Below are 46,204 nucleotides of genomic sequence, written 5' to 3'. Positions count from 1 at the left end.
TGGCCGCGATGCGGCCAACCGAAGAACTTTGCCAACATTTGGCGTCAGGGGCTGGCCCCGCGGGCCGTCCTTTTCCCTTGGCGCGGTGCGGCACCTCAGGCGAGGTACTGCCCGCCATTCGCCGTCAGCGTCGCGCCGGTGATGAAGCCTGAATCATCCGAAGCCAGGAATGTCACGCACCGCGCAATTTCGTCCGGCTCTCCCAGGCGCCCGACGGGGATCTGGGCAACGATCTGCTCGCGCACCTTTTCCGGCACCGCCTTGACCATGTCCGTCGCTATGTAGCCCGGGCAGACCACGTTCACCGTGATCCCCTTGCGCGCCCCCTCCAGCGAGAGGGCTTTGGTGAAGCCGATGTCACCGGCCTTGGCGGCGGCATAGTTCACCTGCCCGAACTGCCCCTTCTGGCCGTTGATCGAACTGATGTTGATGACCCGGCCGAAGCCTCGTTCGCGCATGCCGTCCCAGACGTTGTGCGTCATGTTGAAGACGCCGGTGAGGTTCGTGTCGAGCACCTCGGACCATTGCTGTGGCGTCATCTTGTGGAAAGGCGCGTCCCGCGTGATCCCGGCGTTGTTGACGAGGATCTCCACCGGGCCAAGCGCCCCTTCCACCTCGCCAACGCCGGACTTGCAGGCCTCGTAGTTGCCGACATCGAACTTGAACGTGCGGATGCCGGTCTCGTCGGTGAATGCCTTCGCCGCTTCGTCATTGCCTCCATAGGTCGCGGCCACCTCGTGCCCCGCCTCCTTCAGCGCCCGAGAGATCGACGCGCCGATGCCGCGACTGCCTCCGGTCACGATCGCTACCCGTCCCATATCCGTCTCCTCCTCTGAAATTCAAACTTCAAAAATGTCCCCGATGTTGCGCAGGAAGTTCCGGGCGTCCTCCTCACCCAGCGCCCAAGTGTCGCGCAGCTTCTGAGGATCGGTAAAGTCGATCTTGTCGGCCGGCACCTCCTCTGACGGCTGGACGAAGATCACCCCGTCTTCCTCCGGGATATGGTTGAACGCTTTGGTCAACAGCACAAGCGAGCGTCCGGAATTTCCGGACGGCAAAGGCGCCTGATCCACCATCCCCGCATCGACCGCGGGCTTGCCATCCCAGAGCGGCGGTTCGAACGCCGGCGGGATCGTGGCCGCGGCACAGATCAGGTCCAGGACATGTCCATCGCGCGCGGCGGCCCGTGCGTCCACCATCTCGCCCTTCAGGCCGGCGGCTTGAGGCCAGGTCAGATGCGGGTTCGACCGGACGGTGCTGTCGGCCTCGTACAGCAGCGTCATCGCCGCGCCGCTCAGCTTTGGCCAGGTGCGGTCGGGCGGACGGGCGATCAGGACCTCGAACTGAGGGCCTTTCGCGATCGCTTCGATGGCCTCGGGATCGCCGAAGCAGGCCGTGATAACCTCGCGATAGATCCGCTGGTGAGGCGAGTATCCGTCCCCGTCGTCAAAGGGCTCGTGCAGCGGGACATTGCGGTCGTACTTCTCGAATTTTTCAATGAAGACGTCCCGAACGAACGTGCCGCGATGCGTGATGAAGCCGCAGGCCGAGCAGGCGCCGCCAGAGACGCCGGTGACCCGCGCCGGGTTGATCGGGATCTCGTGGCGCAGGACTTCCATGAAACCGCCCTGCCACATGCAGCGCGTGCCGCCACCCGAGAAGATGAGTTGATCGAAGACGGTGTCGGCCATGTCCGGTGGCCGCGCGAACACCTCGCGCGGCCGCTTCCGTCAGGGACGTTCGAGGCACATGGCGACGCCCATGCCGCCACCGATGCAGAGCGTGGCGAGGCCCTTATTGGCGCCCCGACGCTTCATCTCGAACAGGAGGGTGTTCAAAATACGCGCACCACTCGCGCCGATCGGATGGCCGATCGCGATCGCGCCGCCGTTGACGTTCACGATTTCGGGGTCCCAGCCCATCTCCTTGTTTACGGCGCAGGCCTGCGCGGCGAAGGCCTCGTTCGCCTCGACGAGGTCCAGGTCACCCGGTTTCCAGCCCGCCTTTTCCAGCGCCTTGCGGCTAGCCCCGATGGGTCCGGTGCCCATGATCGACGGGTCGAGGCCGACAGTCGCGTAGCTCACGATCCGGGCCAAGGGTTCGATGCCCTGCGCTTCGGCCTCGTCGGCCGACATCAGCAGGGCGACGGCCGCGCCGTCATTGATGCCACTGGCATTGCCCGCCGTGACGGAGCCGTCCTTGGCGAAGACCGGGCGCAGCTTGGCCATGCCCTCGGCCGTGGCGCCCTCGCGGATGTGCTCGTCGCGGTCCACGACGATGTCGCCCTTCCGGGTTTCGATCGTGAAGGGAACGATCTCGTCCTGGAAGCGCCCCTCGGCGCGCGCCTTCTCGGCCTTGGTCTGCGAGCGGGCCGCGAATTCGTCCTGCTCTTCACGGCTGATCTGCCACTGTTCGGCGACGTTCTCGGCCGTCTGGCCCATGTGATAGCCGTTGAAGGCATCCCAGAGGCCATCCCGGATCATCGTGTCGATGAACTTGACGTCGCCCATCTTGTGACCCTTGCGCAGGTTGGCCACGTGCGGCGCCATGGACATGTTCTCCTGCCCGCCGGCGGCCACGATCCGGGCATCGCCCAACTGGATGTGCTGCGCGGCAAGCGCCACGGCCCTGAGGCCCGATCCGCAGACCTGGTTGATGCTCCAGGCGGCCGACTCGATCGGCAGGCCCGCATTGATGTGCGCCTGGCGGGCCGGGTTCTGCCCCTGTCCCGCGGTCAGTACCTGCCCGAGAATCGTCTCGCTCACGGCCGACGGATCGACACCGGCGCGTTCGACGACGGCTTTCAGCACATGCGCGCCCAAATCGTGAGCCGGCGTGTCGGCAAAAGAGCCGTTGAAAGTGCCGACGGCAGTACGGGCCGCCGAAGCGATGACGACATTAGTCATGGTGTTCCCCCGGAAGTGGTCTGTTGGTGCGCGCATGCGTTGGTGCACAGTATACGAGCCACGCGAGGGAATGCTACCGGTCAGAATTACCCCGCGTGCGGCATGACGCAGGGCACGAAGCCCGGGCGTATGGCCGGCGCCCCGAACAGGTAGCCCTGCAGGCAATCGACGCCGATCTCGACCAGCACGCGCGCGTCCTCGGCCGTTTCGACGCATTCTGCCACCGTGACCATGTCGAAATGACGCGCGATGGACACCATGGCCGAGACCAAAGCCCGATTGTCGGGCTGGGACGCGACACCCCGGCAGAACTCGCCATCTATCTTCATGATGTCGCAGCAGAAATCCTTGAGGTAGCGCATCGAGGTGTAGCCCGATCCGAAATCGTCGATCGCAAAGCAGATCCCGCGCATCTGAAGGTCATAGATAAAGCGGCTGACCAGCTTCGGCATGGTGATCGCCGTGCTCTCGGTGATCTCGAGAATCAGGCGCTCGGCGATCAGAGGATCGGCCGCAAGGCCAGCTTCGAGCGTCTTCATCCACAGCGGATAGTCCATCGAGCGGGCAGACAGGTTGATTGCCAGGCGCAGTTCGGGCCGCTCCAGCAAGGCGTCGATCCCGCGCTTCAGGGCGAGCGCATCGAGGCGCCGCCCCGTCTCGGTCGCTTCGACCTCGGCGATGAAATCCCGCGCCGGAATGATCCGCCCCGTCGGGTCGAGAACGCGAAGCAGCCCCTCGAAAAAGACAGGCTTCCCGCCCCCGGCTGCCACCACGGGCTGGTAGGCGAGAACGACGTTGTCCGTGTCGAGCGCCTGCTCGACCATCTGCAGCACCTGCCTGTCCCGTTCCGCGACCGCATAGCTGAGCGGATCAGGTGCGTGATTCTTTTCCACGATCTCGTCGGTTACCCAAACCATGTTCCACCATCCCCAGTACCCGTTCCGTTCCTACCCCGCATGTTCTAAGATCGAGTAAAACGGTATCGACAGGCTGAGGACCGATGACGACGACACGTTGCCCCTGGTGCGGAACCGACCCGATCTACGTCGCGTACCACGACACGGAATGGGGCGTTCCCGAACACGATTCGCGCGCCTTGTGGGAAAAGCTGATCCTGGACGGGTTTCAAGCCGGCCTGTCGTGGATCACCATCCTGAGAAAGCGCGATGCCTTCCGCGAAGCCTTCGACGGGTTCAACCCCGAGCGGATCGCCGGATGGGGCGATGCCGAGGTCGAGCGCCTTCTGCGCAATGACGGTATCGTCCGACATCGTGGCAAGATTCAGGCAACGATCGGAAATGCGCGTGCACTTATTGAGCTAAATGAAGGGTTTGCCGAGCTTGTCTGGGGCCATGTTGGTGGCGCGCCGGTACAGACCGCCTTCGCGACCATGGCAGAGGTGCCCACGGCGACGCCGACCTCGACCGCGCTGTCGAAGGCACTCAAGGCGCGAGGGTTCCGCTTTTGCGGGCCGACCATCGTCTACGCCTGGATGGAGGCGTGCGGCCTGGTGAACGACCACCTGACGGGCTGCATTCGGCACGAGCCCGTCGCGCGCATGGCCTGAGGGGAACGGGCGTCCCGCGCGCGACGTTGCTCTCGATCACACGGAGAGCATAATGGCGACGCAAAAGACGCAGCAGAAGAAGGCCTCGGGGAAGTCACAGGCCGCCAAGGCCAAGGAAGAGGCCGCCACGGTCGAGCCGGTGGTGAAGGCATCCGGTCGCATCGAATCGTTCCGAGAGCTCGCCAAGAAGATCGCCGGCGGCGAGCAGATCATCCCTCCCGCGCACCTGACCGGCATCGCCCGGCGCCATCACGTCCGCTCGACCCTGCGCGAAGACCACCAGACCCGGATCGAGCAGAAGGCCGCCGGCGCCCGGGAGAAGTTCGAAAAGCTCGCCAACTCGCGCTACAGCTTCTTCCGCGGCACGGCGCTCCTGTTCTACCGCGATATGGTCGGCGCCGATTCGCACATGCCCTCGGTCCTGGCGCTTGGCGATGTGCATCCCGAGAATTTCGGCGTGATGCCCAACAAGGAGGGCGTGCCGATCTTCTCTGTCAACGATTTCGACGAGGCGATCTATGCCCCCTTCACCTGGGACATCAAACGGGGCGCGGTCGGCTTCTGGATCGCGGCCAAGGAAGAGGGCGACCTGAGCCGGAAGCAGCGCCGCAAGATCGTGCGCGCCTTTGTCGATGGCTACCTGACCGGCATGGAACAGTTCGCCGAAAGCGAGACCGAGAAGGGCGATACGTTCCGGCCGGACAACTCGCCCAAGGTCTTGCAGCGACTGTTCGAGCAAGCCTGGAAAGAGCGCGAGGACTGGCTGTGGGCGGATTACCTCAAGCCCAACGGCCGAGGTTTCCGGTCCGATGACGAGCTCGAGCCGATCTCTTCGCAAAAGGACAAGTTCCAGAAGGCGGTGGATGACCTGGCCAAGCAGAAGGACATCAAGACGCCCGGTCGCGCGGGCGAGTTGAAGGTCAAGGATGTCTGCGTGCGTCACGGGCAAGGCACTGCGTCGCTGGGACTGCCACGGTATTACGTGCTGATCGAAGGGCCGTCGAAGAATGCGACGGACGACCTTATCATCGAGTTCAAGAAGGCGCGTCACTCGGCCTTGGAAGGGCTGACGCCGCCCTCGGACTTCAGCGCAGGAAGCGAGGCCGAACGCATCGCCCACGGGCAGTCGGTGCAGCTCGCCCACGGAGACATCTTCTACGGCGCCGTCGAGATAGATGGCGAAAGCTACATGAGCCGCGAGCGCGCGCCATTCCGGGACGATATCGATCTCGACGAGCTGTCGAAGAAGACCTGGCGCGCATATGCCCATGTTTGCGGCCAGGCGCTCGCGCAGGCGCACGCCTTGTCGGACGACCTTGGACAGGTCGACTACGACGTGGAGCCCTCGATCATGGCCGCCTGCAAGCCGCGCAAGCTGTTCCTCGAGGACATCCTGCGGTTCACCGTCGAAAGCGCCGACCGGATCAAGCGCGACCACCTCGAGTTCATCGAAGACTTCGAGCTTGGCGCCTATGACCGCATCGACATGGTCTACCGCTAGCCGGCCCTAGTCCGCGAAGTCGGGGTTGCGCAGGATCGCCCGCAGCCGGCGCCGCGTGTCGAGGTATCCCATCTTGCGCGCCTGATCGAGCGTCAGGCTCATCGCCGCGGTCTGGTCGAAGGTCAGATCCTCGGGCGCCACGTCGACGCCGTAGTGGCGTGCACCCACCGCGACCCGCTCTTCCAGCGGGGGCTGTGCCGGCACGCAGGCCGACAGCGACAGGGCGACTCCCAGGATGAATACCATGCGCATCGCTCAACCCTCCCTGTCAGCGCGGAAATCAGTGCGGTAATACGCGAGTATTCCCCCGGCCGTTCCCGCCACGACAAGAGACTTCGCGCCCAGTGCCACGGTGAGGCCGCCCGAAAGCCCCAGCGCGATCACGCTGACAAGGGTGAACAGGATCACCAGCGCCGCGAAGAACAGCGCGGCATAGGCGCAGACCTTGCGCACCGGGCTTTCACGGTCCGCTCGCCAGTCCGTCACGGCAAAAAGCGGCGCGAACACCACCAGCGCCGCAATTCGCCACGCCTGCCCCTCGATCCCGCCGCGCGGCATTGGCGCGGTCAGCGCCTCGATCGCGTCGAACAGAAGCGAGACGAAGCAGACCACCACGACGCACAAGGCAAAGAACCCGAGCCCGTAAATCACCGCATCGCGCGCCGACACGAAACCGTGCGGCCGCGGGACGGGCGGAAGGAAGTCCGCCTCGTCGAACGCCCCCAGCGCACGGTCGGCATCCCGATCCCGCCAGCCGGCGCCAAGGATGGCCTGCCGGATCTCGGCACGTCCCCGCCCCGCGGTCAGTGCATCGCGGACGAATTGCACAAGATCCGCGCGCGGGCGCATCAATGGCTTTTCGACGACGTCTCGAACGCGGTCTTCTGGGCGTCGCTCGCCTCGGTCTGATGCTGTGCGCGCCAATCCTCGTAGGGCATCCCGTAGAACGACTCGCGCGCGTCCTCCTTGCCCATCTCGATCCCGCGCTCGGCGGCGGCTTCCTGGTACCAGCGGCTCAGGCAGTTCCGGCAGAACCCAGCGAGGTTCATCATGTCGATGTTCTGCACGTCGGTCCGGGTCTGCAGATGGTCACGCAGGCGGCGGAATGCCGCAGCTTCGAGTTCGGTGCGCGTGGCGTCGTCCATGAATGATCTCCCCTTGTCTGCCCGAAAGCTGTGCAGCGCCCGGGGAAAGATCAAGGCGAGACGTCCGCCTTGTTGTCAGACGACCGGCTTTGTCCCATAAGCACGTCCGACGCTAACGGGAGCCCACAATGCGACGCATGCGCAAGATCAAGATCGTGGCCACCCTCGGCCCGGCATCCTCGGACTACGCCACCATCCGCGCCCTGTTCGAGGCCGGCGCCGACGTGTTCCGCCTGAACATGAGCCACGGCAGCCACGAAGAGATCGGTGCACGCCACAAGATCATCCGTCAGGTAGAAGAGGATCTCGGCCGCCCAATCGCCATCCTGGCCGACCTTCAGGGGCCCAAGCTGCGCGTCGGCGTGTTCCGCAACGGCGCCGAAGAACTGATCCCGGGCCAGGCGTTCCGCCTCGACCTGGACGAGGCCGAAGGCGACCTCACGCGCGTGCAACTGCCCCACCCCGAGATCTTTCAGGCGCTTGAGCCGGGTGCGAGCCTTCTGGTGAATGACGGCAAGATCCGCCTCAAGGTCATCGATTACGGTGCCGACTACGCGAATTGCGAAGTGATCGTTGGCGGCACGATCTCGAACCGCAAGGGCGTGAACGTGCCCGACGTGGAACTGCCCCTCGCCGCGCTCAGCCCCAAGGACCGCGCCGACCTTGAATATGTCTGCGCGCTTGGCGTGGACTGGCTGGCACTGTCCTTCGTCCAGCGCCCCCGCGACGTCGAAGAGGCGCGCGAGCTTGCCCGAGGTCGCGCCGCGATCCTGTCGAAGATCGAGAAGCCCCTTGCGGTCAAGAATTTCGCGGCGATCCTCGAGGCTTCGGACGGGATCATGGTCGCGCGCGGCGACCTCGGCGTCGAACTGCCGGTGCAGAACGTGCCGCCGATCCAGAAGCGCCTGACCCGCAAGTGCCGCGCCGCCGCCAAGCCAGTGATCGTCGCGACGCAGATGCTGGAATCGATGATCGAAAGCCCCGTGCCCACGCGGGCCGAGGTCTCGGACGTCGCCAACGCCATCTACGAAGGCGCCGACGCGGTCATGCTCTCGGCGGAGTCGGCCGCCGGCGATTACCCTATCGAGGCTGTCTCGACCATGAACGCGGTCGCCATCGAGGTCGAGAGCGACCCGACCTATCGCGACGTGATCAACGCGAGTCGCGGTGGCGAGAAGCAGACCGTGGCCGATGCCATCGTCTCGGCCGCGCGCGAGATTGCCGAGACGACGAACATCAAGGCAATTTGCTGTTACACGCAGTCTGGCACCACCGCCCTGCTGGTGGCGCGGGAGCGGCCGCAGGTGCCGATCATTGCGCTGACCTCGATGACGGGGACGGCACGGCGGCTCTGCCTGTCGTGGGGGATGCACTGCGTCCGCACCGGCGAGGTGACGCGCTTCAAGGAGGCCGTCATCAACGCCGCCCGCGCCGCCCGCACCGAAGGCATGGCCGAGACCACCGACCAGATCGTTGTGACCGCAGGCGTGCCCTTCGGCCAGTCGGGCACCACCAACATCCTGCGCGTGGCTCCCTGCGAAGAGCGCCTGATCTACGCCACCGATCCGGGCTGAGCAGGCCCGGATGGACCGCATCACCGCATCCCTGCCCGCGCTTCCGCTTTCGGTGGCGCGCGAGGTCGCGATTGCGGGGACGGTCCTGCTGTTCCTGCTATCGCTTGCCGCGCTCGCCGCGGCCCATGCCGACCGGCGGCCGCCTTACGTCGGCGCTCTGCTTCTTATGGCGGCAGCGCTTGGCGGCTGGTGGACACAAGAGGTTTATGCCGAACCCTGGACGGTGGACAGCGTCGCCCGCGCCTTCATCCAGATCGTGGCGGACGTGATCCGCTGACCCCTTGTGTCGCGGCCGGTCAGGCTGTAATGGAGCCGCCTATTCGCGCGCGGGCCGGCCGGTGTGGCATTGCCGAGTCTGCGTAACTTGTCCTCTGAACAGGAGACGGAAATGCCCAAGATGAAGACGAAGTCGAGCGCCAAGAAGCGCTTCAAGGTCACGGCGTCCGGCAAGGTCGTCGGCGGCCAGGCCGGCAAACGGCACGGCATGATCAAGCGGTCCAACGATTTCATTCGTGACGCCCGTGGAACCCGAGTGCTCAGCAAGCCCGACCAGAAGCTTGCCAAGCAATTCATGCCCTACGACCGGTAAGGAGACGCTCCCATGGCTCGAGTCAAAGGTGGAACGACCACCCACGCCCGTCACAAGAAGGTCATCAAGGCCGCCAAAGGCTATTATGGCCGTCGCAAGAACGCCTTCCGCACCGCCACACAGGCGGTCGACAAGGCCAACCAGTACGCGACCCGCGACCGCAAGCAGCGCAAGCGCAACTTCCGCGCGCTCTGGATTCAGCGGATCAACGCCGCCGTCCGTGCGCATGACGAATCGCTGACCTATTCGCGCTTCATCAACGGCCTGTCGCTCGCCGGGATCGAGGTTGACCGCAAGGTTCTCGCCGATCTCGCCGTGCACGAGCCCGAAGGCTTCGCCGCCATCGTGGACCAGGCCAAGACCGCACTGGACAAGCAGGCCGCCTGAACCGGCCCACATGATCGAGGGACAAGGCCGCCTTCGGGCGGCCTTTTTCATGCCGCGCCCCCGGGAACGCGCTCAAGGCACCTGCGTTCGTCGGACATGGCGTATTCATTCAAGATCAGCGACGACAGCCTGACCGCCGCGGTCCGGCGAGTTGCGCTCGACCAGATCGACACGGCCCTGGCCGAAGCGGCCGAGGCCGAAATTTCCGAGGCCGAGCGCATCCACCAGCTCCGCAAGCGCTGCAAGAAGCTGCGCGGCCTCATCCGCCTGGTACGGCCCGGTTTCGCCGACTATTCGCGCGAAAACGCCATGTTCCGCAGCACCGCCCACGGCCTTGCCGACGTGCGCGATGCCCGCGCCCTGGTCGAAACCTGCGATGCCCTGAAGGCGCAGTTCGACAACCAGCTCTACGCCAACGCCTTCTCATCCATCCGCAACCATTTCGAGAAACGCGCGCAAGAGGTCGAATCCGCCCCCGACCTGGGCGAGCGGCTGGAAGAGGCCGCCGACGCGTTCCGTGACGCGCGCGAGCGCGCCTGCACCTGGACGGTCGATCCCAACGGCGCCAAGAGCATCGCGGGGGGGGTGCAAAAGACCTACGGCCGTGGCTGCACGGCCATGAAGGCCGCCCGCAAGACCCCGACCGGCGAAAACCTGCACGAATGGCGCAAGCGGGCCAAGTATCACTGGTACCACCTGCGCCTGCTGAAACACACGTCACCCGTGGCGAAGGCCGAGGTCGGACCGGCGGAAGAGCTGGCCGACCTGCTGGGCGACCACCACGACATCCACGTCATGGGCGAAGCGCTCGAAGCCGCCGGAGAGATCGCGGATGCCGACGCGCTGACCGCCTTCCGCGGGCTGATGCGGGCGCGGCAGGATATGCTCGAAGCCGAGGCTTTCCGCCTTGGCCGCGCCGTCTTTGTCGAGCCGCCAAAGGTGGCGGCCGACCGGCTGGCGACCTACTGGACCGTCTGGCGCAAGGCCGCCGGCAGCTAACCCTGCTCCAGCGCCATCGCCGCGTTGTAATAGGACGGGTCGTCCGTGACCTCTTCGCCCAGCCAGTCCGGCCGCTCGAAACTGGCTTCGGCGTCGGGCACTTCGATTTCGGCCAGGGTCAGCCCGTCGTCGAACACGTCGACCTCCCACGCCAGCGCGCCCGCGGGGACCACGTGCCGCGTCTTGACCAGAACCCGCCCGGCGGCGAGCGCCTCCATCTCGCGGGCGTCCTCGACGGGGATGTCCCACTCGTATTCTGGCCGCGCGGCGCCGGCGCGATTGCCTTTGACCGTCAGCCGGGCCGAGCTGTCATCCGTGATCCTGACCCGCACCGTCGCGCTGTCGCTGCGCGCAAGATAGAACTGGCGGAAGGCGCGCCGCTCGGTCACGCCCTCCTGCCACCCGTCACCGGTCACGAGGAACTTGCGCTCGATCTCTTCAGCCAATGCGTTCCTCCAGGAAGTCGGTGAAGGCTTCCCAGCTCTCGTGGTCCGCGCGCTCCTGGTAGTTGTCCGAGCTCGGCTCGGTGAAGCCGTGCGGTGCGCTCGAGTAGATCTCGACCGTATAGGTGTTGCCGGCGTCCTCGAGCTCTCGGGTCAGCGCAAAGAGGTCCTCCAGCGTCTGCGACTCGTCCGCTGCGCCGTGCAGGATCTGGATCGGCACCTCGTCCCCGTCATAGCCCTGCCCCTCGGGCGTCGCCAGCGTGCCGTGGAATACGGTGTATCCTGCGGCCTGGTTGCCGAACTCGGACCGCGCCATCTCAAGCGCGACGCCACCGCCGAAGCAGTAGCCCGTCACGACCATGTTCGGCGCGGCGCTCAGTTCCTCCGCCACGTCGATGCCGGCAAGGATGAGACGGCGCATCTTCTTGCGATCTTCCGTCAGCTCGGAGGTCGCGGCGCGGTTCTCTTCGACCGTGCCGACCGGCGTGTCCTCGCCATACATGTCGACGACGAAGGCGTCGTAGCCCAGCGCGGTCAGCTGTTCGGCCCGCCCAGCCTCGTAGTCGTCGATACCGTCCCAGTCCGGGAAGATCAGGACGAGGCCCGGCGCTTCGCTCTCCGCGGCGGCGAAATAGCCGGTGTGCTGGACCCCCTCGAATTCGTAGGACACCTCTTCGGCAAGGGCACCCGTGGCGGCCAGGGCCAGGGCGGCGGTCGTGACGGTCAGTCGCATGGCAGTCTCCCGGTTGGATGGTTGGGGCAAAAGGTGACGTGGGCGGGCCGCCTAGCAAGATCGCGGGCGATCATTTTCCCGACACGCGCCCGCAGCTTGCCACTGCGCCCCGCGCGCGCTAGCACCGCCCGCGACGATGGATGGAGGCCGCCATGGAAGACCTGCGCGCAAAGTACCTGACCCGCGTGAACGAGGCCGGCGACGAGGCCGCGCTCGAAGAGGTGCGTCTGGCCGCCATCGGCAAGAAGGGCGAGGTTGCGCTGGAGATGCGCAAGCTCGGCCAGATGACGCCCGAGGAACGGCAGACCGAAGGCCCGCGCCTCAACGCGCTGAAGGACGAGATCACGTCCGCCATCGCCGCGAAGAAGGTGGCGCTGGAAGACGCGGCGCTCGATGCGCGCCTGTCCGAGGAATGGCTCGACGTCACCCTGCCCTCGCGCCGCGGGCCGCGCGGCGTCGCCGATGGCACGATCCACCCGGTCAGCCAGGTCTGGGAGGAATGCACCGCGATCTTCGCCGACATGGGCTTCGCCGTCGCCGAAGGTCCGCAGGTCGAGAGTGACTGGTACAACTTCGATGCCCTGAACATCCCCGACCATCACCCCGCCCGGGGCGAGATGGACACGTTCTACATGCACCGCGCCGAGGGTGATGACCGCCCGCCCCACGTGCTGCGCACTCATACCTCGCCCGTGCAGATCCGCTCGATGCAGGCGCAGGGCGCGCCATTGCGCATCATCTGCCCCGGCCGCGTCTACCGCGCCGATTACGACCAGACGCATACCCCGATGTTCCACCAGATCGAGGGGCTGGCCATCGACAAGGACATCTCGATGGCGAACCTGAAATGGGTGCTGGAGGAGTTCTTCTCGGCCTATTTCGGCAAGTCGGTGAAAACCCGCTTCCGCGCCTCGCACTTCCCCTTCACCGAGCCTTCGGCCGAGGTCGACATCCAGTGCAGCTTCGAAGGCGGCACCGTGAAGGTCGGCGAGGGCGACGGCTGGCTCGAAGTTCTGGGCTCGGGCATGGTGCACCCCAAGGTGCTGGAAGCCGGCGGCATCGACCCCTCGCAATGGCAGGGCTTTGCGTTCGGCATGGGGATCGACCGGATCGCGATGCTGAAATACGGCATCCCCGACCTGCGCGCCTTCTTTGACAGCGACCTGCGCTGGCTGCGGCACTACGGCTTCTCGGCGCTTCAGGTGCCGACGTTGAGGGCTGGGGTGTGAGAGCTTGACCTTTGGTCAGTTTTTCTTAGGTCTGGTGACGATCTTGGTCGCAACGGTGGTTTATCGTTGGCAAAAGGGAATAGATCGTCAAACCGAGCTAATTCGAGAAAGACGGTCTATATACGCACGCTATCTCGGCGCATCTAAAGGGCATATGCTGAGTCAACCCTACAAGGAGGTTGAGTACTCGCAGTCACAGCTTGATGCATTCTTTCAGTTGAGCAGCAACGAAGCTAAAATCTATTCTCTACGTGACGAAGTATATCTCGTATGTACTGCAGAAGTACGCGTGCATCTGGTCGAGTTCGATCGACGATTTCGCGCTTGGAAGTCAAACTTTCCCGGCGCCGACGAGTCCGACAAAGCGGAGAAATCAAAGGCGGCGTACTATGAGCTTCAAGGCTCCCACAATGACTTGATCGAGTCCATGCGACTAGAGATTCAACAAGATGGCTTCGGGGAGATCGTGAAATCTCTGAAGAGGTTTATCTCGGGATTCCTGAAGCAGATGAGGCGACCGTGACATCGCTTTTCCGCCACGAGAACCGACAGAACTCTGAACGCTCCAAGCGGCTTTATGCCGTGACCGAGCTTGCCTATACCTGCGTCGATTTCGCGGCCGCGATGGCGTTTCTGGCAGGGTCAATCCTGTTCTTCTGGAAAAGCCTCGAGACCACCGCCATCTGGTTCTTCGTCGTCGGCTCGGTCCTGTTCGGGGTGAAGCCGACGATCCGATTCCTGCGCGAACTGAAGCTGGCCGCCATGGGCGACGAGGAAGACCTCGCAAAGCGCGAATAGCTCAGATCAGCCACAGGCCCAGATAAAGCGTCGCACCCCCGGCAAGGATGCCCCACAGAACGCTGCGCATGACATAGCCGACCGCCAGCGTGGCGATCGCCGCCAGCCCCCGCGCCGGGTCGAATGTGCCGCCCGTCGCCGCAGGCCACATGACAAGGGGGGCGACCAGCGCCGGGAACACTGCGACTGGGGTATAGCGCAGCAGCCGCAGGACCCATCTGGGCATCTCGCGGTCGCCCAGCAGCCCTAGGAAGGAGAAGCGCAGCAGGTATGTCGCGGCCCCGAGGACGACGATGATGAACCAGATCTCGGCCGTGGACATGGTCATCGGCGGCGCTCCATCCAGACCTCGACCAGCGCGCCGGTGGCGCAGGCGCAGGCCGCCGCGACCAGAACGCCCGTTCCCGTCGGCATCCACGTGGTGCTGAGCGCGACAACCGCCGACACGACGGCCGCCGCCACATGGGCAACCGTGCGCAGCATCGGCCCCACCAGCGCCAGGAACGTGATCGGGATTGCGAAATCCAGCGCGAAGGCCGGCGGCACGCTGGCGCCCAGCACCGCACCCACCCATGTCGACAGGACCCAGAGCGGCATGATGGGTGCCGCGACGCCAAAGTAGAAGGCGATGCGGGTGCCCACCGGCTCGTCCCGCGCCTCGTAGCGCGCAGCGGATGCGGCATAGACTTGGTCGACCTGCATATACGCCACCAGCGCCCGCTGCCACAGCGGCGCATTGCCCAGATAGGGCACGAGGCTGGCTGAATACATCGCCATCCGCAGGTTGACGGTCAGCGAAGCAGCCAGGATCAGGAAGACCGGCGCGTTGTCGACCATCAGCGACACGGCCGTGAACTGCGATGCCCCCGCGACCACCAGCAGGGTAAACCCCATGACCTCGGCCAGGTTCAGCCCGGCCTCGGTGCCCACGACGCCGAAGAGCAGCCCGAACGGCACGATCACCAGGATGAAGGGCAGGCCCTGAACGACCCCCTGACGGAAAACGGATTTCGTGGTGGAGGCCGGCATGGTCGCGCTCTACGGTATGACGCGTGCCTACCTGCCCCAGCCCGGACCGGCCTGCAAATGCAATCTCGTGATGCCACTTATCTGATCGCCCCCGACCCGGCCGCCCCGCGCCTGACGCGCGCCGTGACCGGCACCGATCAGACCGGCGCGACCCAGACCATCCCCGTGGTTGAGGAGCGCCCCCTGACGATCTACCTCAACGGGCAGGAGATCGTCACCGCCATGACGATCGGCGACTATCCCCAGTATCTCGCGCTCGGGTTCCTGAAGAATCAGGGAATGCTGCGCGAGGGCGAAACGGTGACGGGCGTGGACTACGACGAGGATCTCGAGGTCGTCGTGGTCCGCACCGACACGCCCACCAGCCACGAGGAAAAGCTGAAGAAGAAGACGCGCACCAGCGGCTGCGCGGTCGGCACCGTCTTTGGCGACATGATGGAGGGGCTGGAGAACCTGCGCCTGCCCGAGGCCGAGCTGCGCACAAGCTGGCTTTATGCGCTGGCCAAGCGGATCAACACGACGCCCTCGCTGTATCTCGAAGCCGGTGCGATCCACGGCACCGTGCTGTGCCAAGAGGACCGCCCGCTGGTCTACATGGAGGATGTCGGCCGCCACAATGCCGTGGACAAGATTGCCGGGTGGATGGTCTCGCAAGGGGCCGATGGTGCCGACAAGATCATGTACACCACGGGGCGCCTGACGTCCGAGATGGTCATCAAGTGCGCCCATATGGGCATTCCCGCGCTGGTCTCGCGCTCGGGCTTCACCGCCTGGGGAGTCGAAATCGCGCGGCAGGTGAACCTGACCCTGATTGGCCGGATGCGTGGCGAACGCTTCGTCTGCCTCGCCGGAGAGGACCGCCTGATCCGCGACGCCGAACCGGGTGCCGCGGGCGAGGATCGCAAGCGGCGGTCTGCCTCATGATCGCGCCCTACGGCGTCATCCTGGCGGGCGGACGCGCGACCCGCATGGGCGGGGGCGACAAGGGGCGGATGATGCTGGGCGACCGCTCTATCCTCGATCGGGTGATCGACCGCCTCTCGCCCCAGGTGCCCCGCCTTGCGCTGTCGGCAAACGGCGACCCGGCGCGATTTTCCGACCTACAACTGACCGTCCTGCCCGACAGTATCGAGGGGCACCCCGGCCCGCTGGCTGGCGTGCTCGCGGGGATGGACTGGGCCGCGCGTCTGGGGGCCACCCACATCGTCACCGCCGCCGCCGACACGCCGTTCCTGCCGGGCGATCTTGTCCCGCAACTGGTGCTCGCAGCCGAAGCGCAGGGCAAGCCGATTGCGCTGGCCTCGACTCCCGACCCCGAGCGAGGCGTCGTCCGCCACCCGACCTGCGGCCTCTGGCCCGTCGACCTGCGCGAGGACCTGCGCGATGCCCTGAAGGACGGTGTCCGCAAGGTCGTCCTCTGGACCGAGCGGCATGGCACTGCGCTGGCTGCCTTCCCCACCGACCGGGGCGACCCGTTCTTCAACGTCAACACGCCCGAGGATCTCGACGCGGCGCGAGGAATGGCATGAGGCTTTACGGCGTGACCGGCTGGAAGAACGCCGGCAAGACCGGTCTGATGGAGCGTCTGGTGGCCGAATTCACGCGCCGCGGGCTGACCGTCTCGACCCTGAAACACGCGCATCACAGCTTCGACGTGGATCATCCGGGCAAGGATTCGCGCCGCCACCGCGAGGCTGGCGCGCACCAGGTGCTGCTATCCTCGCGCACCCGCTGGGCCCTGATGACCGAGCTGGGCGAGGTAGAGGAACCCCCGCTCGCCGACCTCCTGGCCCGGATGGCCCCGGTCGACCTGATCCTGGTCGAGGGTTGGAAGCGCGACCGTCACCCCAAGGTCGAGGCCTGGCGCACCGAAACGGGCCGCCCCCTGATCGCCCCCGACGATCCCACGATCCGCGCCGTCGCCGCCAAGGGCACACCGGAGATCGACGACCGCCCGATCCTCGACCTCGACGATACCGCCGCCATCGCCGACTTCATCGCCGCCGAGGTCGGGCTGTGAGGCCCTACGACACCATCCTCGTCGTGGACTGGTCCGCAGCCGAGGGCGTCCGCCGCGCCGAAAAGGACGCGATCTGGATCGGCATCGCGCGGAACGGAGCGGCCGAGGCCCCTGTCCACATGCCCACGCGCCACAAGGCCGAGGCGTGGCTGGCCGACACCCTGCGCACCGAGGTCGCCGCCGGCCGCCGCGTCATGGCTGCCTTCGACTTCCCTTTCGGCTACCCGAAAGGCTTCGCCCGCGCCGTCACCGGCCGGGACGACACGCTCGCCCTCTGGGACTGGCTCGCTGCCCGGATCAAGGATGACGCCAAGGGCCGCAACAACCGGTTCGCCGTTGCGTCGGAACTGAACCGCCTGTTCCCCGGCACCGGCCCGTTCTGGGGCAAGCCGAACGAGGCCGACTGGCCCGACCTCCCCTATCGCGGCACCGCCCGCGACGGGCACGGCATGGCCGAAAAGCGCGCCTGCGACCTCGCCGCGAAAGCCTCCTCCAGCGTCTGGCAGCTGTTCTTCAACCCCACCGTGGGCAGTCAGGCGCTGATGGGCCTGCCGATGCTCTCGCGCCTGCGCCGCATCAAAGGCGTCGCCGCGTGGCCCTTCGAGCCGTGGCAGGACGCACCCGCCGTTCTGACCGAGATCTGGCCGGGCCTGATCGAACCGGCGGTGAAGGCCGCCGGGGACGGCATCCGCGACACCCACCAGGTGCGCCTCCTGTCGCTCGCCCTGTCGCGCCTGCCAGCCGCTGAACTGGGCGCGATGATGGACGTAGAGGCCCCCGAGGAGGGCTGGATCCTCGGCACAGGCCACAGCGCGCGTCTGGTCGAACTGGCGGACCAGCCCCTTGCCCCGCCGCCCCTGTCGAACGACTGCTTCGCCCTGCCGCCCGGGGTCGAATGGACGCCGGTGGACGAGGCGCTCTCCCTCCTGCAGGGCAGGCTGCGTCCGGTCACGGCGCCCGAGACCGTCGCCGCTGCAACAGCCGACGGCCGCATCCTTGCCGCCCCCGCAATCGCTGTCCGCGCCAACCCGCCGGGGCCGAACTCGGCCGTCGATGGCTACGGTTTTGCCCATGCCGCGACCGGCGAAGGCCCGCAGACCCTGCCCCTCACCCCCGGCCGCGCCGCCGCCGGAGCGCCCTTCGCAGGCACCGTGCCGCACGGCCAAGCCGTCCGCATCCTCACCGGCGCGCTGCTGCCCGACGGCGTGGACACCGTCGTGCTCGAAGAAGACACCCGCACCGACGGCGCCTCCGTCGCCTTCAACGGCCCCGTCAAGCCCCGCGCCAACACCCGCCGCGCAGGCGAGGATGTGGACGCGGGCGACATCCTGCTGCCCGAGGGAGCGTGGCTCCGGCCACCCGACCTTGCGCTGCTTGCCGCCGCCGGTGTGCGCGAGGTCAGCGTGCGCCGGCCGCTCCGCGTCGGGGTCCTGTCCACCGGGGACGAGCTGGCCGTGCCCGGCAGCACCATGGAACCGGCCCGAACCTACGACGCAAATCGCCCGATGCTCTTGGCCCTCGCCGCGCGCTGGGGTCACGCGGCGGTGGATCTCGGTCACGTGGCGGACGACCGCGACGCCCTGCGCGACAGGCTCGACGGGGCACAGGCCGACGTCATCCTGACCTCGGGCGGTGCCTCGGCCGGCGACGAGGATCACGTCTCGGCCCTGCTGCAGGACGAGGGTGCGCTGACCTCGTGGCGGATCGCGCTGAAGCCGGGGCGGCCGCTGGCGCTAGGGATGCGGGGCGGCGTGCCGATCTTCGGCCTGCCGGGCAACCCGGTGGCCAGCTTCGTCTGCGCCCTGATTTTCGCGCGCCCCGCGCTGTCGCTGATGGCCGGCGGTGGCTGGGTCGAGCCGCTCGTCATGACCGTCCCCGCCGCATTCGAGAAGCGCAAGAAGCCCGGCCGGCGCGAATACCTGCGCGCCCGTCTGGGGCCGGAGGGGGTCGAGACCTTCGCGTCGGAAGGTTCGGGGCGCGTCTCGGGTCTTTCCTGGGCGGACGGGCTGGTCGAGCTTCCCGACGGGCCGGCGACCATCATGCGCGGCGATCCGGTGCGCTTCCTGCCCTATGCAGGCTTCGGACTGGTCTAGGCGCGGATCAGGCCGACAGGCTCTCGATCCATTGGGCCGCGTTCTGGAACAGCCCTTCGACCGCCGCGCGGAGCTCGTTCACCGCCCCGACATAGGCCGCCAGCTCGGCCTGCAACGCCGGCACGCTCGCGGCAATCTGAGGCGCCGCGAGGTAGAGCGCCATGATCAAGATCGCCAGCGACAGCATCAGCAGGAAACCGGTGCGAAACGCTCCGCCTCCGGACCGCGTGGTGTCATCGGCTTCGGTTTCGCCTGAGTCGCTGGCCGTGAGGGTCGAGTTCAGCTCTTCGATATCCGGAAAGGCACTACGATCCGGGCGCCTGGGATGCACCGTCCGGACGGCATCCTCGGCAGGAGCGGGCTGGACCTCGGGCTCAGGCTCCGGCTTCGTTTCGGGCTCTGGCGGGCGGCTCTTCGGGGGCTGGTCCTCGAGCCCCAGGTCGGGCTGCGTCTCGATGCCGGTAACGCGCCGCGCCCGGCGGCGGGCCGCTTCGCGCTGCGCTTCCTCGCGCAGGATTTGCCGGGCGTCCTCGTCCAGCTCGCGGCGTTGCCCGCGCGGGCCCGGGGTGTCGGCTTCGTCCACCTCCGCCGAAGCCGGCTCTGCCTCCACCGGCAGGGGTTCGGGCTCGGTCTCCGGGGGGGCCGCGGGCGGAGCGGGTTCGGGCGTCGCGGTCTCTGGCACCGGGTCCGATGCGTCGGCGATCTCCTCGACCGTGCCGTCGGCGTATTGCATCCAGGTGTGCCCGCAGGCCGAGCACTGCACGTCGCGGCCCTCCTGGGGGATCAGCGTCGCATCGACCTCGTATTGGGCCGCACAATTCGGACAGATGATCCGCATGTTCAGATGGCCGCCCCTTCAAGGTCTTGTTATTGGTAATCTTCCCTTTGGTAGCAATAGAGCGCAGCCAAGCAACCCTTTTGCCACCCTGCGCGATTGAATCGCCCCGCCCGGTGCGGCAAAACGGTCGCTAGCTGATGAGGCGCCCGTGATCGAGCTGGACGACATAACATATGGCTACGACGGCACCGCGCTTCTGAGCGGGATCACCCTGTCCCTTTCGCCCGGCAGCTTCCATTTCCTGACCGGCCCATCCGGCGCAGGCAAGACCACGCTGCTGCGCCTGTGCTACCTGGACCTGACGCCCTCGCGCGGGTCGATCAGCGTGTTCGGCGTGCCGGCAGACAGGCTGGGGCGCAACGACGTCGCCAAGCTGCGCCGGCGCGTGGGCATGGTCCACCAGGACTGCGGGTTCCTCGAACACCTGTCCGTGCGCGACAACGTCGCGATGCCGCTGGCAACGGCGGGCCAGGACCCTGCCCTTCACGCCGAAGAGATCGACGAGCTTCTGGCCTGGGTCGGCCTGTCCCGGCGCGCCCACGCCCTGCCGGCCGAGCTGTCGGGCGGCGAAAAGCAGCGCGCCGCGCTGGCCCGTGCGCTGATCCTGTCCCCGGACGTGATCCTGGCCGACGAGCCCACCGGCAATGTAGATTGGGAGATGTCGCTGCGCCTCCTGACCCTGCTGGTCGAGCTAAACCGCATGGGCAAGGCGGTGCTGATCGCGACGCACGACATGAACCTGATCCGCGCGGCGAAAAGCCAGGTGCAGGCGCGCGTCATGCGGCTGCGGCGCGGGCAGCTCGACATGGCGGGTGCAGACCTTTGAGGATGCTTCGCGACATTGCGCAGACGCTGGCCGGGGACGCGCAGGCCGACTGGGTCGTGCCGCCCTCGGGCTTTACGGCGCGGCTGACGACCTTCGCCGCCGCCGCCATGGCGTTCCTCGCCGTCTTTGCCCTCGCCCTGTCACTGGCGACCCACCGGCTGGCCGACCGCTGGTCGAACGCGCTCGCGCAAAGCTCGACCATCCGCATCTCGGCCCCGCTGGCCCAGCGCGAGGCACAGACGCGCGCGGTGGTCGAACTGTTGCAGACGACACCTGGCATTGCCTCGGCCCGCGCGCTCGATCCGGCCGAGCAGCGCGCCCTGCTGGAGCCGTGGTTCGGCCCCGACCTGCCGGTCGAGACGCTGCCGATCCCGCAGCTGGTCGAGGTGATCGAGACCCCCGAGGGCTACGACGCCCAAGGCCTGCGCCTGCGTCTTGCGGCCGAGGCGCCGGGCGCGATCCTCGACGACCACACCCGCTGGCGCCGCCCGCTGGTGCGCGCGGCCGAACGGCTGCACATGCTGGGCCTCGGCGCGCTCGTCCTGATACTGATGGCGATGGCGGCGATGATCACGCTGGCGGCGATGTCGGCGCTGGCCGCGAACCGCGACGTCATGCGGGTCCTGCGCCTGATCGGCGCGCGCGACACCTTCATCGCGCGCGCCTTCGTCCGCCGCTTCACCCTCCGCGCCGCAAGTGGCGCGCTGGCCGGCACCGCCGCCGGGATGCTCGCGATCTGGGCACTCCCGTCCGTCGAGCAGGCCGGCGGTTTCCTCACCGGGCTGGGCTTCACCGGGGCGGGCTGGCTTGCGCCGCTTCTGGTGCCGCCGGTCGCCGGTCTCACGGCCTTCTGGGCCACCCGCCTTGCCGCGCTGCGTGCGCTAAGGAGCATATCCTGATGCAGTATCTTCGCTCGCTGGTTTTCACCGTCCAGATGTATGCCGTCATGGCGCTCATGGGCCTCTACTGGGCGCCCGTCGCCATGCGCAAGGCCGACGGCGCGCATCGCGGCGTGCGCGCCTATTGCAACTATGTCCGCTGGTCCGCCGCCTGGATGATCGGTCTGACCTCGGACGTGCGGGGCAAGGTGCCCGAGGGCGCAGTGATGATCACGGCCAAGCACCAGTCGTTCTTCGACATCATCATGCTCTGTTCGGTGCTGCCCGCCCCGAAGTTCATCATGAAGAAGGAACTGACCCGCGCGCCCGTCCTCGGCTGGTTCGCCAAGCGGATGGGCTGCGTGCCCGTGGACCGCGGCAAGAAGGGACAGGCCATCGCCAAGATGATGGCCGATGTCGACAAGGGCCGTGCGCGGCCAGGGCAGCTGATCATCTATCCGCAGGGAACCCGCGTCGCACCGGGGGTGGCGGTGCCCTACAAGACCGGCACGGCCGTCCTGTACCAGCAGCTGCAAGAGCCGGTGATTCCGGTGGCGGTGAATGTCGGCGTCTTCTGGCCCCGGATGGGGGTCCTGAAGAAACCCGGCCATGCGGTGATCGAGTTCCTCGACCCGATCCCGCCGGGACTGCCGCGGCAGGAATTCATGGACCGGCTGCGCAATGCGGTCGAGGAGCGTTCGGACGCGCTGATGGCAGAAGCAGGATGGAAGGTGCTCACATGAGCCGGATCGACAGCATCGGGGCCTTGCGCGCCCTCTACGGCACGCCCGTTCCGGCGTCGCTGAGCAAGGTCGCGCCCCGGCTGACGCAGGCCTATGCCGACTGGATCGCGCAGTCGCGCTTCTGCCTGATCGCCACGTCGGGACCGGCCGGCCCCGATGTCAGTCCGCGCGGGGACGAGGGGCCGGTGGTCCGGATCGTCTCGGCCACCCGGCTCGAGATGCCGGACTGGCACGGCAACAACCGGGTCGACACGCTCGAGAACATCGTCGCGGATGGCGGCGTGTCGCTGCTGTTCATGGTGCCCGGGTCGGACAACGTCGTCCGCGTGAACGGGCGCGCCCACGTCACCGTCGATGCCGACCTCTGCAACAGCTTCGCGCGCCTCGGGAAGGCGCCGCGCAGCGTCGTGGTGATCGAGATCGCCGAGGTCTATTTCCAGTGCGCCCGCGCCGTGATGCGCGCACGGCTCTGGGGGCAGGACGAGTCCGCCGACCTGCCCACAGCCGGAGAGATGATGCGTTCCGCCGGGGCCGAGGATTTCGACGCGGCACGCTACGATGCCGAATGGCACCGCCGCGCGCGCGACACCATGTGATAGCCGCCAGCCCGCCTTGCGAAAAGGCGGGCTGGCAATTGCCTAGCCGCGTAGCGTGCCGCCGGTCGCGCTTTCGACCTTCTGGACGACCTTCTGCGCGACGGCCTCGATCTCCTTGTCGGTCAGCGTCTGGCCCTTGGGCTGGATGCGGACCGTGATGGCGAGCGACTTCTTCCCCTCGCCCAGGCTGCCGCCGACGAACTGGTCAAACACCCGCACCTCGTCGATCAGCGCCTTGTCCGCCCCCTGCGCCGCCGCGACGACCTGCTGCGCCTCGATCCGGTCGTCCAGCACGAAGGCAAAGTCGCGCTCGACCGCCTGCAGGTCGCTCAGCTCCAGCGCCGGGCGGGCGGCGCCCTGGTTGCGTGGGGCGGGAACCTGATCGGGCCAGATCGTGAAGGCCACGGCAGGCCCCTTGACGCCCATCTCGCGCAGGATCTTCGGGTGAACCTCGCCGAACACGCCCAGCGTCTTCTTTGGGCCAAGGCAGATGCGCCCGTGACGGCCGGGATGCCACCACTCGGCCCCCTCGCGGAAGACCTGCGTCTTGGCGGGCGCGCCGAGCGCGGCCAGAACCGCCTCGATATCCGCCTTCACGTCAAACACGTCCACCGGGCGCGATGCGCCGTGCACATCCTTCGGCCCGGTGCGCCCGGTCAGAAGGCCCGCAACCTGCACGCACGACTCCTCTGGCTCGCCGCCCTGAAAGGTGGTGCCGACCTCGAACAGCGCCACGTCGCCCTGCCCGCGCTTCTGGTTCCGCGCGGCCGCCTGCAGAAGGCCCGGCAGCAGGTCGGGGCGCAGGTGGCTCATCTCGGACGAAATGGGGTTCTCCAGCATCGTCGCGTCCGACCCGCCCTCGAACAGCGCAGCTGAATCCGCGTCGATGAACGAGTAGGTCACCGCCTCGTTGTAACCCAGCGCGGCACAGGTGCGCCGCGCGATCTGCTCGCGCCGCTGGCCCTCGGTCAGGATCGGTTTCGGCACGCCCGGCTGGGGCCGCGCCATCGGCTGCGGCACCAGCCGCGTGAGTGAGGCGATGCGCGCGACCTCTTCCACAAGATCCGCCTCGCCCTTCACGTCGGGACGCCAGCTCGGCACGTGGGCAAGGTCGCCCTCCAGCCGGAAGCCAAGCGCCTCCAGCGTCTCGCGCTGCTGGGCCGCGGGAATGTCCATCCCCACCAGCGACGAACACCGCGCCGTGTCGAGCGAATAGGCGCGCGCATGATCCGGCGCCGCCCCGGCCTCGACCACCTCGGATGCCTTACCGCCGCACAGGTCCAGGATCATCCGCGTCGCTGCCTCAAGGCCCGGCCGCGTCCATGCAGGGTCCACGCCGCGCTCAAACCGATACCGCGCGTCCGAGTTGATCTTCAGCGCGCGGCCTGTCCGCGCAATCGTCACCGGGTCCCACCAAGCAGACTCGACAAACACGTCCACCGTGTCCTCCTCCACGCCGGTGGGCGCGCCGCCCATGATGCCCGCGATGCTCTCGACGCCCTGGGAATCGCTGATGACGACTTGACCCGCGCCGAACGTGTAGCTGCGCTCGTCCAGCGCCTCGAGCGTTTCGCCGCCCGTCGCCAGGTGCACCCGAAGCTCGCCCGTCACCCGCGCCGCATCGAAGACGTGCAGCGGCCGATTCATGTCGAAGGTGAAGAAGTTGGTGATGTCGACAAGGGACGAGATCGGGCGCAACCCTATCGCCTTCAGCCGCGCCTGCAGCCACGCCGGCGACGGCCCGTTCTTCACGCCACGGATCAGCCGCCCGGTGAAATGGGGCGCATGGGGCAGCGCATCCTCGTCTATGGTCACGCCGACGGGGCACGGGAACGTGCCTTCGACCACCGGCGCGTCCATCGGCTTCAGCGTCCCCAGCCCCCGCGCGGCCAAATCGCGGGCAATGCCGCGCACGCCCAGCGCATCGGGGCGGTTGGGGGTGATCGCGATCTCGATCACAGGGTCCACGGCCTCAGGGCGGTTGGCGGCGAGCCAGTCGGCAAAGCTCTGGCCCGGCTCGCCCGAGGGCAGCTCGATGATGCCATCATGCTCTTCCGACAGCTCCAGCTCGCGCTCGGAGGCCATCATGCCGAAGCTCTCGATGCCCCGGATCTTGCCGACGGCAATCGTGGTGTCGAGGCCGGGGATGTAGGTGCCGGGCTTGGCGACGACCACGGTGATCCCCGCCCGCGCGTTCGGCGCGCCGCAGATGATCTGGGTCGGGCCCTCGCCCGCCTCGACCGAGCACACCCGCAAACGGTCGGCATCGGGATGCTGCTCGGCGGTGGCGACGTTGCCGATCACGAACGGGCGCAGCGCGGCAGAGGGGTCGAACACCTCTTCGACCTCGAGGCCCAGATCGGTCAGCGCCTCGGCGATCTCGTCGACCGTGGCGGTGGTCTCGAGGTGATCCTTCAGCCAGGACAGCGTGAATTTCATGTCGCTCCGCGCCTCTTGTCGTGTCGCCCGCGGGACTAGCGCAGGCGGCGCGGAATGGGAAGCGCCCGGACCGTGCCGGGCGCCCCCCGGGTCAGTCCAACACGGGCGCCTTCCAGCCGGTCGCGGTCATGACCCGCAGACGGCCCGTATCGGCGGCCACGGCGATCCAACCGGCGCGCGGGGTGATGAAGACCCAGCCGCCGTTCTGGAACGCGGCGATGGTGCCGCCCCGCCCGGCCCAGGCGCCCTGCGGCGCCGAGGCCAGCGCATAGGCCGCGCCCTCGACCGGGGCAGCGGGCGGCGTCACGGCGTCGAACGCGACGACGGCAAGCTGCGCCACGAGGTCGAGCCGCGCGATCGCCTCGTTATGGGTGACGTGCTTCTGCGCCTGCGAGGGCTGGATGAAGGGCAGCGACAGGTTGGCGGAGGTGTCGGACATGGGATCCTCGGGATAGGTCTGAACGGCGCGACCATCCGCGCGCCGCCCTTGCCGAACCCTTCACACTCCGTGCGCTCCTGCCCGGGGTTGCGCAACTCCCGGGCGGGGCGCGCGCTCAGGCGCCGGGCGGCAGCGGCACGCCACCTCGTCCGAAGATCACGTTGTGATTGGTGTCCACGGTCGACACGTCGATTCGCGCTTCGGTCACACCCGGAAGCGCCCCGAAATCCCGCATCAGGCTGTTGGGAAACCAGCTTCGCCCGACATCCAGCCCCGCCTGCCGCAGGATGCCGCTGGTCGCCAGCGCGCAAGTGGCCTGCCCCGCCGCGCCGTGCGCCTTCATCGCGGCGATCAGGGTGTCCGCGGTCTCGCGGCTGACCGCCTTGTCCTGCCGCACGATGTAGAAGTCAGGGCGCACGTGGTAGTCGATGTAGATCCGCTCGATCAGGGGGGTGATCCCGTGCAGCAGGTCGCCGACCTCGGGCACCTGGGGGTGCCGGAAGGACCCCGCCGGGTCCCACAGGACCCGTTCGCTGCCGTTCACCAGCAGCGCGGTGTGGGCGCCGTTGTCCTTGCCCACGCCGCGCACGGTGAACAGCGTGATCTGCGCCGGACCGCCGTCGGAATAGCTGCGCCGCGCGACCTCGGCCGGGTCGGCCGGTGGGGGATTGCCCACGGCGCACCCCGCCAGCACGACGCACAGCGCCGCAAGCGCAACGGCGATGCGGCGCATCCCGATCAGCCGTTGATGAGCCAGAGCAGGATCAGCCCGACGACAATCGCGACCGATGCCCAGGTTATTATCGAGATGAAGCCGTTGAAGGTCTTCTCATGCCCCGTGATGTCCATCGAACCTTGGGAGTGCTTGGCCATGTTCCGCTCCGAAGAATACAGTTTCGCGACGTGATAGCCCATGCGCAGGGCAGTGTCACCGTCTCGAAGGCGTCCAGATCAACGCAATGCGAAACGCCACACACCGTCCGCGTCGGTCTCGCGCAGCGCCTCGCCGCGATGGACGAGGTGCTGGCAATGCGCGACCGCCTCGACCAGTGCCAGGCCGAACTCCGCCTCGCGGATCTCGCGCTTGAAGACGGGGCGAAAGCACTCCACCGCGCTGCGCGGCTCGGCCAGGTGGGACCGTAGCCGGTCGAGCGCGCCCTCGTGATTCTCGACGAGCTGCCGCAGCCGCGTGGGCAGGCCCTGGAACGGCAGCTTGTGCCCCGGCAGGACGATGCGGTCCGGGGTGGCGAGGCCGCGAAAGCGCTCGCACGACGCCAGCCAGTCGCCCACCGGATCGGCCTCGGGCTCGGTCGCGTAGGTGCCGAGATTGGGCGAGATCGACGGCAGAAGCTGGTCTCCGCCAAGGATCAGCGGGCCGTCCTCTTCCCACAGAGTCGCGTGTTCGGGGGCATGGCCGTCACCGCAATGGATGTGCCACCACCGCCCGCCGAGGCAGATCATGTCCTCGTTCGTCAGCCGCCGGTAACCAAGCGGAAGCGGCGCGACCACGTCGGCAAAGTTGAACGGCCGCTCGGCCGCGCGCGTCTCGATCATCTCGGGCGGCATTCCAGCGGCGCGCCAGTAGGCCAGCGTCTCGGGCGTGGGGCGCTCGTGCACGTCAAGCGTCAGCATCCGCGCCATCAGCCATCCGGTGCGCGGCATCAAAAGCTCGGCGCCGTGCTCGGCCTGGAACCAGCCGGCAAGGCCCACATGGTCGGGGTGGTGGTGGGTCACGACGACACGTGTCACCCGCCGCCCGTCCAGCGCACGGTTCCAGAGGTCGCGCGTCTTGCGGCTGTCGAAGCCGGTGTCGACCACGGTGACCGCGCCGTCGCCCTCGTCCAGCAGCCAGCAGTTCACGTGGTCCAGCGCCATCGGCAGCGGCAGGCGCAGCCACTCGATGCCGTCGGCGACAGGGGTCGGGACGCCGAATTCCGGCGGCGTCTCATGGATATAGCGAATGGTGCCGCCGTCGCTTGTCATGTCGCTCTTCCTCAGGTCCGGGGCAGCGTTAACCGCTTGCCCCGGCCGAGACAACAGCCCCTCAGGCCGCCGTCAGGTCGTCGAGGCCGAGGGCGTAAAGCCCCGCTGCCCCCGCCCTCGCCTGGGTCAGAAGCGCACGATGCTCGGGCAGCAGCCGGTCGATATAGAACGCCGCCAGCGCCCCGCGCGCCGCGTCGCCCCGCTGCGCGGCCCGCAGATGCGCGGCCCCGCCCAGCACACGGGCGAAGGCCCGCAGGTAGGGCACGGCGCCGGCAAAGCGGTCCTGCATCTCCTGCTCGACCAGCCATTCGGTCGTCTCGCGCAGCGCCTCGGTCGCTTCCCATACCTTCTGGGCAAGCGCCTCGTGCGTGGCGCGGGCCTCTTCAGCCTCGGACTGGATCGCGTCGAGCACCGAGAACGCTGCCTCGCCCCCGTCCATCATCTTGCGCGCGACAAGGTCCATCGCCTGGATGCCGTTCGTCCCCTCGTAGATCGGCGTGATCCGGGCGTCGCGGCTGAACTGGGCGGCGCCGGTTTCCTCGACGAACCCCATGCCGCCGTGGATCTGCACCCCCTCGTGCGAGACCTGCACACCCACCTCGGTGCCGAAGACCTTGGTGATCGGCGTCAGAAGCGCCGCGCGAGCCTTCCAGGTCGCCTCGCCCGTCGCCGCGGCCATGTCGATCGATACCGCGTTCATCAGCGCGATGGACCGCGCCGCGAACAGGTCCGCCTTCATCTGCGTCAGCATCCGCCGCACATCGGCATGCTCGACGATGGCCCCCGATCCAGTCGCCTTCCCCTGCACCCGATCCATCGCATAGGCCAGCGCGTGCTGATACGCCCGCTCGCCTACGCCGATGCCCTGCGCACCGACGCCAAGACGCGCGTTGTTCATCATGGTGAACATCGCCGCCATGCCCTTGTTCGGCCCGTCGACCAGCCATCCCTTGGCGCCGTCGAACTCCATCACGCAGGTCGGCGAGGCGTGGATGCCCATCTTCTCTTCCAGGCTCACGACCCGCAGGTCGTTCTGCTCGCCCGGCTCACCCTGAGCATCGGGCAGGTACTTGGGCACCAGGAACAGGCTGATCCCCTTGGTCCCCGCAGGTGCATCCGGCAGGCGCGCCAGCACCAGGTGCACGACGTTCGGCAGGAAATCCGCGTCGCCCCAGGTGATGTAGATCTTCTGCCCCGTGATCCGGTAGCTGCCGTCGTCATTCGGCTCGGCCTTCGTCCGCAGCGCGCCCACGTCCGACCCGGCCTGCGGTTCGGTCAGGTTCATGGTGCCCGACCATTCGCCGCTCGTCAGCTTGGGCAGGTACAGCGCCTTCAGCTCGTCGCTCGCATGATGCTCCAGCGCCTCGATCTGGCCCTGGCTCAAGAGGGGGCACAGCTGCAGCGACAGGCAGGCCGAGGACAGCATCTCGTTCACCGCCGTCGTCACCGCCATCGGAAGGCCCATGCCGCCATGATCGGGATTCGCCGCCATGCCGACCCATCCGCCCTCGGCGATCGCCTTGTAGCCGTCGCCGAACCCGGGCGAGGTCCGCACCACGCCGTTCTCCAGCTTCGCCGGGTTGCGGTCGCCGGGCCAGTTCAGCGGCGCGATCACCTCTTCGCTCAGGCGCGCGGCCTCGGTCAGGATCTGCTCGACCAGTTCCGGCGTGGCCTCGGCGAAGCGCTCGGTCTCGGACACGCGCGAAAGCCCGACGACATTCTCGAAGATGAAACGATAGTCGTTCAACGGGGCGCGATAGGGCATGGCGGCGGCTCCTCCAACTGGCTTGCGGGACAGAATGAAGGGCCGCCTCCCTTCCGACAAGCGGAACGCGGCGTTATCGGCATCTGGCCAAGGCGGCCCGGCTGCCCTAATCCGACGCCATGACGTTGCGCCTTTCCGCCGACACGACCGGCATCGACCGCGCCGCCCAACTCTTGCGGCAGGGCGGCCTCGTCGCCTTCCCGACCGAGACCGTCTATGGCCTCGGCGCAGACGCCACAGACGCCCGCGCGGTGGCCGGCATCTACGCCGCGAAGGGCCGGCCCAGCTTCAACCCCCTGATTGCGCATGTCCCCTCGCTTCAAGCGGCCGAAGACCTCGTCCACCTCGACGACCTCGCGCGCCAGCTCGCCCGCGCCTTCTGGCCCGGCCCGATGACGCTGGTCCTGCCCCTGCACGACGGCGCCCCCATCGCCGATCTCGTCACCGCGGGCCTTCCCACGCTGGCCGTCCGCGTGCCCGATGCGCCGCTGGCCCTGCAACTACTCGAACGCATCGGCCATCCCGTCGCCGCGCCCTCGGCCAACCCCTCGGGCCGGGTCAGCCCCACAACGGCCAACCATGTCGAGGCGGGCTTGGGCGACCGGATCGACGCGATCCTCGACGGCGGCCCCTGCCCCGTCGGCCTCGAATCAACGATCCTGATGCCCGTGGACGGCACCGTCCGTCTCCTCCGCCCCGGCGGGCTGCCGGTCGAGCGGATCGAGGCCCTGCTTGGCACCCCAATCAGCCTTGAGGCGACCGGTGACACCCCGACCGCGCCCGGCCAACTCGCCTCGCACTACGCGCCACAGGGCCGGGTGCGGCTGAATGTCACGCAGCCCGACCCGGACGAAACGCTCCTCGGCTTCGGCCCGGTCAAAGCCGAACTGAACCTCTCGCCCACCGGCGACCTGACCGAGGCCGCCGCGCAGCTTTTCGGCCACCTCCAGACCCTCGACCGCATGGGCGCGCCCCGCATCGCGGTCAGCCCCGTCCCGGAACAGGGCCTCGGGCGCGCGATCAACGACCGCCTGCGCCGCGCCGCCGCCCCACGCTGAACGGGGAACGCGCAGCAGGGACGCGCGTTCGGCCCTCATGTGCCAAAGCTGCTTTACCCGCCGCGCATTCCTCGGCGCCTCGCTGACCGCCCCCGTGGCGCTTTCGGGTTGCGACGAGGCCCCGAACCTCGTCTCGGACGAAGAGGCCGCCCGCATGGGCCAGGAAGCGTGGGAGCAGATGCTCGAAGCCACGCCCCTCAGCCGCAACCGGTCCTACCAAGAGGCGCTCGACAGCGTTTCGATGCGGCTTCTCAGCGCCGCCGGTGCCGGTCCCGAAGGATGGGAAATCGAGGTCTTCGCCTCGCCCGACATCAACGCCTTCGCGCTGCCCGGCGGCAAGATCGGCGTCTATGAAGGCATGTTCAACGTCGTTCAGAACGAGTCGCAGCTTGCCGCCATCGTCGGGCACGAGATCGGCCACCTCGAAGCCGAACATTCGCAAAAGCGCATGTCGGCCCAGATCGCCCGGAACGCCGGGGTGCGCGTGGTGGACTTCTTCCTCAACATCGGTGGCATCGAATACAGCGGCGAGATCGCGGCCGCGCTGGGCCTCGGCCTGGATTACGGCCTGCTGCTGCCCTACTCCCGCGATCAGGAGCTTGAGGCTGACGCCCTCGGCCTCACCACAATGTCCGCCGCCGGGTTCAACCCGCAAGAGGCCGTTACCCTGTGGCAGCGGATGCAGGCCGCGAACGCCAACCGCGCCCCCGAGTTCCTCGCGACCCACCCCACCCCGGCCTCGCGCATCCGCGAGATCGAAGCGATCCTCGAGACGATCTGATCAGGCGGCCTCGCGCGCATAGACCCGCGCGCCGCCGACCCACGTGCCCAGCACCCGCCCCTGCATCCGGGCCCCGTCGAAGGGCGTGTTCTTGGATTTCGACGCCAGCGTCGAGCGGTCCAGCACGAAGGGCGCATCTGGATCGAAAAGCACCAGATCCGCCGGCGCGCCCGCCGAGAGCCGCCCCGCGTCCAGCCCCAGCCGCCGCGCCGGTGTCAGCGACAGCGCCCGCCATAGCTGCGGCAGCGTCAGGCTGCCCGAATGGACCAACTGCATCGCCGCCGGCAGCAGCGTTTCCAGCCCCACCGCGCCCGAGGCGGCCTCCTCGAACGGCAGGCGCTTCGATTCCTCGTCCTGCGGCGTGTGCATCGAGCAGATCACGTCGATCAGCCCCGACGCCACCGCCTCGACCGCCGCCTGCCGGTCATCCTCGGCCCGAAGCGGCGGCTTCAGCTTGAAGAAGGTGCGGTAGCCCGACACGTCCAGCTCGTTCAGCGTCAGGTGATGGATGCCGATCCCGGCGGTGATATCCAGCCCGTTGCGCTTGGCCCGCTCCAACGCCGGCAGCGCCCGGGCCGAGGTGATCTGGTCCACGTGATACCGCGCGCCCGTCATCTCGAGCAGCGAGATGTCGCGATCCAGCCCCATCCGCTCGGCCATCGGCGACACCGCCGGCAACCCGTAAAGCGAGGCGAACTTGCCGCTCGTCGCCGCGGCCCCCCGGCTCAACCCCGGCTCCTGCACGTGCCCCACAACCAGCGCGCCAAGGCCCTTGGCATAGGTCAGCGCGCGGGACAGCACGCGCGTATCCTCGACCACCCGGTCGCAATCGGTGAACGCCACCGCGCCCGCATCCATCAGGAAGCCGAACTCGGTCATCTCGCGCCCGTCGCGCCCCTTGGTCAGCGCGGCCATGTGGGCCGTCCGCACCTTCGAATCGGCCTCGGCCCGTCTGGCAACGAACTCCAGCACCTCGGGCGTGTCGATCGCGGGCGACGTGTCGGGCCGCGTCACCATCGTCGTCACCCCGCCCCGCGCGGCCGCGCGCCCGGCCGATGCGAAGCTCTCCTTGTGCCGCTCGCCCGGCTCGGACACCTTTACACCCAGATCCACGATCCCCGGCGCAAGGCACTTGCCCCGGCAGTCGATCACCTCGGCCCCCTCGGGTGCTGCGTCCACGATGCGCCCCTCGGCGACGTGCAGGTCGCCCCGGCGCTCCTCGCCGGTCTCGGGGTCGATCAGGCGGGCATTGCGGAAGGTCAGGGTCATGGGCGTCTCCGGGTCCGGGCGTGGCCGACATACGCCGCCGCCCCCGCCGCTGGCAACAATCAGCCCGCCTTGCCGGACCGCCGGATCAGCATATCGCGCTTGGTGCGGCTCAGCCGGTCCACGAACAGCTTGCCGTCCAGGTGGTCGATCTGGTGCTGCACGCTCGTCGCCCAGAGGTGAACGAAATCCCGCTCCACCACAGCACCCTCGGCGTCCATGAACCGCACCGTCACCGCCCGCGGCCGCGCCACCCTGGCCGACACGCCCGGCAGACAAGGCGAGGCCTCCTCATGCTCGCGATCCTCGACGCTCGCGTGCAGAACCTCGGGATTGGCCATGCGAACCGCCTGCCCCCGCGCGTCGCTAGCATCCACGACTGCAAGGCGCAGCCCCACCCCGATCTGCGGCGCGGCAAGGCCCACGCCGGGCATCGCGTCCATCGTGTCGATCATGTCCTGCCAGATGCCACGGATCTCGTCCGTCACCTCGCCCACGGGCGCCGCAGGCGTTCGCAACCGCCGGTCCGGCCAGCGCAGGATCGGGCGCACCGCCATCAGACGGCCCCCTCTGGCAGCCGGTCCGACAGGTAGCGATCGGCCGAGACGGGCGCATGCATCATGTGCCGCACCCAGGCGTTGCGCTCGTGCGCCAACACGGGCAGCTCCCACACGCAGGCCGCCAGCGGGCGGTCGTCCACCGCGCGGAACCCCGCCCCGTCGTTCAGGCTCAGCCGCTGGCACAGGATGTCGCCATGCGCCCACCAGTCCATCAGCAGCCACGTCCCCATGTCGCCCTCGTGCATCACCGCAAAGCCGAGGTCGTGCGAGCCGCCCTCGGTCGCCGCAGCCTCGGCCATGCGCTCGGCCTCCAGCCGTGCCGCAGAGACGCGCGGCTCGGTCGGCACGGCATGGCCGATGTGGTAGGGCTTCACCCGGATCGACCCGATCCGCCACATCATCAGGTGGCGCAGTGGGCGCGGGGCATAAAGAGGCGTCACGCCCGCGCCTGCTCGCGCTTCATCTTCTGCATCTTGCGCGTGATCATCTGCCGCCGCATCGGCTTGAGGTAGTCGATGAAGAGCTTGCCATCGAGGTGGTCGATCTCGTGCTGCGCGCAGGTCGCCCACAGCCCCGCGAACCGCTCGCGCTGGCGTGCGCCATCAAGGTCGGTCCAGGACACCTCGACCTCGGCCGGGCGCTCGACATCCCCGTATTGGTCGGGGATGGACAGGCACCCTTCCTCGTAGGTGTTCATCTCGTCCGAGGACCATTCGATCACCGGGTCGATCAGGGCCATCGGGCGCGGCTCGACGCCCTCTTCCTTGACGCAATCCATGACGAACAGCCGCTTCATCACGCCGATCTGCGGCGCGGCAAGGCCGATGCCGGGCGCGTCGTACATGGTGTCCAGCATGTCGGACGCCAGCGCGCGCATCTCGGCGTCGGGGGTGCCGATCTCGGTGGCGCGCGACTTCAGCCGCGGATCGGGGTGGATCAGGATGGGACGGATCATGGACAGGGATTTAGGCGAGCCGCCCGCCCTTCGCAACGCCCCGCTTCACGTCCCGCGCCTCGCCTGCTAGCCAAGCTCTCAAAGGAGCACCCCATGAGTTTCGACGAGATCATCGACCGCCGCGGCACCCATTCGGCCAAGTGGGACAAGATGGAAGCGATCTACGGCGTCTCGCCCGACGGCGGCCTTGCCATGTGGGTCGCCGACATGGAATTCCGCCCGCCCCAATGCGTGCAGGACGCCGTGGGCCGGATGCACGCCCAAGGGGTCTACGGCTACTATGGCGGGGACGATGGCTACCGCGAGGCGATCCGCTGGTGGATGGACATGCGGCACGGCTGGACCATCGACCCCGCGCACATCCTGACCACCCACGGGCTGGTCAACGCGGTCGGTCTCTGCGTCGATGCCTATACGCAGCCGGGTGACGCGGTGGTGCTGTTCACACCCGTCTACCACGCCTTCGCCCGCGTCATCGAAGCCGCCGGGCGCGAGGTCCGCGAGCTTGAGATGCCGGTGGTCGACGGCAAGTACACGCTCGACATCGACGCCTTCGACGAGGGGATGCAGGGCAACGAGCGCATGGCCATCTGGTGCTCGCCCCACAACCCGGGCGGCCGCGTCTGGACGGCCGAGGAAAACGCCGCCATCGCCGATTTCGCCACCCGCTACGACCTGACTCTGGTGTCGGACGAGATCCACCAGGACCTCGTCTATCCCGGCAACATCCACCGCCCCATGGCCCTGACGCCGGGGATCGGGGACCGGCTGGTAACGCTGAACGCGCCGTCCAAGACATTCAACATCGCCGGCAGCCACACCGGCAACGTCATCATCGCCGACAACGACCTGCGCGCCAGTTTCGCGGCCCGCATCGCGGCGCTCGGGCTGTCGCCGAACTCCTTCGGGCTCGAGATGGCCGAGGCCGCCTATTCCCCCGAAGGCGCGGCCTGGGTGGACGACCTGATGGCCTATCTCGACGGGAACCGCCGCCTCTTCGACGCCACCATCGCCGACATCCCGGGCCTGACCTCGATGCCGCTCGAAGCGACCTACCTGAGCTGGGTCGACTTCTCGGGCACCGGCATGGCCCCGACCGAGGCCGCACGCCGCGTCGAGCAGGAGGCCCGGATCGCCGCCAACCACGGCGCCACCTTCGGCAAGGGCGGCGACAGCTTCCTGCGCTTCAACATCGGCATGCCGCGCGCCCAGATAAAGGACGCCTGCGCCCGCCTGGAAGCCGCCTTCGCCGACCTTCAGTGATCGTACACCGCGCACCTGACGCAGACCGCACCCCGAACTGACGAAAGACCGACGATGACGATCACGCACCAGGACGAGTTGGACGGGCTGAAGGAGATCGGCCGGATCGTCGCGAACACCATGCACGCCATGGCGAGAGCGATGGAGCCCGGCATGACCACCCGCGAGCTGGACGAGATCGGCCGCGCGCTGCTGGAACGCGACGGGGCCGCCTCCGCGCCGGAATCCAGCTACGACTTCCCCGGCGCCACCTGCATCAGCGTCAACGAAGAAATCGCCCACGGCATTCCCGGCGACAGGGTCATCGCGGCGGGCGACCTCGTGAACATCGACGTCTCGGCGTCGAAGAACGGGTATTTCGCCGATACCGGGGCGACGTTCCGCGTGGATCCCGTCGCCCCGCCGCTCGACCGCCTCTGCCGCGACGGGAAGCGCGCGATGGAGATCGGGATCGCGCAGGTCGGCAGCGACAAGCCGCTCGCGGGCATCGGCAAGGCCATCGGACGGTTCGCCTCCGGCCGGGGCTACACGCTGATCCGCAACCTCGCCAGCCAAGGCGTCGGCCGCTCCCTGCACGAGTATCCCGGCGAGATCGCGACCTGGCCCAACCGCGACAAGCGCCGCATCACCAGGGGCCTCGTGCTGACCGTCGAGCCCTTCCTCTCGACCGGAGGCCTGATGGCGACGGCGGGCAAAGATGGCTGGACGCTCTACAGCGAACCCCGTGCCCCGGTCGTGCAATACGAGCACACGGTCGTCGCGACGGACCGCGGGCCGATGACCGTCACGATGCCGGGCTGACCCCCGCTCCGAACCGGCTTTGTTCCACCGGCGGGATTGACACGAGGCCCTGCGGAATAGATATGACCCCGAAGACGCCGTGTCCCTGCCGCGTGAGCAGACGGGCCACAGGATGGCCCCCTCGGACCGGCGCAGCGTTTCCCAGATCACGCGGGGAGGCAGACGTCACGTCGGCCACGGGGCAATGCGGCCCCTCGGTCAGCCCGTGGCGTGTCCTCGAACGCATGCGGGCCTCGGGCGCGGTCTCCTACGGACCTCCGACGCGGTCTCCTACAGGACTCTCACGAGTCTCCTACACTTGTAATACACGGATTTCCCCATGGATTTCGACATGCTGGGCCTCGCGCCCTCCCTTCTCGACCGCCTGAAAGAGGCCGGTCTCGACACCCCTACCCCGATCCAGGCCAAGGCCATCCCCCACGCGATGGAGGGCCGTGACGTCATGGGCCTCGCCCAGACCGGCACCGGCAAGACCATCGCCTTTGGCCTGCCGCTTCTCGACGCGCTGATCGCCGCGGGCGGCAAGCCCGCTCCGAAAACCGTGCGTTCCCTGATACTTGCGCCCACGCGCGAGCTGGTGAACCAGATCGCCGACAGCCTTCGCCCGCTTGCCGGCGGGGCCAAGATCGGCATCGCGACGGTCGTCGGCGGCATGTCCATCAACCGCCAGATCGGCCGGCTGGAGCGTGGCGCGGACATCCTCGTCGCGACGCCGGGCCGTCTTCTGGACCTTCTGAACCAGAAGGCGCTGACCCTGTCCGAGACGAAGTTCCTCGTCCTCGACGAGGCGGACCAGATGCTCGACATGGGCTTCATTCACGATCTGCGGAAAATCGCGAACCACATCCCGAAAGAGCGTCAGACGCTGCTGTTCTCGGCGACCATGTCGAAGCAGATGAACGAGATCGCCCAGACGTTCCTGCAGAACCCCGTCCGGGTCGAGGTCGCCCCTCCGGGCAAGCCCGCCGACAAGGTCGACCAGGAGGTCCGTTTCGTCCCGAAAGAGGCCAAGACCGAGCATCTGGTCGAGCTTCTGGGTGCGCATCGGGATGCGCAGGCGCTGGTCTTCTCGCGCACCAAGCACGGTGCCGACCGGCTGATGCGACAGCTTGAAAAGGCAGGCTTCCCGGGTGCGGCGCTGCATGGCAACCGATCGCAGAACCAGCGGGACCGGGCGCTCAAGGCGTTCCGCGACGGCGAGATCCGCGTGCTGATCGCAACCGACGTGGCCGCCCGCGGCATCGACATCCCCGAGGTCGAATACGTCTACAACTACGAGCTGCCGAACATCCCCGACACCTACATCCACCGCATCGGGCGCACCGCCCGCGCGGGGCGGTCGGGCAAGGCCGTCAGCTTCTGTGCTCCGGACGAGCTGGAGTACCTGCGCGACATCGAGAAGCTGCTCGGAAAGTCGATCCCGGTCGCCCTGGATGCGTCCTGGGCGCACCTCGCCCCGAGTGCGGCGCCCAAGCCCACGCGGAACCGCCGCCGTGGCCAGAAGCCCGCGCCGAAGCCGCAGGGTGCCTCACAGGGCAAGCCGCGCAGCAGCCGGCCCCGCCGCGCGAAATCCTCCGCACGCGGCTGACGGCCTTTTCGAATGCCGATCACCATCGGCATCCGAACCCGTGCACCTTGTGAGGGTGCCGTGATCGGCTATACCCCGACGCGCGCCGGCCCTTCGATCCGGCGCGCTTTCAGGGGAGAGCTCCGATGAACCGGATCGTCTGCATCGGCGAATGCATGGTTGAACTGGCGCAGGCCGGTCCCGGCACCTATCGCCGCGGGTTCGCGGGCGACACGTTCAATACCGCCTGGTATGCGCGACGCCTTCTCCCCGAGACGGCGCGCGTCGACTACCTTTCCTGCATCGGCGACGATACGATGTCGGACCAGATGGAGGCGTTCATGCAGGACGCCGGCATAGGCACCGGCCACCTGCACCGCATCCCGGGGCGGAGCGTCGGCCTCTACATGATCTCGACGCAAGGCGGCGAGCGCTGCTTTTCCTACTGGCGCGACACCGCCGCGGCGCGCAGCCTCGCCGACGACCGGGCGCGGCTGGATCGAGCGCTGGAAGGCGCCGACATCGCTCATTTCTCGGGCATCACGCTCGCTATCCTGTCACCCGACGCCCGGACGCGCCTCTTCGCCGCGCTGGACTTGGCTCGGAAGAACGGCACGACAGTCACCTTCGACACAAACCTCCGTCCCCGCCTGTGGGAGGACGAGGCCACCATGCGCGGCGGCCTGACCCGCGGCGCGGCGGCGGCCGACATCGTCCTGCCGAGCTTCGACGAAGAGCAGGGCCTGTTCGGGGATGCCACCCCCGAGGGCACGATAGCGCGCTACCGCGGGGCGGGCGCCGGCACGGTCGTGGTGAAGAACGGCGCAGACGAGGTTACCTTCTGGTCCACCGAAGGCGGCATCGACCGGCTGCAGCCCACGCCGGTTGCGCAGGTCGTCGATACCACGGCCGCCGGTGACAGCTTCGCCGGCGCGCTGCTGGCCGCGCGCGCCGGAGGCACCGATCTGCGTGATGCGGTCCGTGCAGCCTCGGACCTGTCGGGACGGGTCATTCAGGCTCCCGGCGCTTTGGTCGAAGAGGCCGTCGCACCCGACTAGACATGGCGCCGGCCCCGGTCAGTCGGCGGCGACAACCTCTTGCCGCTGGATGCCGAGCCCTTCCACCGTCAGCTCCATCACGTCGCCAGGCCGCAGGAACCGCTGCGGGTGCATCCCCAAGCCCACGCCCTCGGGCGTGCCGGTGGCGATCACATCGCCCGGCATCAGCTTCATGAAGTTGCTCATGTAGCTGACAATCTGCGCAACGCCGAAGATCATGTCCGACGTCGCAGAATTCTGCATCGTCTCGCCGTTCAGCGACAGGCTGAGGGACAGCGCCTGCGGGTCGGACACCTCGTCCGCGGTGACGAGCCAGGGACCGATCGGCCCGAAGCTGGGCGCCGACTTGCCCTTGATCCATTGGCCACCGCGCTCGGCCTGGAAGGACCGCTCGGACACGTCGTTGATCACGCAGTAGCCGGCGACGCAGGACAGCGCCTCGGCCTCGGAGACGTAGAGCGTCTCGCGCCCGATCACGACGCCCAGCTCGACCTCCCAATCCGCCTTTTCGGACCCGCGGGGGATCACCACCGGGTCATTGGGGCCGGACAGGGCCGAGCTTGCCTTGGAAAAAAGGATAGGCTCGGCAGGCTCCTGCGCGCCGGTTTCCGCCGCGTGGCGCGCATAGTTCAGGCCAACACAGAAGAAGTTGGGCACGCGCGCAAGGCAGGGGCCAACCCGGTCCGGGGACTCGATCACGGGCAGGCTCGACACGTCGATCCCGCGAATCCGGTCGAGCGCTTCGATCGCGACGTCGGGTCCCGCGAAATCCTCGACATGCGCCGAGAGGTCCCTCACGCGCCCATCTTGGTCGAGAAGCGCAGGCCGTTCGCGGCCGGCCTTGCCTACACGCAACAGTTTCATCGCGGGGTCTCCCTCGTTGCGGCTCGCGGGGGCGTGCCGTCAGGCTGTCGGCAGCTCGCGCGCCGTGATCGTATAGCTGAAGCTGGACGGGTCGAGAGCGTCCAGACGGCGCCCCCCGATCTCGCCCTCGGGGTACATGAGGAAAGGCACCGGCCGGTTTTCCGACCCTGGCAGGACCACGTCATGGGCGAAGTTGTAGCCCACCCAGTTACCCTCCCATCCACCGAAGAGACCTTTGCGCGCGGCGGCGACCTTGGGATGGTCCAGCGGCAGATCCTTCGGCGGCTCTTCGAGCATCACCTTGCGCACGTCGGCAGGATCGACAGCCACCCAGCCGAACTCGTCGAGCCAGACCTCCGCGCGGCAATGCTGGGCCTTGGTCACGTCCTCGGAACGTGCGCCGAGGCTCTTGTAGCCGAAGGCAGGAGGGCGCGATCCGCAGGCCGTAGACGTCGCGCGCCGGCAGCCCTGCGGCCCGCGCGAGCCCGACATAGAGCGCGTTCAGATCGGCGCATTTGCCCGTCAGGTCGCCCGTGACCAACATAGAGGCCACGTCGCCCAGCCCGCAGCCATGCGTCTCGCGCGCGCTGTTCTCGACGACCCAGTCATAGATCCGCCGCGCCCTGGCCCGGTCGCTGCGGGCCCAGCCGACGATGCTGCCCGCCGTGTCCTTCACGATACCATCGGTCGGAATCAGGTCGGTGGAGGCGGTGTAGCGCTGCCGTTCGACCTCGGACAGCGACGGAGCCTCGACGGGCGCGTCCGACAGGTCTGCGTGGCGATCGCGGGTCATGGCGGTCGAGGCGACGGTCAAGGTGCGCTTTCCAGCATTGGCATCCCAGGTGGCGTGAACGAAACGCGCCTTACCCTCGGGGTCCGAGGCGAGGTCCGCATGAGTCGCAGACCCGCTCCACGTCGTCTCGCCCGCCTTCATCCAGCCGGATTCGGAAACTGCGGGCACCGGAACCCAGACCTGCGCCGCCTCGGCGGTCTGCGGCAGGGTGACCTGGGTGACCAGTTCGAAGCGCCGCCAGGCATCCGGCGTGGGCGCGAAGGCTACTCGGCCGCGTCTCGGGAGCGCCGAGACCGTCAGGCCGGCGACGCCGAATTGGATGAGGTGTCGCCTGTCCATCTCGACCTCGCCGCTTGGGAACGCAGTGTGCCTAGGCCGGAACGGCTTGAATCGCAAGCGTGCCGCTATCGATGCCTTGCAGAGAAGTGGCGCGATTGAGAGGCGAAGTCGACAATGTCAACTGTGACTAAGGCACGGAACAACGTTTCGGAAGAGGCGCTGACTCGGCTGCGGATCGCAGAACGGTTACGTCGCTACGAGTACAGCCAAGACTGGCTACGATGTCAGCTGATGGGGCTGTCGCTCAAGGTCAAGCGCCGGCTGAAGGCCACTCTCGCCATCTCATCAGGTGAACGGCAAAAGGCGCTGCCGTTGGCCATCTCGGCCTGGGCCCGAACTCGTCTGCAACAGTGTGGTACAGGTCGCCGGGCGCGCGAGCCCGTTTGCGGATCGGATCTGCGTCGCAGTCGTTGGAGCCATGACTGGCGGCACGAACCACCGTCCAAAAGACAACGGAGGACGTCATGCTCACGACCAAGAGTCAAACGGAAGCCCTGCTTCGACCGGGGGAGACCTGCTGGCGGGTGGCGCGCGCCAGCCGTGCCGCCCTGATCGTCGACGCGGCCGACTATTTCCTGCATCTGCGCTCTGCGCTGACCAACGCCGAGCAGGCGGCCTATCTGATCGGCTGGGACTTCGACCTGCGCATCGAGATGTTGCCGGGCCAGAGCGACGAAGATGGGAATGCACCCGACGGCTGGCCCAACCATCTGGGGGACTTCCTCAAGGCCCTGGTGGACCGGCGCCCCGAGTTGCGCCTGCATATCCTCAAATGGGACGGCGCAATGCTCGTCGAGATCGCTCAGCAGGCTTGGGAGACGCTGAGCCTCAAGATGGCTTCCGATCGCATCCACTTCGCGCTCGACAGCCAGCACCCGGCCGGCGCTTGCCACCACCAGAAGATCGTCGTGATCGACGACCGCCTGGCCTTCTGCGGCGGGATCGACGTCACGACGGGGCGCTGGGACACGCGCGACCACGCGCCAGAAGACGACCGCCGGGCCGACCCCGACGGCTCGCTGCACCAGCCCTGGCACGACGTGACCACCGCGCTGGAGGGGCCGGCGGCTGCAGCCCTCGGCGATCTGGCGCGGATGCGCTGGCGCTCCGCCACCGGAGAGGAATTGCCTGTTCCGGAAGCCGCAAGCTCCTCGTCCTGGCCGGATGATCTGGAGCCGGATGTCCGCGATGTCGAGGTCGGTATCGCCCGCACCGAACCACGCTATCGAGGCACCGAACTGGTGAACGAGATCGAGGAGCTTTACCTCGCCGCTATTCGTGCCGCCCGTCGCACGATCTATGTCGAGAGCCAGTATCTTGCCGCCGGCTCTATCTGCGAGGCGATGGAGGCGCGCTTGGCCGAGCCCGACGGACCGGAGATCGTGATCGTCAACCCGCAGTCGGCCCAGAGCTTTCTGGAGGACGAGGCGATGCATTCCGTCCGCTCTCGGATGATCGAGCGCCTGCGAGACGCGGACGAGCGCGGCGGTGGCGAACGTTTTTCGATCTTCCACCCCGCGAACGCGAATGGCACGCCGATCTACGTTCATGCCAAGGTATTCGTGGTCGACGACTGGTTTCTCAAGATCGGGTCGAGCAATATCGACAACCGCTCCATGGGCTTCGACACCGAATGCGACATCGCCATCGAAGCCGCTTCCGAGGCGGAGCGTGCCCTGATTCGAGATTTCACGCTCTCGCTGGTGGCCGAGCATCTTGGCTGCGACCAGGACGAGGTGCGCGCAGCATGGCGGCTCAGCGGCTCGCTTTCCGTCGCGATCGGGACGCTGCGATCGCCGGAGGGGCGGAGCCTGCATCCGATCGAGCCGCAGCCGCTCGACCCGCTGGAGCGGACGCTGGCGGACACGCGCATCTTCGATCCTCGGCATTGGCCGCGCAACCGCATCCGCCCGAAGGACCGCGTCAAGCACGCCGCCAAACGCACCGTTGAACCCTATCAGTTCGAGGCAACCGGCCTTGCCACGATCCTCTTGGCGGCAGGTGTCACGGGGCTCGGTATCTGGGTCGGAAACCGAATGTTGCGGCGCTCTCGGCGGCGGCAACTCGCGGCGCCCGCGATCAGCACGGACCGAACCTTCCGTCCATCGGTGCCGCGCAAACCGCAAGGCTGACGACGCCATGCCAAGGGCCACCTCTGACGGAACGCCTCTGCCGGGACCACAAACGCGTCATGCAGTCCAGAGTTTTGCCGACGCTGACTGACAATCACACAGCCTGTCGCCCCGCGTTCTTGATCGCAGATTGGAACGGGATCTGAGGCAGCACTGCGCCAGTAAAAGGCGTAGATCCGGAGGCAGCGCCGTCCTGCCGTTCGTGCACAACGCAGCAATGGATAGGCGCCATCAGTCCTTGCGTAGGACGGAGTCTTCGGGGTGCGGCGGCGGCCTCAGGAATCTGTGGTGCTCCAGATCATCTCGGCAGGCAACCGGATCGAAATCATGTTCGGACGCCTGAAGGATTGGAGGCGCGTGGCGACGCGTTATGACCGAAGCCCAAAAGTCTTCCTCTCGGCCATCGCCCTCGCCGCTACCGTCATCTTCTGGTTATGAGTCCAGAGCCTACACGACGTTCGAGAGAATTCAAGAGCGCTTGACGTCCACCGCGAAAGCGCCTGCGCGCAAGGAATATCAGGGCAGACTTCCCGCTGCGGGGGTTTATCCACTGCAATGACTGTGAGACGGCACTAACGGCCTGCTGGTCAACCAGCAAGACGGGCAAGAAGCATCCATACTATCTTTGCAAAACCAAAGGCTGCGAGAGTTATCGCAAGTCGATTCGGCGCGACCAGCTGGAAAAAGATTTCGAAGAGCTTCTCCAGACGCTGGAGCCGTCCAAGGGGCTCTTCCAAGCGGCGAAGGCAATGTTCCGTGACATCTGGGATGCTCGGCTGGCGCGGTCCGATGAAGCAACTAAGACGCTCAAGAGTGACCTCAAGAAGATCGAAGGCCAGATCGAGACGATGCTCGACCGGATAGTCGAATCGAACACGGGCAGCGTGGTGGCGGCTTATGAGAAGCGTATCAGTAAGCTGGAAACACAGAAGATTCTGATCGAGGAGCAGGTGGCAAAATCTGGCAAACCGCTGCACACCCTAGAGGAGTCGTTCGAACTCGCCCTGCATTTTCTGTTAAGTCCTTGATATATTTGGAAAAATAGCTCGTTGGCATGGCAGAAAACGGTGCTCCGACTGGCATTTGTAGAGCCTGTTCGGCGCTGCCGAAATCGGGGCGTTCGAACCCCACAAATATCCTTCCCTTTCAAGGTGTTGGGGGATATTTCAACCGCTAAAAGTGAAGTGGCGCGCTGGGGAGGATTCGAACCCCCGACCCTCTGATTCGTAGTCAGATACTCTATCCAACTGAGCTACCAGCGCGTGGAGCCGTCACCTATCCCCCTATAGCGCAGACCGCAAGGGGGGTAGGCGATTTTTCTTCAAAGACCTGGACGGGCGCGGTCCGGCGAGGGCAGCAGCGCCATCGGATCGGGTTCGGGCGCATAGTCGCGCGGCGGCGCGTCGGCGTGGCGCGTCAGGCGCTTGAAGTGGAAGCGATGCTCCCTCGCATCGACCACATCCGAGCACAGGAGCACCGACGCGATATGCTGGTCCCCCCGATAAAGCTCGGCGAGGCCCGGCACCTTCCGGTCGTCACCTTTCTTGATCGACAGGCCCTTCGCCCATAGCCGCTCGACCGGAGCGGAATGGTTGCCCCACACCAATCTGTACTGTGGTGTCGGCGCGCGGCCGGCCGCGGGATCATCTGCGAAAATCTCCCAAGACATCATCATCCTCCTGAAGCCGCCCCGGAAGGTGGATGCCGGCGGCGTGCCTTCAAGAAGGCGTATAATACAGTTTCCTAACAAAATCACGCCGCGTTGCCGCATGAATGGCCACTTGGAAACCCGCACCTATGTCCCTGCTCAACAAGATGGAGAGGACCGACATGGGCAAGCTGATTGACGGCGAATGGCGGGACGTCTGGTACGACACTGACGCGACAGGCGGCGAGTTCCAGCGCTCCGCCCAGGAGTTCCGCAACTGGATCACGGTGGACGGCAGCGCCGGGCCAACCGGAGAAGGTGGCTTTGCGGCCGAGGCGAACCGCTACCACCTCTATGTCTCCTACGCTTGCCCTTGGGCAAACCGGGCCCTTTTCTTCCGAAAGCTCAAGGGCCTGGAACGCTACATCGACGTTTCGGTGGTGCACCCCGAGATGCTGTCCGAAGGATGGGAGTTTCGCACCGATTTCCCCGGCGCCACCGGCGATAAGGTCTACGGCCTGCCCTACCTGCGGGACGTCTACCTGCGCGCGATCCCGCAGATGACCGGCCGTGTCACCGTACCCGTGCTGTGGGATCTCAGGCGCGAAACGGTGGTCTCGAATGAATCGGCGGACATCATCCGCATTTTCAACTCGGCCTTCGACGACCTGACTGGCAATCACGACGACTATTATCCCGTGGACCTGCGTGACCGGATCGACGAGATCAACGACCGGGTCTACGATACGGTCAACAACGGGGTCTACAAGGCCGGCTTCGCGACGAGCCAAGGCGCCTATGACCGCGCTGTCCACGCGCTGTTCGATTCGTTCGACTGGCTCGAGGGGCTCCTGTCGCAGAACCGCTATGTCGTGGGCGACCGGATCACCGAGGCGGACTGGCGTCTCTTTTCGACGCTGGTGCGGTTTGACCTCGTCTACCACACCCACTTCAAGTGCAACCGCAGCTTCCTGCGCGAATACCCGAACCTCTGGGCCTACACGCGCGAATTGTACCAATGGCCGGGCATCGCCGAAGAGGTTCACTTCGACCACTTCGTCCGGCACTACCACTACAGCCACGACATGGTGAACCCGCACAGGATCATTCCGATCAACCCGGTGCTCGACTGGAATGCGCCGCACGGACGGGGCTGACGGCTTCATATTGAACCGACGGGGACGCGGCTGTGATCGACGGCAACGCGCCGGTCCGTATCATCCCGCATGGTACGACCGCCGCACGTGTCTGCAACGACAGCCCCGCGCGAACCAATCGTCTGAGCGCTTTTCGCATCCACAGGAATTTTGCCTAAGCCTTATGCAGCGCGCCGCAGCCGAGGGAGCGGACTGACGGCGCCTCCTTCCCGGGCAGACTGCTTCGGTCTTGTCTGGGGCGATACCTCACGGCTAGACGCATGGTCCTCAGGTGAGCCGGGCAACAGTGGCGGCCCCTTCTACGAAACGCACGGGGCCACCGGAATCAGCTTGAGCCTCCGCGGCAGAGATCCCGGCCCCCCCATACCCAAAGTCCAAGCTTCCGCCGCCTCACCTGCCGGCTCGTCTGGCCAGGCGCCTTTCGATCTGCACCATCCCGTCG

Annotated in this window: 54 protein-coding genes, 1 tRNA gene and 1 pseudogene; 29 read left to right on the top strand and 27 right to left on the bottom strand. The window is 67.3% G+C overall.

The window, feature by feature from the left end:
* Positions 1-95: 95 nt before the first annotated feature.
* The 4 genes from ACFDS3_RS07865 to ACFDS3_RS07850 all read right to left on the bottom strand — a co-directional run bounded on the left by ACFDS3_RS07865 (position 96) and on the right by ACFDS3_RS07850 (position 3,823).
* Positions 96-818, bottom strand: coding sequence for a beta-ketoacyl-ACP reductase (locus ACFDS3_RS07865; RefSeq protein ID WP_375261799.1), 723 nt, complete (start codon positions 816-818; stop codon positions 96-98).
* A 21-nt stretch (positions 819-839) separates the two neighbouring features.
* The gene (locus ACFDS3_RS07860) at positions 840-1,691 is read right to left on the bottom strand and encodes a patatin-like phospholipase family protein (protein WP_375261798.1); all 852 of its coding nucleotides are present in this window, start codon (positions 1,689-1,691) and stop codon (positions 840-842) included.
* A 39-nt stretch (positions 1,692-1,730) separates the two neighbouring features.
* A complete protein-coding gene (locus ACFDS3_RS07855; protein ID WP_375261797.1) occupies positions 1,731-2,906 on the bottom strand; it encodes an acetyl-CoA C-acetyltransferase in 1,176 nt (391 codons plus the stop codon).
* 86 nt (positions 2,907-2,992) lie between these two features.
* Positions 2,993-3,823, bottom strand: a complete 831-nt coding sequence (locus ACFDS3_RS07850) for an EAL domain-containing protein (RefSeq protein WP_375261796.1) — start codon at positions 3,821-3,823, stop codon at positions 2,993-2,995.
* Positions 3,824-3,906: 83 nt separating this feature from the next.
* On the opposite strand from ACFDS3_RS07850, the gene ACFDS3_RS07845 reads away from it, so the two are divergent.
* Together ACFDS3_RS07845 and ACFDS3_RS07840 are read left to right on the top strand one after the other, a co-directional pair.
* Positions 3,907-4,473 (top strand): DNA-3-methyladenine glycosylase I, encoded by a 567-nt coding sequence (locus tag ACFDS3_RS07845; protein WP_375261795.1) that lies wholly within the window; start codon positions 3,907-3,909, stop codon positions 4,471-4,473.
* 52 nt (positions 4,474-4,525) lie between these two features.
* The gene (locus ACFDS3_RS07840) at positions 4,526-5,974 is read left to right on the top strand and encodes a DUF2252 domain-containing protein (RefSeq protein WP_375261794.1); all 1,449 of its coding nucleotides are present in this window, start codon (positions 4,526-4,528) and stop codon (positions 5,972-5,974) included.
* A 6-nt stretch (positions 5,975-5,980) separates the two neighbouring features.
* Here the strand turns inward: ACFDS3_RS07840 and ACFDS3_RS07835 are convergent, their stop codons facing one another.
* From ACFDS3_RS07835 to ACFDS3_RS07825, 3 genes are read right to left on the bottom strand one after another with little or no spacing between them, the layout of a single operon-like run.
* Positions 5,981-6,226, bottom strand: coding sequence for a hypothetical protein (locus ACFDS3_RS07835; RefSeq protein ID WP_375261793.1), 246 nt, complete (start codon positions 6,224-6,226; stop codon positions 5,981-5,983).
* A 3-nt stretch (positions 6,227-6,229) separates the two neighbouring features.
* The gene (locus ACFDS3_RS07830; RefSeq protein WP_375261792.1) at positions 6,230-6,823 is read right to left on the bottom strand and encodes a DUF5671 domain-containing protein; all 594 of its coding nucleotides are present in this window, start codon (positions 6,821-6,823) and stop codon (positions 6,230-6,232) included.
* Positions 6,823-7,119, bottom strand: coding sequence for a DUF1244 domain-containing protein (locus tag ACFDS3_RS07825; protein WP_375261791.1), 297 nt, complete (start codon positions 7,117-7,119; stop codon positions 6,823-6,825). The genes ACFDS3_RS07830 and ACFDS3_RS07825 overlap by 1 nt, the downstream gene beginning before the upstream one ends.
* A 128-nt stretch (positions 7,120-7,247) precedes the next feature.
* On the opposite strand from ACFDS3_RS07825, the gene pyk reads away from it, so the two are divergent.
* The 5 genes from pyk (at position 7,248) to ACFDS3_RS07800 (ending at position 10,668) form a co-directional block, all read left to right on the top strand.
* Positions 7,248-8,693, top strand: a complete 1,446-nt coding sequence (gene pyk, locus ACFDS3_RS07820; protein ID WP_375261790.1) for a pyruvate kinase — start codon at positions 7,248-7,250, stop codon at positions 8,691-8,693.
* Positions 8,694-8,703: 10 nt separating this feature from the next.
* On the top strand, positions 8,704-8,970 hold the full coding sequence (locus ACFDS3_RS07815) for a hypothetical protein (protein ID WP_375261789.1): 267 nt from the start codon (positions 8,704-8,706) through the stop codon (positions 8,968-8,970).
* Between the two features lie 111 nt (positions 8,971-9,081).
* Entirely contained in the window at positions 9,082-9,282 is a 201-nt protein-coding gene (gene rpmI, locus ACFDS3_RS07810) for a 50S ribosomal protein L35 (RefSeq protein ID WP_108893363.1), read from the top strand.
* A gap of 12 nt (positions 9,283-9,294) precedes the next feature.
* The gene (gene rplT / locus ACFDS3_RS07805; RefSeq protein WP_375261788.1) at positions 9,295-9,669 is read left to right on the top strand and encodes a 50S ribosomal protein L20; all 375 of its coding nucleotides are present in this window, start codon (positions 9,295-9,297) and stop codon (positions 9,667-9,669) included.
* A 96-nt stretch (positions 9,670-9,765) separates the two neighbouring features.
* Positions 9,766-10,668, top strand: coding sequence for a CHAD domain-containing protein (locus ACFDS3_RS07800; protein ID WP_375261787.1), 903 nt, complete (start codon positions 9,766-9,768; stop codon positions 10,666-10,668).
* Here the strand turns inward: ACFDS3_RS07800 and ACFDS3_RS07795 are convergent.
* Both ACFDS3_RS07795 and ACFDS3_RS07790 read right to left on the bottom strand, forming a co-directional pair.
* Complete coding sequence (locus tag ACFDS3_RS07795) at positions 10,665-11,114, bottom strand: CYTH domain-containing protein (protein ID WP_375261786.1); 450 nt, start codon at positions 11,112-11,114, stop codon at positions 10,665-10,667. The two genes, ACFDS3_RS07800 and ACFDS3_RS07795, sit on opposite strands and share 4 nt — an antisense overlap.
* Positions 11,107-11,844, bottom strand: a complete 738-nt coding sequence (locus tag ACFDS3_RS07790; protein WP_375261785.1) for a dienelactone hydrolase family protein — start codon at positions 11,842-11,844, stop codon at positions 11,107-11,109. The genes ACFDS3_RS07795 and ACFDS3_RS07790 overlap by 8 nt, the downstream gene beginning before the upstream one ends.
* A 152-nt stretch (positions 11,845-11,996) precedes the next feature.
* Here ACFDS3_RS07790 and pheS point away from each other — a divergent pair, with 152 nt between their 5' ends.
* From pheS to ACFDS3_RS07775, 3 genes are read left to right on the top strand one after another with little or no spacing between them, the layout of a single operon-like run.
* Positions 11,997-13,073, top strand: a complete 1,077-nt coding sequence (gene pheS, locus ACFDS3_RS07785) for a phenylalanine--tRNA ligase subunit alpha (protein WP_375261784.1) — start codon at positions 11,997-11,999, stop codon at positions 13,071-13,073.
* A gap of 4 nt (positions 13,074-13,077) precedes the next feature.
* Positions 13,078-13,596 carry a hypothetical protein gene (locus ACFDS3_RS07780; RefSeq protein ID WP_375261783.1) on the top strand — a complete coding sequence of 173 codons (519 nt, stop codon included), beginning with the start codon at positions 13,078-13,080 and terminating at the stop codon, positions 13,594-13,596.
* Positions 13,593-13,871: a YrhK family protein gene (locus tag ACFDS3_RS07775; protein ID WP_375261782.1), complete on the top strand. Its 279-nt coding sequence runs from the start codon at positions 13,593-13,595 to the stop codon at positions 13,869-13,871. Before ACFDS3_RS07780 ends, ACFDS3_RS07775 begins: the two co-directional genes overlap by 4 nt.
* A gap of 1 nt (position 13,872) precedes the next feature.
* Here ACFDS3_RS07775 and ACFDS3_RS07770 read toward each other — a convergent pair whose 3' ends face one another.
* Both ACFDS3_RS07770 and ACFDS3_RS07765 read right to left on the bottom strand, forming a co-directional pair.
* Positions 13,873-14,199: an AzlD domain-containing protein gene (locus ACFDS3_RS07770; RefSeq protein WP_375261781.1), complete on the bottom strand. Its 327-nt coding sequence runs from the start codon at positions 14,197-14,199 to the stop codon at positions 13,873-13,875.
* A complete protein-coding gene (locus ACFDS3_RS07765; protein ID WP_375261780.1) occupies positions 14,196-14,900 on the bottom strand; it encodes an AzlC family ABC transporter permease in 705 nt (234 codons plus the stop codon). Before ACFDS3_RS07765 ends, ACFDS3_RS07770 begins: the two co-directional genes overlap by 4 nt.
* A 57-nt stretch (positions 14,901-14,957) precedes the next feature.
* Between ACFDS3_RS07765 and ACFDS3_RS07760 the strand changes: the two genes are divergently transcribed.
* Genes ACFDS3_RS07760 through glp form a run of 4 tightly spaced genes read left to right on the top strand, consistent with a single transcriptional unit; the run spans position 14,958 to position 19,013 of the window.
* The gene (locus ACFDS3_RS07760; protein ID WP_375261779.1) at positions 14,958-15,824 is read left to right on the top strand and encodes a formate dehydrogenase accessory sulfurtransferase FdhD; all 867 of its coding nucleotides are present in this window, start codon (positions 14,958-14,960) and stop codon (positions 15,822-15,824) included.
* Complete coding sequence (gene mobA / locus ACFDS3_RS07755; protein ID WP_375261778.1) at positions 15,821-16,429, top strand: molybdenum cofactor guanylyltransferase MobA; 609 nt, start codon at positions 15,821-15,823, stop codon at positions 16,427-16,429. The genes ACFDS3_RS07760 and mobA overlap by 4 nt, the downstream gene beginning before the upstream one ends.
* Positions 16,426-16,920, top strand: coding sequence for a molybdopterin-guanine dinucleotide biosynthesis protein B (mobB, locus tag ACFDS3_RS07750; protein WP_375261777.1), 495 nt, complete (start codon positions 16,426-16,428; stop codon positions 16,918-16,920). The genes mobA and mobB overlap by 4 nt, the downstream gene beginning before the upstream one ends.
* Positions 16,917-19,013, top strand: a complete 2,097-nt coding sequence (gene glp / locus ACFDS3_RS07745; protein ID WP_375261776.1) for a gephyrin-like molybdotransferase Glp — start codon at positions 16,917-16,919, stop codon at positions 19,011-19,013. Before mobB ends, glp begins: the two co-directional genes overlap by 4 nt.
* A gap of 7 nt (positions 19,014-19,020) precedes the next feature.
* On the opposite strand, the gene ACFDS3_RS07740 is transcribed toward glp, so the two are convergent.
* The gene (locus ACFDS3_RS07740; protein WP_375261775.1) at positions 19,021-19,851 is read right to left on the bottom strand and encodes a zinc-ribbon domain-containing protein; all 831 of its coding nucleotides are present in this window, start codon (positions 19,849-19,851) and stop codon (positions 19,021-19,023) included.
* A 148-nt stretch (positions 19,852-19,999) separates the two neighbouring features.
* Between ACFDS3_RS07740 and ACFDS3_RS07735 the strand changes: the two genes are divergently transcribed.
* Genes ACFDS3_RS07735 through ACFDS3_RS07720 form a run of 4 tightly spaced genes read left to right on the top strand, consistent with a single transcriptional unit; the run spans position 20,000 to position 22,894 of the window.
* Complete coding sequence (locus ACFDS3_RS07735) at positions 20,000-20,677, top strand: cell division ATP-binding protein FtsE (protein WP_375261774.1); 678 nt, start codon at positions 20,000-20,002, stop codon at positions 20,675-20,677.
* Positions 20,678-20,679: 2 nt separating this feature from the next.
* On the top strand, positions 20,680-21,576 hold the full coding sequence (locus tag ACFDS3_RS07730; RefSeq protein WP_375261773.1) for a cell division protein FtsX: 897 nt from the start codon (positions 20,680-20,682) through the stop codon (positions 21,574-21,576).
* Entirely contained in the window at positions 21,576-22,298 is a 723-nt protein-coding gene (locus ACFDS3_RS07725; protein ID WP_375261772.1) for a lysophospholipid acyltransferase family protein, read from the top strand. The genes ACFDS3_RS07730 and ACFDS3_RS07725 overlap by 1 nt, the downstream gene beginning before the upstream one ends.
* A complete protein-coding gene (locus tag ACFDS3_RS07720) occupies positions 22,295-22,894 on the top strand; it encodes an MSMEG_1061 family FMN-dependent PPOX-type flavoprotein (protein ID WP_375261771.1) in 600 nt (199 codons plus the stop codon). Before ACFDS3_RS07725 ends, ACFDS3_RS07720 begins: the two co-directional genes overlap by 4 nt.
* A gap of 42 nt (positions 22,895-22,936) precedes the next feature.
* Here the strand turns inward: ACFDS3_RS07720 and pheT are convergent, their stop codons facing one another.
* From pheT to ACFDS3_RS07690, 6 genes are all read right to left on the bottom strand, one after another.
* A complete protein-coding gene (gene pheT, locus ACFDS3_RS07715) occupies positions 22,937-25,333 on the bottom strand; it encodes a phenylalanine--tRNA ligase subunit beta (protein ID WP_375261770.1) in 2,397 nt (798 codons plus the stop codon).
* A gap of 91 nt (positions 25,334-25,424) precedes the next feature.
* Positions 25,425-25,772 carry a DUF2793 domain-containing protein gene (locus tag ACFDS3_RS07710; RefSeq protein WP_375261769.1) on the bottom strand — a complete coding sequence of 116 codons (348 nt, stop codon included), beginning with the start codon at positions 25,770-25,772 and terminating at the stop codon, positions 25,425-25,427.
* Positions 25,773-25,887: 115 nt separating this feature from the next.
* Positions 25,888-26,505 carry a hypothetical protein gene (locus ACFDS3_RS07705; RefSeq protein WP_375261768.1) on the bottom strand — a complete coding sequence of 206 codons (618 nt, stop codon included), beginning with the start codon at positions 26,503-26,505 and terminating at the stop codon, positions 25,888-25,890.
* A 5-nt stretch (positions 26,506-26,510) separates the two neighbouring features.
* Complete coding sequence (locus tag ACFDS3_RS07700) at positions 26,511-26,645, bottom strand: aa3-type cytochrome c oxidase subunit IV (RefSeq protein WP_375261767.1); 135 nt, start codon at positions 26,643-26,645, stop codon at positions 26,511-26,513.
* 78 nt (positions 26,646-26,723) lie between these two features.
* Positions 26,724-27,755 carry an MBL fold metallo-hydrolase gene (locus ACFDS3_RS07695; RefSeq protein ID WP_375261766.1) on the bottom strand — a complete coding sequence of 344 codons (1,032 nt, stop codon included), beginning with the start codon at positions 27,753-27,755 and terminating at the stop codon, positions 26,724-26,726.
* A gap of 61 nt (positions 27,756-27,816) precedes the next feature.
* Positions 27,817-29,520: an acyl-CoA dehydrogenase gene (locus tag ACFDS3_RS07690; RefSeq protein ID WP_375261765.1), complete on the bottom strand. Its 1,704-nt coding sequence runs from the start codon at positions 29,518-29,520 to the stop codon at positions 27,817-27,819.
* 119 nt (positions 29,521-29,639) lie between these two features.
* On the opposite strand from ACFDS3_RS07690, the gene ACFDS3_RS07685 reads away from it, so the two are divergent.
* Complete coding sequence (locus tag ACFDS3_RS07685; RefSeq protein WP_375261764.1) at positions 29,640-30,578, top strand: L-threonylcarbamoyladenylate synthase; 939 nt, start codon at positions 29,640-29,642, stop codon at positions 30,576-30,578.
* A gap of 37 nt (positions 30,579-30,615) precedes the next feature.
* Positions 30,616-31,359 (top strand): M48 family metallopeptidase, encoded by a 744-nt coding sequence (locus ACFDS3_RS07680; RefSeq protein WP_375261763.1) that lies wholly within the window; start codon positions 30,616-30,618, stop codon positions 31,357-31,359.
* On the opposite strand, the gene pyrC is transcribed toward ACFDS3_RS07680, so the two are convergent.
* From pyrC to def (ACFDS3_RS07660), 4 genes are read right to left on the bottom strand one after another with little or no spacing between them, the layout of a single operon-like run.
* Complete coding sequence (gene pyrC, locus ACFDS3_RS07675) at positions 31,360-32,628, bottom strand: dihydroorotase (protein WP_375261762.1); 1,269 nt, start codon at positions 32,626-32,628, stop codon at positions 31,360-31,362.
* Between the two features lie 59 nt (positions 32,629-32,687).
* Positions 32,688-33,182, bottom strand: coding sequence for a peptide deformylase (gene def / locus ACFDS3_RS07670; protein ID WP_375261761.1), 495 nt, complete (start codon positions 33,180-33,182; stop codon positions 32,688-32,690).
* Positions 33,182-33,625 (bottom strand): hypothetical protein, encoded by a 444-nt coding sequence (locus ACFDS3_RS07665; RefSeq protein WP_375261760.1) that lies wholly within the window; start codon positions 33,623-33,625, stop codon positions 33,182-33,184. Before ACFDS3_RS07665 ends, def (ACFDS3_RS07670) begins: the two co-directional genes overlap by 1 nt.
* Positions 33,622-34,140, bottom strand: coding sequence for a peptide deformylase (gene def / locus ACFDS3_RS07660; RefSeq protein ID WP_375261759.1), 519 nt, complete (start codon positions 34,138-34,140; stop codon positions 33,622-33,624). The genes ACFDS3_RS07665 and def (ACFDS3_RS07660) overlap by 4 nt, the downstream gene beginning before the upstream one ends.
* Positions 34,141-34,233: 93 nt before the next feature.
* On the opposite strand from def (ACFDS3_RS07660), the gene ACFDS3_RS07655 reads away from it, so the two are divergent.
* The 4 genes from ACFDS3_RS07655 (at position 34,234) to ACFDS3_RS07640 (ending at position 38,829) form a co-directional block, all read left to right on the top strand.
* Positions 34,234-35,403, top strand: coding sequence for a MalY/PatB family protein (locus ACFDS3_RS07655; RefSeq protein WP_375261758.1), 1,170 nt, complete (start codon positions 34,234-34,236; stop codon positions 35,401-35,403).
* Between the two features lie 54 nt (positions 35,404-35,457).
* Entirely contained in the window at positions 35,458-36,204 is a 747-nt protein-coding gene (gene map / locus ACFDS3_RS07650; RefSeq protein WP_375261757.1) for a type I methionyl aminopeptidase, read from the top strand.
* Between the two features lie 319 nt (positions 36,205-36,523).
* Positions 36,524-37,792 carry a DEAD/DEAH box helicase gene (locus tag ACFDS3_RS07645; protein ID WP_375261756.1) on the top strand — a complete coding sequence of 423 codons (1,269 nt, stop codon included), beginning with the start codon at positions 36,524-36,526 and terminating at the stop codon, positions 37,790-37,792.
* A 125-nt stretch (positions 37,793-37,917) separates the two neighbouring features.
* Positions 37,918-38,829 carry a sugar kinase gene (locus tag ACFDS3_RS07640; protein ID WP_375261755.1) on the top strand — a complete coding sequence of 304 codons (912 nt, stop codon included), beginning with the start codon at positions 37,918-37,920 and terminating at the stop codon, positions 38,827-38,829.
* 18 nt (positions 38,830-38,847) lie between these two features.
* Here the strand turns inward: ACFDS3_RS07640 and ACFDS3_RS07635 are convergent, their stop codons facing one another.
* Genes ACFDS3_RS07635 through ACFDS3_RS07625 form a run of 3 tightly spaced genes read right to left on the bottom strand, consistent with a single transcriptional unit; the run spans position 38,848 to position 40,825 of the window.
* Positions 38,848-39,693, bottom strand: coding sequence for a fumarylacetoacetate hydrolase family protein (locus ACFDS3_RS07635; protein WP_375261754.1), 846 nt, complete (start codon positions 39,691-39,693; stop codon positions 38,848-38,850).
* Positions 39,694-39,732: 39 nt separating this feature from the next.
* Positions 39,733-39,897: a hypothetical protein gene (locus ACFDS3_RS07630; RefSeq protein WP_375261753.1), complete on the bottom strand. Its 165-nt coding sequence runs from the start codon at positions 39,895-39,897 to the stop codon at positions 39,733-39,735.
* Between the two features lie 4 nt (positions 39,898-39,901).
* Positions 39,902-40,825 (bottom strand): transglutaminase-like domain-containing protein, encoded by a 924-nt coding sequence (locus ACFDS3_RS07625; protein WP_375261752.1) that lies wholly within the window; start codon positions 40,823-40,825, stop codon positions 39,902-39,904.
* 464 nt (positions 40,826-41,289) lie between these two features.
* Here ACFDS3_RS07625 and ACFDS3_RS07620 point away from each other — a divergent pair, with 464 nt between their 5' ends.
* From ACFDS3_RS07620 to ACFDS3_RS07605, 4 genes and pseudogenes are all read left to right on the top strand, one after another.
* Complete coding sequence (locus ACFDS3_RS07620) at positions 41,290-42,957, top strand: phospholipase D-like domain-containing protein (protein WP_375261751.1); 1,668 nt, start codon at positions 41,290-41,292, stop codon at positions 42,955-42,957.
* A 261-nt stretch (positions 42,958-43,218) separates the two neighbouring features.
* A complete protein-coding gene (locus ACFDS3_RS07615; protein ID WP_375261750.1) occupies positions 43,219-43,395 on the top strand; it encodes a transposase in 177 nt (58 codons plus the stop codon).
* 62 nt (positions 43,396-43,457) lie between these two features.
* Positions 43,458-43,649, top strand: a pseudogene (locus ACFDS3_RS07610) (zinc ribbon domain-containing protein); the annotation flags it as partial.
* Positions 43,650-43,706: 57 nt separating this feature from the next.
* Complete coding sequence (locus ACFDS3_RS07605) at positions 43,707-43,985, top strand: hypothetical protein (RefSeq protein ID WP_375261749.1); 279 nt, start codon at positions 43,707-43,709, stop codon at positions 43,983-43,985.
* Between the two features lie 157 nt (positions 43,986-44,142).
* Here ACFDS3_RS07605 and ACFDS3_RS07600 read toward each other — a convergent pair.
* Positions 44,143-44,219: transfer RNA gene (locus ACFDS3_RS07600), tRNA-Arg, on the bottom strand.
* A gap of 59 nt (positions 44,220-44,278) precedes the next feature.
* Positions 44,279-44,728 (bottom strand): hypothetical protein, encoded by a 450-nt coding sequence (locus ACFDS3_RS07595; RefSeq protein ID WP_375261748.1) that lies wholly within the window; start codon positions 44,726-44,728, stop codon positions 44,279-44,281.
* Positions 44,729-44,787: 59 nt separating this feature from the next.
* On the opposite strand from ACFDS3_RS07595, the gene ACFDS3_RS07590 reads away from it, so the two are divergent.
* Positions 44,788-45,762, top strand: a complete 975-nt coding sequence (locus ACFDS3_RS07590) for a glutathione S-transferase family protein (protein ID WP_375261800.1) — start codon at positions 44,788-44,790, stop codon at positions 45,760-45,762.
* The last annotated feature ends 442 nt before the right edge of the window (positions 45,763-46,204 follow it).

The sequence above is a fragment of the Palleronia sp. genome, from assembly GCF_042089775.1.
Taxonomy (GTDB): Bacteria; Pseudomonadota; Alphaproteobacteria; order Rhodobacterales; family Rhodobacteraceae; genus Palleronia.
This window is presented reverse-complemented; position numbering and strand designations above follow the sequence as displayed.

Excerpts from the sequence above, each read along its gene's own strand:
- ACFDS3_RS07725 (WP_375261772.1), top strand. The coding sequence starts at position 21,576 with ATGCAGTATCTTCGCTCGCTGGTTTTCACCGTCCAGATGTATGCCGTC.
- def (WP_375261761.1), bottom strand. The coding sequence starts at position 33,182 with ATGGCGGTGCGCCCGATCCTGCGCTGGCCGGACCGGCGGTTGCGAACG.
- def (WP_375261759.1), bottom strand. The coding sequence starts at position 34,140 with ATGATCCGTCCCATCCTGATCCACCCCGATCCGCGGCTGAAGTCGCGC.
- ACFDS3_RS07840 (WP_375261794.1), top strand. The coding sequence starts at position 4,526 with ATGGCGACGCAAAAGACGCAGCAGAAGAAGGCCTCGGGGAAGTCACAG.
- ACFDS3_RS07620 (WP_375261751.1), top strand. The coding sequence starts at position 41,290 with ATGCTCACGACCAAGAGTCAAACGGAAGCCCTGCTTCGACCGGGGGAG.
- ACFDS3_RS07625 (WP_375261752.1), bottom strand. The coding sequence starts at position 40,825 with ATGGACAGGCGACACCTCATCCAATTCGGCGTCGCCGGCCTGACGGTC.
- rpmI (WP_108893363.1), top strand. The coding sequence starts at position 9,082 with ATGCCCAAGATGAAGACGAAGTCGAGCGCCAAGAAGCGCTTCAAGGTC.
- pyk (WP_375261790.1), top strand. The coding sequence starts at position 7,248 with ATGCGACGCATGCGCAAGATCAAGATCGTGGCCACCCTCGGCCCGGCA.
- ACFDS3_RS07760 (WP_375261779.1), top strand. The coding sequence starts at position 14,958 with ATGCAATCTCGTGATGCCACTTATCTGATCGCCCCCGACCCGGCCGCC.
- mobA (WP_375261778.1), top strand. The coding sequence starts at position 15,821 with ATGATCGCGCCCTACGGCGTCATCCTGGCGGGCGGACGCGCGACCCGC.
- rplT (WP_375261788.1), top strand. The coding sequence starts at position 9,295 with ATGGCTCGAGTCAAAGGTGGAACGACCACCCACGCCCGTCACAAGAAG.
- ACFDS3_RS07710 (WP_375261769.1), bottom strand. The coding sequence starts at position 25,772 with ATGTCCGACACCTCCGCCAACCTGTCGCTGCCCTTCATCCAGCCCTCG.
- ACFDS3_RS07655 (WP_375261758.1), top strand. The coding sequence starts at position 34,234 with ATGAGTTTCGACGAGATCATCGACCGCCGCGGCACCCATTCGGCCAAG.
- ACFDS3_RS07685 (WP_375261764.1), top strand. The coding sequence starts at position 29,640 with ATGACGTTGCGCCTTTCCGCCGACACGACCGGCATCGACCGCGCCGCC.
- ACFDS3_RS07825 (WP_375261791.1), bottom strand. The coding sequence starts at position 7,119 with ATGGACGACGCCACGCGCACCGAACTCGAAGCTGCGGCATTCCGCCGC.
- ACFDS3_RS07845 (WP_375261795.1), top strand. The coding sequence starts at position 3,907 with ATGACGACGACACGTTGCCCCTGGTGCGGAACCGACCCGATCTACGTC.
- map (WP_375261757.1), top strand. The coding sequence starts at position 35,458 with ATGACGATCACGCACCAGGACGAGTTGGACGGGCTGAAGGAGATCGGC.
- ACFDS3_RS07855 (WP_375261797.1), bottom strand. The coding sequence starts at position 2,906 with ATGACTAATGTCGTCATCGCTTCGGCGGCCCGTACTGCCGTCGGCACT.
- ACFDS3_RS07800 (WP_375261787.1), top strand. The coding sequence starts at position 9,766 with ATGGCGTATTCATTCAAGATCAGCGACGACAGCCTGACCGCCGCGGTC.
- ACFDS3_RS07645 (WP_375261756.1), top strand. The coding sequence starts at position 36,524 with ATGGATTTCGACATGCTGGGCCTCGCGCCCTCCCTTCTCGACCGCCTG.
- pyrC (WP_375261762.1), bottom strand. The coding sequence starts at position 32,628 with ATGACCCTGACCTTCCGCAATGCCCGCCTGATCGACCCCGAGACCGGC.
- ACFDS3_RS07790 (WP_375261785.1), bottom strand. The coding sequence starts at position 11,844 with ATGCGACTGACCGTCACGACCGCCGCCCTGGCCCTGGCCGCCACGGGT.
- ACFDS3_RS07835 (WP_375261793.1), bottom strand. The coding sequence starts at position 6,226 with ATGCGCATGGTATTCATCCTGGGAGTCGCCCTGTCGCTGTCGGCCTGC.
- ACFDS3_RS07590 (WP_375261800.1), top strand. The coding sequence starts at position 44,788 with ATGGGCAAGCTGATTGACGGCGAATGGCGGGACGTCTGGTACGACACT.
- ACFDS3_RS07705 (WP_375261768.1), bottom strand. The coding sequence starts at position 26,505 with ATGCGCCGCATCGCCGTTGCGCTTGCGGCGCTGTGCGTCGTGCTGGCG.
- ACFDS3_RS07815 (WP_375261789.1), top strand. The coding sequence starts at position 8,704 with ATGGACCGCATCACCGCATCCCTGCCCGCGCTTCCGCTTTCGGTGGCG.
- ACFDS3_RS07740 (WP_375261775.1), bottom strand. The coding sequence starts at position 19,851 with ATGCGGATCATCTGTCCGAATTGTGCGGCCCAATACGAGGTCGATGCG.
- ACFDS3_RS07695 (WP_375261766.1), bottom strand. The coding sequence starts at position 27,755 with ATGACAAGCGACGGCGGCACCATTCGCTATATCCATGAGACGCCGCCG.
- ACFDS3_RS07700 (WP_375261767.1), bottom strand. The coding sequence starts at position 26,645 with ATGGCCAAGCACTCCCAAGGTTCGATGGACATCACGGGGCATGAGAAG.
- ACFDS3_RS07765 (WP_375261780.1), bottom strand. The coding sequence starts at position 14,900 with ATGCCGGCCTCCACCACGAAATCCGTTTTCCGTCAGGGGGTCGTTCAG.
- ACFDS3_RS07770 (WP_375261781.1), bottom strand. The coding sequence starts at position 14,199 with ATGACCATGTCCACGGCCGAGATCTGGTTCATCATCGTCGTCCTCGGG.
- ACFDS3_RS07720 (WP_375261771.1), top strand. The coding sequence starts at position 22,295 with ATGAGCCGGATCGACAGCATCGGGGCCTTGCGCGCCCTCTACGGCACG.
- ACFDS3_RS07680 (WP_375261763.1), top strand. The coding sequence starts at position 30,616 with ATGTGCCAAAGCTGCTTTACCCGCCGCGCATTCCTCGGCGCCTCGCTG.
- pheS (WP_375261784.1), top strand. The coding sequence starts at position 11,997 with ATGGAAGACCTGCGCGCAAAGTACCTGACCCGCGTGAACGAGGCCGGC.
- ACFDS3_RS07640 (WP_375261755.1), top strand. The coding sequence starts at position 37,918 with ATGAACCGGATCGTCTGCATCGGCGAATGCATGGTTGAACTGGCGCAG.
- ACFDS3_RS07850 (WP_375261796.1), bottom strand. The coding sequence starts at position 3,823 with ATGGTTTGGGTAACCGACGAGATCGTGGAAAAGAATCACGCACCTGAT.
- ACFDS3_RS07690 (WP_375261765.1), bottom strand. The coding sequence starts at position 29,520 with ATGCCCTATCGCGCCCCGTTGAACGACTATCGTTTCATCTTCGAGAAT.
- ACFDS3_RS07865 (WP_375261799.1), bottom strand. The coding sequence starts at position 818 with ATGGGACGGGTAGCGATCGTGACCGGAGGCAGTCGCGGCATCGGCGCG.
- pheT (WP_375261770.1), bottom strand. The coding sequence starts at position 25,333 with ATGAAATTCACGCTGTCCTGGCTGAAGGATCACCTCGAGACCACCGCC.
- ACFDS3_RS07860 (WP_375261798.1), bottom strand. The coding sequence starts at position 1,691 with ATGGCCGACACCGTCTTCGATCAACTCATCTTCTCGGGTGGCGGCACG.
- ACFDS3_RS07595 (WP_375261748.1), bottom strand. The coding sequence starts at position 44,728 with ATGCGGCAACGCGGCGTGATTTTGTTAGGAAACTGTATTATACGCCTT.
- ACFDS3_RS07730 (WP_375261773.1), top strand. The coding sequence starts at position 20,680 with ATGCTTCGCGACATTGCGCAGACGCTGGCCGGGGACGCGCAGGCCGAC.
- mobB (WP_375261777.1), top strand. The coding sequence starts at position 16,426 with ATGAGGCTTTACGGCGTGACCGGCTGGAAGAACGCCGGCAAGACCGGT.
- ACFDS3_RS07605 (WP_375261749.1), top strand. The coding sequence starts at position 43,707 with ATGTTCCGTGACATCTGGGATGCTCGGCTGGCGCGGTCCGATGAAGCA.
- ACFDS3_RS07830 (WP_375261792.1), bottom strand. The coding sequence starts at position 6,823 with ATGCGCCCGCGCGCGGATCTTGTGCAATTCGTCCGCGATGCACTGACC.
- ACFDS3_RS07635 (WP_375261754.1), bottom strand. The coding sequence starts at position 39,693 with ATGAAACTGTTGCGTGTAGGCAAGGCCGGCCGCGAACGGCCTGCGCTT.